The organism is Erythrobacter dokdonensis DSW-74 (assembly GCF_001677335.1).
Classification (GTDB): Bacteria; Pseudomonadota; Alphaproteobacteria; order Sphingomonadales; family Sphingomonadaceae; genus Erythrobacter; species Erythrobacter dokdonensis.
In genome coordinates this window covers 57,099-111,735 of record NZ_LZYB01000003.1, presented here as the reverse complement: position 1 = coordinate 111,735, position 54,637 = coordinate 57,099, and the positions used below count along the sequence as shown (strand labels likewise).

Annotated in this window: 58 protein-coding genes, 1 tRNA gene and 1 pseudogene (2 of these 60 only partly in view); 35 read left to right on the top strand and 25 right to left on the bottom strand. The window is 63.9% G+C overall.

What is annotated here, in order from left to right; genetic code table 11:
- From I603_RS07025 to I603_RS07010, 4 genes are all read right to left on the bottom strand, one after another.
- On the bottom strand, nucleotides 1-323 hold the start of the coding sequence (locus tag I603_RS07025) for a M50 family metallopeptidase (protein WP_068863534.1). It extends 454 nt beyond the left edge of the window; only the first 323 of its 777 coding nucleotides appear in the window; the start codon lies at nucleotides 321-323; the stop codon falls past the left edge of the window.
- Between the two features lie 6 nt (nucleotides 324-329).
- Nucleotides 330-1,469: an AI-2E family transporter gene (locus tag I603_RS07020; protein ID WP_086621735.1), complete on the bottom strand. Its 1,140-nt coding sequence runs from the start codon at nucleotides 1,467-1,469 to the stop codon at nucleotides 330-332.
- A 25-nt stretch (nucleotides 1,470-1,494) separates the two neighbouring features.
- Nucleotides 1,495-4,053 (bottom strand): DNA topoisomerase (ATP-hydrolyzing) subunit B, encoded by a 2,559-nt coding sequence (gene gyrB / locus I603_RS07015; RefSeq protein WP_068863531.1) that lies wholly within the window; start codon nucleotides 4,051-4,053, stop codon nucleotides 1,495-1,497.
- A 96-nt stretch (nucleotides 4,054-4,149) separates the two neighbouring features.
- Nucleotides 4,150-4,938 (bottom strand): PIG-L family deacetylase, encoded by a 789-nt coding sequence (locus I603_RS07010; protein WP_068863529.1) that lies wholly within the window; start codon nucleotides 4,936-4,938, stop codon nucleotides 4,150-4,152.
- Nucleotides 4,939-5,030: 92 nt separating this feature from the next.
- On the opposite strand from I603_RS07010, the gene I603_RS07005 reads away from it, so the two are divergent.
- Complete coding sequence (locus tag I603_RS07005) at nucleotides 5,031-6,581, top strand: class I adenylate-forming enzyme family protein (protein WP_407643888.1); 1,551 nt, start codon at nucleotides 5,031-5,033, stop codon at nucleotides 6,579-6,581.
- A 98-nt stretch (nucleotides 6,582-6,679) separates the two neighbouring features.
- On the opposite strand, the gene I603_RS14500 is transcribed toward I603_RS07005, so the two are convergent.
- Both I603_RS14500 and I603_RS07000 read right to left on the bottom strand, forming a co-directional pair.
- Entirely contained in the window at nucleotides 6,680-6,877 is a 198-nt protein-coding gene (locus I603_RS14500; RefSeq protein WP_143736680.1) for a hypothetical protein, read from the bottom strand.
- Between the two features lie 470 nt (nucleotides 6,878-7,347).
- Complete coding sequence (locus I603_RS07000) at nucleotides 7,348-7,674, bottom strand: UrcA family protein (RefSeq protein ID WP_068863525.1); 327 nt, start codon at nucleotides 7,672-7,674, stop codon at nucleotides 7,348-7,350.
- A 268-nt stretch (nucleotides 7,675-7,942) separates the two neighbouring features.
- On the opposite strand from I603_RS07000, the gene guaA reads away from it, so the two are divergent.
- The 4 genes from guaA to I603_RS06980 all read left to right on the top strand — a co-directional run bounded on the left by guaA (nucleotide 7,943) and on the right by I603_RS06980 (nucleotide 12,191).
- Nucleotides 7,943-9,544, top strand: coding sequence for a glutamine-hydrolyzing GMP synthase (gene guaA, locus I603_RS06995; RefSeq protein WP_068863523.1), 1,602 nt, complete (start codon nucleotides 7,943-7,945; stop codon nucleotides 9,542-9,544).
- Nucleotides 9,545-9,647: 103 nt separating this feature from the next.
- Nucleotides 9,648-10,295, top strand: a complete 648-nt coding sequence (locus I603_RS06990) for a YceI family protein (protein WP_232305281.1) — start codon at nucleotides 9,648-9,650, stop codon at nucleotides 10,293-10,295.
- A gap of 261 nt (nucleotides 10,296-10,556) precedes the next feature.
- Nucleotides 10,557-11,531: an NAD(P)H-dependent flavin oxidoreductase gene (locus tag I603_RS06985; RefSeq protein ID WP_068863521.1), complete on the top strand. Its 975-nt coding sequence runs from the start codon at nucleotides 10,557-10,559 to the stop codon at nucleotides 11,529-11,531.
- Nucleotides 11,532-11,645: 114 nt separating this feature from the next.
- On the top strand, nucleotides 11,646-12,191 hold the full coding sequence (locus tag I603_RS06980) for a hypothetical protein (protein WP_068863519.1): 546 nt from the start codon (nucleotides 11,646-11,648) through the stop codon (nucleotides 12,189-12,191).
- Here I603_RS06980 and I603_RS06975 read toward each other — a convergent pair.
- Complete coding sequence (locus I603_RS06975) at nucleotides 12,163-12,636, bottom strand: hypothetical protein (RefSeq protein WP_068864103.1); 474 nt, start codon at nucleotides 12,634-12,636, stop codon at nucleotides 12,163-12,165. The two genes, I603_RS06980 and I603_RS06975, sit on opposite strands and share 29 nt — an antisense overlap.
- Before the next feature lie 68 nt (nucleotides 12,637-12,704).
- Nucleotides 12,705-12,965 carry a zinc-finger domain-containing protein gene (locus I603_RS06970; RefSeq protein WP_068863518.1) on the bottom strand — a complete coding sequence of 87 codons (261 nt, stop codon included), beginning with the start codon at nucleotides 12,963-12,965 and terminating at the stop codon, nucleotides 12,705-12,707.
- A gap of 72 nt (nucleotides 12,966-13,037) precedes the next feature.
- Here I603_RS06970 and I603_RS06965 point away from each other — a divergent pair, with 72 nt between their 5' ends.
- The 9 genes from I603_RS06965 (at nucleotide 13,038) to I603_RS06925 (ending at nucleotide 22,721) form a co-directional block, all read left to right on the top strand.
- Nucleotides 13,038-14,009 carry an ABC transporter ATP-binding protein gene (locus tag I603_RS06965; protein WP_068863516.1) on the top strand — a complete coding sequence of 324 codons (972 nt, stop codon included), beginning with the start codon at nucleotides 13,038-13,040 and terminating at the stop codon, nucleotides 14,007-14,009.
- Between the two features lie 375 nt (nucleotides 14,010-14,384).
- A complete protein-coding gene (gene nadB, locus I603_RS06960; protein ID WP_068863514.1) occupies nucleotides 14,385-15,998 on the top strand; it encodes an L-aspartate oxidase in 1,614 nt (537 codons plus the stop codon).
- A 90-nt stretch (nucleotides 15,999-16,088) separates the two neighbouring features.
- A complete protein-coding gene (locus tag I603_RS06955) occupies nucleotides 16,089-17,015 on the top strand; it encodes a TraB/GumN family protein (protein WP_068863512.1) in 927 nt (308 codons plus the stop codon).
- Nucleotides 17,016-17,049: 34 nt separating this feature from the next.
- Nucleotides 17,050-17,940 (top strand): alpha/beta fold hydrolase, encoded by an 891-nt coding sequence (locus I603_RS06950; protein WP_068863511.1) that lies wholly within the window; start codon nucleotides 17,050-17,052, stop codon nucleotides 17,938-17,940.
- Nucleotides 17,941-18,051: 111 nt separating this feature from the next.
- Nucleotides 18,052-18,492 (top strand): host attachment family protein, encoded by a 441-nt coding sequence (locus I603_RS06945; protein ID WP_068863509.1) that lies wholly within the window; start codon nucleotides 18,052-18,054, stop codon nucleotides 18,490-18,492.
- Between the two features lie 493 nt (nucleotides 18,493-18,985).
- Complete coding sequence (locus I603_RS06940; protein WP_068863507.1) at nucleotides 18,986-21,007, top strand: ribonucleoside-diphosphate reductase subunit alpha; 2,022 nt, start codon at nucleotides 18,986-18,988, stop codon at nucleotides 21,005-21,007.
- Between the two features lie 10 nt (nucleotides 21,008-21,017).
- The gene (locus I603_RS06935) at nucleotides 21,018-21,365 is read left to right on the top strand and encodes a PilZ domain-containing protein (RefSeq protein ID WP_084439949.1); all 348 of its coding nucleotides are present in this window, start codon (nucleotides 21,018-21,020) and stop codon (nucleotides 21,363-21,365) included.
- 44 nt (nucleotides 21,366-21,409) lie between these two features.
- Nucleotides 21,410-21,595, top strand: coding sequence for a hypothetical protein (locus tag I603_RS06930; RefSeq protein ID WP_143736681.1), 186 nt, complete (start codon nucleotides 21,410-21,412; stop codon nucleotides 21,593-21,595).
- Between the two features lie 79 nt (nucleotides 21,596-21,674).
- A complete protein-coding gene (locus tag I603_RS06925; RefSeq protein WP_068863501.1) occupies nucleotides 21,675-22,721 on the top strand; it encodes a ribonucleotide-diphosphate reductase subunit beta in 1,047 nt (348 codons plus the stop codon).
- Between the two features lie 3 nt (nucleotides 22,722-22,724).
- On the opposite strand, the gene I603_RS06920 is transcribed toward I603_RS06925, so the two are convergent.
- Together I603_RS06920 and I603_RS14250 are read right to left on the bottom strand one after the other, a co-directional pair.
- A complete protein-coding gene (locus I603_RS06920) occupies nucleotides 22,725-23,489 on the bottom strand; it encodes a hypothetical protein (RefSeq protein WP_143736682.1) in 765 nt (254 codons plus the stop codon).
- On the bottom strand, nucleotides 23,455-23,961 hold the full coding sequence (locus tag I603_RS14250; protein ID WP_086621737.1) for a DUF488 domain-containing protein: 507 nt from the start codon (nucleotides 23,959-23,961) through the stop codon (nucleotides 23,455-23,457). The genes I603_RS06920 and I603_RS14250 overlap by 35 nt, the downstream gene beginning before the upstream one ends.
- 546 nt (nucleotides 23,962-24,507) lie before the next feature.
- Here I603_RS14250 and I603_RS06915 point away from each other — a divergent pair.
- Nucleotides 24,508-25,413: a sulfotransferase domain-containing protein gene (locus tag I603_RS06915; protein WP_086621740.1), complete on the top strand. Its 906-nt coding sequence runs from the start codon at nucleotides 24,508-24,510 to the stop codon at nucleotides 25,411-25,413.
- Between the two features lie 15 nt (nucleotides 25,414-25,428).
- Here the strand turns inward: I603_RS06915 and I603_RS06910 are convergent, their stop codons facing one another.
- Nucleotides 25,429-25,884 (bottom strand): thermonuclease family protein, encoded by a 456-nt coding sequence (locus I603_RS06910; protein WP_084439948.1) that lies wholly within the window; start codon nucleotides 25,882-25,884, stop codon nucleotides 25,429-25,431.
- A gap of 121 nt (nucleotides 25,885-26,005) precedes the next feature.
- Here I603_RS06910 and I603_RS06905 point away from each other — a divergent pair, with 121 nt between their 5' ends.
- Nucleotides 26,006-26,263 (top strand): YdcH family protein, encoded by a 258-nt coding sequence (locus I603_RS06905; protein WP_068863496.1) that lies wholly within the window; start codon nucleotides 26,006-26,008, stop codon nucleotides 26,261-26,263.
- A gap of 86 nt (nucleotides 26,264-26,349) precedes the next feature.
- On the opposite strand, the gene I603_RS14495 is transcribed toward I603_RS06905, so the two are convergent.
- Nucleotides 26,350-26,499, bottom strand: a complete 150-nt coding sequence (locus I603_RS14495) for a hypothetical protein (protein WP_158093629.1) — start codon at nucleotides 26,497-26,499, stop codon at nucleotides 26,350-26,352.
- Between the two features lie 187 nt (nucleotides 26,500-26,686).
- Between I603_RS14495 and argB the strand changes: the two genes are divergently transcribed.
- From argB to I603_RS06880, 5 genes are all read left to right on the top strand, one after another.
- On the top strand, nucleotides 26,687-27,568 hold the full coding sequence (gene argB / locus I603_RS06900) for an acetylglutamate kinase (RefSeq protein WP_068864101.1): 882 nt from the start codon (nucleotides 26,687-26,689) through the stop codon (nucleotides 27,566-27,568).
- A gap of 108 nt (nucleotides 27,569-27,676) precedes the next feature.
- Nucleotides 27,677-27,970, top strand: coding sequence for a YggT family protein (locus tag I603_RS06895; protein ID WP_068863495.1), 294 nt, complete (start codon nucleotides 27,677-27,679; stop codon nucleotides 27,968-27,970).
- Nucleotides 27,970-28,869 carry a bifunctional methylenetetrahydrofolate dehydrogenase/methenyltetrahydrofolate cyclohydrolase FolD gene (folD, locus tag I603_RS06890; protein WP_068863493.1) on the top strand — a complete coding sequence of 300 codons (900 nt, stop codon included), beginning with the start codon at nucleotides 27,970-27,972 and terminating at the stop codon, nucleotides 28,867-28,869. Before I603_RS06895 ends, folD begins: the two co-directional genes overlap by 1 nt.
- Nucleotides 28,866-29,630: a Cif family virulence factor gene (locus tag I603_RS06885; protein WP_068863491.1), complete on the top strand. Its 765-nt coding sequence runs from the start codon at nucleotides 28,866-28,868 to the stop codon at nucleotides 29,628-29,630. The genes folD and I603_RS06885 overlap by 4 nt, the downstream gene beginning before the upstream one ends.
- A 13-nt stretch (nucleotides 29,631-29,643) precedes the next feature.
- Nucleotides 29,644-30,267: a MarC family protein gene (locus I603_RS06880; protein ID WP_068864098.1), complete on the top strand. Its 624-nt coding sequence runs from the start codon at nucleotides 29,644-29,646 to the stop codon at nucleotides 30,265-30,267.
- Nucleotides 30,268-30,280: 13 nt separating this feature from the next.
- Here the strand turns inward: I603_RS06880 and I603_RS06875 are convergent, their stop codons facing one another.
- Complete coding sequence (locus I603_RS06875) at nucleotides 30,281-30,892, bottom strand: LON peptidase substrate-binding domain-containing protein (RefSeq protein WP_068863489.1); 612 nt, start codon at nucleotides 30,890-30,892, stop codon at nucleotides 30,281-30,283.
- 5 nt (nucleotides 30,893-30,897) lie between these two features.
- Nucleotides 30,898-31,827: a tetratricopeptide repeat protein gene (locus tag I603_RS06870; protein ID WP_068863488.1), complete on the bottom strand. Its 930-nt coding sequence runs from the start codon at nucleotides 31,825-31,827 to the stop codon at nucleotides 30,898-30,900.
- A gap of 252 nt (nucleotides 31,828-32,079) precedes the next feature.
- Here I603_RS06870 and I603_RS06865 point away from each other — a divergent pair.
- Nucleotides 32,080-32,154: transfer RNA gene (locus tag I603_RS06865), tRNA-Gly, on the top strand.
- 185 nt (nucleotides 32,155-32,339) lie between these two features.
- Complete coding sequence (locus I603_RS14795; protein ID WP_232305278.1) at nucleotides 32,340-32,642, top strand: hypothetical protein; 303 nt, start codon at nucleotides 32,340-32,342, stop codon at nucleotides 32,640-32,642.
- A gap of 36 nt (nucleotides 32,643-32,678) precedes the next feature.
- On the opposite strand, the pseudogene I603_RS14790 reads toward I603_RS14795, so the two are convergent.
- A pseudogene (locus I603_RS14790) lies at nucleotides 32,679-33,743 on the bottom strand (recombinase family protein); the annotation flags it as partial.
- A 508-nt stretch (nucleotides 33,744-34,251) separates the two neighbouring features.
- Here I603_RS14790 and I603_RS06845 point away from each other — a divergent pair.
- Nucleotides 34,252-35,070, top strand: a complete 819-nt coding sequence (locus I603_RS06845) for a hypothetical protein (RefSeq protein ID WP_143736683.1) — start codon at nucleotides 34,252-34,254, stop codon at nucleotides 35,068-35,070.
- A gap of 28 nt (nucleotides 35,071-35,098) precedes the next feature.
- Here I603_RS06845 and I603_RS06840 read toward each other — a convergent pair whose 3' ends face one another.
- The 4 genes from I603_RS06840 to I603_RS06830 form a co-directional block, all read right to left on the bottom strand.
- The gene (locus I603_RS06840) at nucleotides 35,099-37,414 is read right to left on the bottom strand and encodes a class I SAM-dependent DNA methyltransferase (RefSeq protein WP_232305277.1); all 2,316 of its coding nucleotides are present in this window, start codon (nucleotides 37,412-37,414) and stop codon (nucleotides 35,099-35,101) included.
- Between the two features lie 126 nt (nucleotides 37,415-37,540).
- Nucleotides 37,541-38,557 carry a type IIL restriction-modification enzyme MmeI gene (locus I603_RS14785; RefSeq protein WP_232305275.1) on the bottom strand — a complete coding sequence of 339 codons (1,017 nt, stop codon included), beginning with the start codon at nucleotides 38,555-38,557 and terminating at the stop codon, nucleotides 37,541-37,543.
- Between the two features lie 361 nt (nucleotides 38,558-38,918).
- Complete coding sequence (locus I603_RS06835) at nucleotides 38,919-39,350, bottom strand: T6SS immunity protein Tdi1 domain-containing protein (protein ID WP_068864097.1); 432 nt, start codon at nucleotides 39,348-39,350, stop codon at nucleotides 38,919-38,921.
- Nucleotides 39,351-39,618: 268 nt separating this feature from the next.
- The gene (locus tag I603_RS06830; protein WP_068863477.1) at nucleotides 39,619-40,230 is read right to left on the bottom strand and encodes a TetR/AcrR family transcriptional regulator; all 612 of its coding nucleotides are present in this window, start codon (nucleotides 40,228-40,230) and stop codon (nucleotides 39,619-39,621) included.
- A gap of 34 nt (nucleotides 40,231-40,264) precedes the next feature.
- On the opposite strand from I603_RS06830, the gene I603_RS06825 reads away from it, so the two are divergent.
- Nucleotides 40,265-40,705, top strand: coding sequence for an SRPBCC family protein (locus I603_RS06825; RefSeq protein WP_143736684.1), 441 nt, complete (start codon nucleotides 40,265-40,267; stop codon nucleotides 40,703-40,705).
- On the top strand, nucleotides 40,702-41,070 hold the full coding sequence (locus I603_RS06820) for a hypothetical protein (RefSeq protein WP_068863473.1): 369 nt from the start codon (nucleotides 40,702-40,704) through the stop codon (nucleotides 41,068-41,070). Before I603_RS06825 ends, I603_RS06820 begins: the two co-directional genes overlap by 4 nt.
- Before the next feature lie 14 nt (nucleotides 41,071-41,084).
- Here the strand turns inward: I603_RS06820 and I603_RS06815 are convergent, their stop codons facing one another.
- On the bottom strand, nucleotides 41,085-41,909 hold the full coding sequence (locus I603_RS06815; RefSeq protein ID WP_068863472.1) for a helix-turn-helix domain-containing protein: 825 nt from the start codon (nucleotides 41,907-41,909) through the stop codon (nucleotides 41,085-41,087).
- A 142-nt stretch (nucleotides 41,910-42,051) separates the two neighbouring features.
- On the opposite strand from I603_RS06815, the gene I603_RS06810 reads away from it, so the two are divergent.
- The 4 genes from I603_RS06810 to I603_RS14490 are packed head-to-tail and all read left to right on the top strand — an operon-like array spanning nucleotide 42,052 to nucleotide 44,518.
- Nucleotides 42,052-42,690: an NADPH-dependent F420 reductase gene (locus I603_RS06810; protein WP_068863470.1), complete on the top strand. Its 639-nt coding sequence runs from the start codon at nucleotides 42,052-42,054 to the stop codon at nucleotides 42,688-42,690.
- Nucleotides 42,687-43,574 carry an alpha/beta fold hydrolase gene (locus I603_RS06805; protein WP_332307570.1) on the top strand — a complete coding sequence of 296 codons (888 nt, stop codon included), beginning with the start codon at nucleotides 42,687-42,689 and terminating at the stop codon, nucleotides 43,572-43,574. Before I603_RS06810 ends, I603_RS06805 begins: the two co-directional genes overlap by 4 nt.
- Complete coding sequence (locus I603_RS06800; protein ID WP_068863466.1) at nucleotides 43,564-44,121, top strand: SMP-30/gluconolactonase/LRE family protein; 558 nt, start codon at nucleotides 43,564-43,566, stop codon at nucleotides 44,119-44,121. The genes I603_RS06805 and I603_RS06800 overlap by 11 nt, the downstream gene beginning before the upstream one ends.
- Complete coding sequence (locus I603_RS14490; protein WP_158093630.1) at nucleotides 44,078-44,518, top strand: SMP-30/gluconolactonase/LRE family protein; 441 nt, start codon at nucleotides 44,078-44,080, stop codon at nucleotides 44,516-44,518. Before I603_RS06800 ends, I603_RS14490 begins: the two co-directional genes overlap by 44 nt.
- Before the next feature lie 111 nt (nucleotides 44,519-44,629).
- Here the strand turns inward: I603_RS14490 and I603_RS06790 are convergent, their stop codons facing one another.
- Nucleotides 44,630-45,160: a PadR family transcriptional regulator gene (locus tag I603_RS06790; RefSeq protein ID WP_068863456.1), complete on the bottom strand. Its 531-nt coding sequence runs from the start codon at nucleotides 45,158-45,160 to the stop codon at nucleotides 44,630-44,632.
- Between the two features lie 134 nt (nucleotides 45,161-45,294).
- On the opposite strand from I603_RS06790, the gene I603_RS06785 reads away from it, so the two are divergent.
- Both I603_RS06785 and I603_RS06780 read left to right on the top strand, forming a co-directional pair.
- A complete protein-coding gene (locus tag I603_RS06785) occupies nucleotides 45,295-46,644 on the top strand; it encodes a retropepsin-like aspartic protease (RefSeq protein WP_232305303.1) in 1,350 nt (449 codons plus the stop codon).
- A gap of 278 nt (nucleotides 46,645-46,922) precedes the next feature.
- The gene (locus tag I603_RS06780; RefSeq protein ID WP_068863452.1) at nucleotides 46,923-47,444 is read left to right on the top strand and encodes a hypothetical protein; all 522 of its coding nucleotides are present in this window, start codon (nucleotides 46,923-46,925) and stop codon (nucleotides 47,442-47,444) included.
- A gap of 43 nt (nucleotides 47,445-47,487) precedes the next feature.
- Here the strand turns inward: I603_RS06780 and I603_RS06775 are convergent, their stop codons facing one another.
- The 3 genes from I603_RS06775 to I603_RS06765 form a co-directional block, all read right to left on the bottom strand.
- Entirely contained in the window at nucleotides 47,488-48,192 is a 705-nt protein-coding gene (locus I603_RS06775; protein WP_068863450.1) for a hypothetical protein, read from the bottom strand.
- A gap of 85 nt (nucleotides 48,193-48,277) precedes the next feature.
- Nucleotides 48,278-48,940 carry an SDR family oxidoreductase gene (locus I603_RS06770; protein ID WP_158093631.1) on the bottom strand — a complete coding sequence of 221 codons (663 nt, stop codon included), beginning with the start codon at nucleotides 48,938-48,940 and terminating at the stop codon, nucleotides 48,278-48,280.
- Between the two features lie 23 nt (nucleotides 48,941-48,963).
- On the bottom strand, nucleotides 48,964-49,401 hold the full coding sequence (locus I603_RS06765; protein ID WP_068863448.1) for an ester cyclase: 438 nt from the start codon (nucleotides 49,399-49,401) through the stop codon (nucleotides 48,964-48,966).
- Between the two features lie 83 nt (nucleotides 49,402-49,484).
- Between I603_RS06765 and I603_RS06760 the strand changes: the two genes are divergently transcribed.
- Both I603_RS06760 and I603_RS06755 read left to right on the top strand, forming a co-directional pair.
- Nucleotides 49,485-50,453: a LysR family transcriptional regulator gene (locus I603_RS06760; protein ID WP_068863446.1), complete on the top strand. Its 969-nt coding sequence runs from the start codon at nucleotides 49,485-49,487 to the stop codon at nucleotides 50,451-50,453.
- A gap of 301 nt (nucleotides 50,454-50,754) precedes the next feature.
- Nucleotides 50,755-51,963: an aminotransferase class V-fold PLP-dependent enzyme gene (locus tag I603_RS06755; RefSeq protein WP_068863445.1), complete on the top strand. Its 1,209-nt coding sequence runs from the start codon at nucleotides 50,755-50,757 to the stop codon at nucleotides 51,961-51,963.
- On the opposite strand, the gene I603_RS06750 is transcribed toward I603_RS06755, so the two are convergent.
- On the bottom strand, nucleotides 51,957-54,338 hold the full coding sequence (locus I603_RS06750; protein ID WP_086621745.1) for a TonB-dependent receptor: 2,382 nt from the start codon (nucleotides 54,336-54,338) through the stop codon (nucleotides 51,957-51,959). The genes I603_RS06755 and I603_RS06750 overlap by 7 nt on opposite strands.
- Before the next feature lie 202 nt (nucleotides 54,339-54,540).
- On the opposite strand from I603_RS06750, the gene I603_RS06745 reads away from it, so the two are divergent.
- Nucleotides 54,541-54,637 carry the 5' portion of a CocE/NonD family hydrolase gene (locus I603_RS06745; RefSeq protein ID WP_158093633.1) on the top strand. 1,553 nt of this gene lie beyond the right edge of the window, so 97 of the gene's 1,650 nt are visible here — the first part of the coding sequence; its start codon is at nucleotides 54,541-54,543; its stop codon lies off the right edge, out of view.

Genomic DNA, 54,637 nt, shown 5'->3' with positions numbered 1-54,637 from the left:
ATCAGCAGCGCGCCCGCAAGGCAAGGTGCCAGTGGCCCTCCGGCAGCAATGGCGGCAAAGGTCAGCCCGCCCGCATCAGGAGCAACGCGGCTTTCCGCCACCCCCGATCCGCTGGCAAAGATCATCAGCTGGTGGAACTCCTGCCCCATCGCCAGCGCGCTCAGCCCGTGGCCCATCTCGTGGAACCAGGTGGTGAGGATGACGAAGGGATAGATCAGGTAATTGCCGAAAGGCAGAGCAGGCAACAGCACCACCACCAGCCCCGCCAGCACCAGCCGTCCGGCCTGTTCGGCCTGACTGCCCGGGCGGGTCAGCGACTGCATCGCGGTCTAGTCCGCCGCGTCGGCATCGGGCACCCGGCCCGAGGCATCGACCGCAATCGGGGCCACCTCGCTCGCCCGCGCATCCTCGTCGCGATATTCCTGCAGGATCGACCAGCTCGCGAGGAACAGCCCGGCCACCAGCGGCCCCAGCACGATCCCGGAAAAGCCGAGGAAGCTGATGCCGCCTAGCGTCGTCACCAGGATGATCCAGTCGGGGATACCCGTATCGCGGCCGACCAGGATCGGGCGTAGCACATTGTCGGCCGAGGAGATGACGATGAAGCCGAAAGCCAGCACGAACACGCCCTGCCAGACCGCGCCGGTCACCAGCAGCCACAGTCCGACCGGCACATAAACCGCGCCCGCGCCGATTACCGGCACCAGCGCGAAAATCGTCATCAGCACGCCGAACAGCAGCGCGGATTCGAGCCCGACGAGGAAGAAGGTGACGGCGCCCATTGCCCCCTGAACGAGGCCGACCACGCCCGACCCCTTGATCGTCGCGCGCACGATGCCAAGGAAGCGTTCGGCCAGCCGTTCGGATACCGAACGCTCGACCGGCACGGTGTTGAGCAGCGTGCGCCCGATCCGCTCGCCATCGCGCAGCAGGAAGAACATGACGTATAGTCCGACACCGAAGGACAGCATGAAGCCCAGCGCCCCACTGCCGATCGACACCGCCTGACTGGCAATCATGCCCGCGCTTTCGGCGAGCAGCTCCTGCAGCCTGGTCTGTGCGCTGGAGACATCGGCCCAGCCCGAACGGTCGACGGCCTCCTGTGCTGCCTCTGGCAACATGCCATATATGGTATCGAAGGTCGCAGCCAGATCGACCGGCCGCTCCTGCAGGGCCGAAACCAGCACCAGCGCTTCCTGCACGACCATCGCACCGAGCCACAAGCCGGGCACAAGCACCGCAAAGAAGATCACCAACAGCGAGACGATCGCCGCCGCATTGCGCCGCCCGCGCATTTTCCTCAGCATCCAGCGGTACAGAGGCTGGAACATGATCGCCGCCAGCGCAGCCCACAACAGCGCGGTGGCAAAGGGCCACACGATCACCGCCATCATCATGCTGACCACGGCAAGGATCAGCAGGAAGCTTGCGTGCTGCAACTGGTCTGTGCGGTGCGGCTGCTGGGCCATGGGCGGCGATTTGTCCTTGTAGCGGCTAGACGTCGAGGTTCGCCACGTTGAGAGCATTGTCCTGAATGAACTCGCGGCGCGGTTCGACGATGTCGCCCATCAGGCGGGTGAAGATTTCGTCGGTGACGTCGGCATCCTCGACCTTGACCTGCAGCAGTGCGCGGTTTTCGGGATCGAGCGTGGTCTCCCACAATTGCTCGGCGTTCATTTCCCCCAGCCCCTTGTAACGCTGGATCGAGAGGCCCTTGCGCCCCGCAGCGAAGATCGCATCGAGCAGCTGGGTCGGGCGGCTGATCGACCCGTCAACGGGAATCGCGGTGACCGGCGGGGTGTCCTCGACCTCGCCGGCCAGCGGATCGGCAGGAACGGGCTCGGCCTCGGGTTCCTCAGGCATGTCGCCCGCGCGCACCAGACTGACCGGGGCGGCATAGGTTTCGGCCTGAGCAGCGGCGAGGCTGTGGAGCTTGTGCGCCTCGGTACTGGCGAGAAAGCGCGCGTCGATTTCGTGCACGTCGGTGACGCCGCGCCACAGGCGCTCGAACACCACGGTGCCGTCCTCGCGCCGGGAAGCGGACCAGCGCGCCTCGCGGTCGCCCGCGCCGAGCCGTCCCGCGGCGCGATCCAGCGCGGCGGCCAGCGCATCGCCCGACAGGCCGGGCTGAAGCGCACCGGTCAGCGCCATCTGCTCGACAATGCCGAGATCATAGCGGCGCGGCACGAAGCCAAGCAGGTTTTTCAGGCGTAGCGCGCCATCGACGATCTCGCGCAGGTCAGCCCCCGAACGCGCGCCGCCCTGCGTTTCCAGAACCCGGCCCTGAAGCCCGGCATCGACCAGATAGCGGTCGAGCGCGGCCTGATCCTTGAGATAGACCTCGGAGCGACCCTTGGCGACCTTGAACAGCGGCGGCTGGGCGATGAACAGGTGCCCGGCCTTGATGATCTCGGGCATCTGGCGGTGGAAGAAGGTCAGCAGCAGCGTGCGGATATGCGCCCCGTCCACGTCGGCGTCGGTCATGATGACGATCTTGTGGTAGCGCAGCTTGTCGAGGTTGAATTCGTCGCGGATGCCGGTGCCCATCGCCTGAATCAGCGTGCCGACTTCCTTGGACGAGATGATCCGGTCGAAGCGCGCGCGCTCCACATTCAGGATCTTGCCCTTGAGCGGCAGGATCGCCTGGGTCTTGCGGTCGCGCCCCTGCTTGGCGCTGCCGCCTGCGGAGTCCCCTTCGACGAGGAACAGTTCGGACTTGGCCGGATCGCGTTCCTGGCAATCGGCGAGCTTGCCGGGCAGGCTGGCGACGCTCATCGCGCCCTTGCGGCTCATCTCGCGCGCGCGCCGGGCGGCTTCGCGGGCGGCGGCGGCGTCGATGATCTTCTGGATGATCGCGCGGGCATCACCGGGGTTTTCCTCCAGCCACTCGCTCATCTTCTCACCCATCAGGGTTTCGAGTGGCGAACGCACTTCGGAAGAAACCAGCTTGTCCTTGGTCTGGCTTGAGAACTTGGGGTCGGGCAGTTTGACGCTGACGATCGCGGTCAGCCCTTCGCGCATGTCCTCGCCCGACAGGCTGACCTTCTCCTTCTTGAGCATCCCCGAACGCTCCGCATAATTGTTGAGCGTGCGGGTCAGCGCGGCGCGGAAGGCCGCCAGGTGCGTGCCGCCGTCGCGCTGGGGGATGTTGTTGGTGAAGGCGAGCACGTTCTCGTAATAGGAATCGTTCCATTCGAGCGCGACATCGATGCCGATCCCGTCCTTTTCCGCCGAGACGGCAATGGGTTCGGGGATCAGCGCCTGCTTGTTGCGGTCGAGATATTTGACGAAGGCCGCGATCCCGCCCTCGTAATAGAGATCGTGCTCCAGCACCTCCTCGTGCCGCTTGTCGCGCAAGCAGATGCGCACGCCGGAATTGAGGAACGCCAGCTCGCGATAACGGTGTTCGAGCTTTTCGAAATCGAATTCGGTGACGTTCTTGAAGGTGTCGTGGCTGGCCTTGAAGGTGACGCGGGTGCCCTTCTTGAAGCCATTGGCATCGGCATTGCGGTCGCTCCTGGGGGCATCGCCCTTCACTTCCAGCGGGGCGACCGCATCGCCATGCTCGAAGCGCATCCAGTGCTCCTTGCCCTCGCGCCAGATGGTGAGCTCGAGCCATTCGGACAGGGCGTTCACCACCGAGACGCCCACGCCGTGGAGGCCGCCGGAAACCTTGTAGGCATTGTCGTCCGACGTGTTCTCGAACTTCCCGCCCGCGTGCAGCTGGGTCATGATGACCTCGGCCGCCGAGACACCCTCTTCAGGGTGCATTCCCGTAGGGATACCGCGCCCGTTATCCTCGACCGAAACCGAGCCATCGGGGTTCAATTCGATCAGAACGAGGTCGCAATGCCCCGCCAGCGCCTCGTCGATCGCGTTGTCGGAGACCTCGAACACCATGTGGTGCAGGCCCGATCCGTCGTCGGTATCGCCGATATACATGCCGGGGCGCTTTCGCACGGCATCGAGGCCTTTGAGAACCTTGATCGAATCCGCGCCATATTCGTTGGCGTTGGGCAGTTTTTCGGGGGTCGGATTGTTGGTGTCGCTCATGCCCCATCATATAGGCGGTCGGGACGCGAAACCCAACTATGCGAGGGCTGCTTGCGGCGCTTTTCCACGGGTGACGCGGGCGTTTCGTCGAGGCTTTCAGAAGGCAGGGCGGAAATGCACCTTGCCCTGCCACATCGTTGCACCGAACAGCGGCATCATTCCGGCGCGGGTGGCCTCGTCGAACTGGGTGACATGGCACTGCGCGGCGGCCTGCGCGGCGGCGAGATCGGCGGGGGTGTAGGCGATGGCCTCAGTCAGCAGCGCGGGATCGGTCACCGCCCACTCCGCCATTTCGGGCACCGGCGGGCGGCCGCCAGCGGGAATTCCGACATAGAGCAGCCTCGGGCGCTCTGCGTCGGGCATCGCCTGAACCACCTGCGTTGCCAGCGCGCTCACCATGCGGTGGTCGGCATGGCCGTAGCCACCGTCCGGTCCCCAGGTAAGAACGAGGCTGACTTGCGCGAGGTGACCGCCAAGTCTGCTGACCAGCTGCCTCGCCGGACTACCGGGGTGGTGCGCGTCCAGCCCGAGCGTCCCGTCACCCAGATCAAACTGCACGCTGCTTGTCGCGCCAAGGGCATTGACCGAGCAGAAAGCCTCCATGGCGCGCACCCGCCCCAGTTCCTCCCCCGGGGTAAGGCTTGAGACACCCGGTCCCGCATCGCCGCTGGTCGCGTGGATGATGGTAACCTGCGCCCCCTGCCGCGCCAGTGCGGCGATTGCGGGGGCCATGAACAGCTCGTCATCGGGGTGGGCGACCACCACCAGCACCCGTTGCGCCTCTGCCCGTGAGTCTTGCCCGTGCGCGGGTGCGAGCGTCTCTTGCCCGTGCGCGGGTGCGAGCGTCAGCGCGGTGAGCGCGATCATGCCTGCGGTGCGGTTCATTCGTCCCTCTCCTTGCGCCGCTTCCTGCCACTTGCGGGAGCTGCGATGCAAACTGTTTGCGCGCGCCACGCCGCCGATTATGCATGAGCGCCATGACCAACGACGTAATGATGGCCCGCCTCGCCGAACCCTTCGGCAACTTCCCCGAGATCCTGATGGAATGGTCGCGGATCAAAGGCGATGACCTCGCCCTGCGCGACGATAGCCGCGAGGTCTACTGGGCCGAACTGGTCGGCCTCGTCGAGCGGCTGGCGGCGCGGCTGGTGGAGACGGGGCTGAAGCGCGGGCAGTCGGTGGCGATCCTCGGCACGTCCACGGTCGAATATGCGCTGGTGTTCCTCGCGGCGGCGCGCGCCGGCGGGGTGGCCGCGCCGCTCACCACCAGCGCCTCGCCCGAACAGCTCGAAGGCATGGCAAAGGATTCGGGCGCGATCCATCTGTTCATCGACGCGGCCAAGGCGGCGGAGCTGGGGCCGGATTTCATGGCCGACCTGACCCGCGTGCCGCTGGAGAGCATCGACCAGTGGATGGCCCCTCCGGGTGCCCGTGCGCCGGACTTCGTGCCGGAGCCGAAAGACCCGTTCAACATCATCTATTCAAGCGGCACCACCGGCATCCCCAAGGGCATCGTCCATTCGCACCAGATGCGCTGGCGGCAGTTCGCGGCAACCGCGCTCAGCTATCTCGGCGCGGGGCTGGAGGTACGCTCGCTCGCCTCGACACCGCTCTATTCCAATACCACGATGGTCGCCTTCCTTCCGGTGCTGCTGGCGGGCGGCTGCGTGCGGGTAATGGGCAAGTTCGATTGCGCCAAGTGGCTCGCCCATGCGCAAGGCGACCGCACCACCATCACCATGCTGGTGCCGGTGCAGTACCAGAGGTTGATGGACTTCGCGGGCTTCGACGACTTCGACCTGTCGAGCCTGAAACTCAAATACTGCACCTCCGCGCCTTTCCCGGCGGAACTGAAGCGCGAAGTGCTGGCGCGGATGCCGGGCGGGCTGATCGAGATATATTCGATGACCGAAGGCGGTGTCGTCTGCCTGCTGGCGTGCCACGAATTCCCCGGCAAGCTCCACACGGTCGGCCGGCCCGCGCCGGGGAGCGAATTGAAGGTATTGGACGATGAAGACCGCGAAGTGCCGCCGGGCACGCCGGGCAACCTCGTCGGCCGCAGCCTCACCATGATGAGCGGCTACAAGAACCGCCCCGACAAGACCGCCGAGGCGCAATGGACCGATCCGGCGACGGGCGAGGTGTGGATGCGGATGGGCGATATCGGCCGCGTGGATGCCGAGGGCTTCGTCGAACTGGTGGGCCGCGCCAAGGACATGATCATCTCGGGCGGGTTCAACATCTACCCCTCCGATCTCGAGGCCGAATTGCTCAAGGAGCCGGGCGTGGCCGAGGTGGCGGTTGTCGGCGTGCCGTCGCGCGCATGGGGGGAAAGCCCGGTCGGCTTCGTGGTGCTCAAGGATGCCGCCGATCCGGCGGCAATCATGGCGGCGGTCAACGCCCGGCTCGGCAAGACCCAGCGCCTGGCAGCGCTGCACCCGATCGCGGAGATGCCGCGGAGCCATATCGGCAAGCTGCTCAAGAGCGAATTGCGCGAGGAAGCGGCAAGACTGGGCGGCGTGGCCTAGAAACAAGACGGCCCGGCTGCCGTATCGGGCAACCGGGCCGCTGTCGTGAAGCGCGAGGGAGAGGGCGCCCGCGCTTCGCCGGGGTTCTGCTCGAGCGCTCAGACGATGAACGTGTTGAACGCGGTGCCGCTCATCGCGACCGCAAGCAGGAAGGCAATCGCCTTTTCACTGATCATGCGCATGGTTCGTTTTCCCTGTTCTGTTGTGGTTCGGGTCGGCCCGGCGCGGCGCTGGAGAGAGGAATCGCCGTCCGGGCTTACGCACAATATGGATTGAAGCGCGTAATTTTCAATCACTCAGACGAATGAATATATTTCATCGCTGAAAGCGATTTTTGCGATCATCGAGGCGCAAGCGGACGCGCAAAGCTCCAGCTGGAGACGCGGCCACCAATGATAGGGGGGGGGAGGACTGGTAGCCGCGTCTCGCTCACTGCTGGTCCGGCCTTTTGCGGCGGGACACCCGGCTGGAGCGGAGGGCCGAAAGGGGGGAGATGGCCGTCCGTGCCGGGGCTGGCAGGCTGACGGAACAGCCGTGTTCGGCCTGTTTCCGCCTTGCAATGGCCCCGCATGGGGGAGGCCGGGATGGAGAGAGAGGAGCCCGGCACGCATTGCGCGGACGCCATTTGGTGTTCGACGGCATCGAATGCAAATGCGAAAACGCCAAGGTTGATTGCATGAATTGCAACCTCATCACAGGCGCCCAATGCAAACGGCCGCCGGATCGCTCCGACGGCCGTCTTGCTATTTCAACAGGTTGGACGCGCTCAGTTGGCGGCGACGGCACGCCCGCGACGCGCTTCTGCGGCGGCCACGCGCTCGACTTCAGCCAGCGCTGCGGTGCGGGCTTCGGCGACGCACTTCGCATCGACCAGCTTGCGGCCATAGGTGTAGCGGGCAGCGCCCTCGACGGCGCAGGCCTGGCGCAGCTTGGCGTCGATCCGCGCTTCAAGCGCGGCGCGGCCTTCGGCGCTGGTCACATCGACATCGCCATAGGCAACACGCAGGGTGACGGTCTGCTCACCGGCCTGCGGCGCGGCAAGCACGGGCGCGGCGATGGCGGCAAGGGCGATCAGGGGGAGAGTGAAACGCATGGGAAATACTCCGGGGTAGAGAGGGTGTCTGGGAAAGGCGATGCCGTTGACCGGCATTCAGTTGCTGTTTGAAACTCTGGTGCAGCGCACAAGAGATGTGTGCAAATGCGAAATGCGCGATATTGGTTCCAAAGATTGCAACGGCAGGAGCGAGTTTTTTCGGGAACCAATTGCTTTGCTGACAAAATTTTTATGCTGCATCGCAAAACGGGGTGCATCGCACCGGCGCCCGCTGGACAGAAAGGGGTGCGCTTCGTAATTCGCCGCCATGAGCGCGCACCCATCAAGCCCGGCACAGGGCGATTCTGCCGTCCCCGAATCGATTCTGATCGTCGATTTCGGCTCTCAAGTGACCCAGCTGATCGCACGCCGCGTGCGCGAGGCGGGCGTCTATTCCGAAATCGCGCCCTTCAGCCAGGCCGAAGCGGCGTTTCACCGGCTTAGCCCCAAGGGGATCATCCTCTCCGGCTCGCCCGCCAGCGTGCCCGACGACGGCAGCCCGCGCGCACCGCAACTGCTGTTCGATGCGGGCCTGCCGATCCTCGGCATCTGCTATGGCCAGCAGGTGATGACCCACCAGCTGGGCGGCGAAGTGCGCCCCGGCCACGAAACGGGGGAAGGCGGCGAGTTCGGCCGCGCTTTCCTCACCGTCACCGGCGAATGCGCGCTGTTCGACGGGCTGTGGGAGGTGGGAAGCCGCCATCAGGTGTGGATGAGCCACGGCGACAAGGTGACGCAGTTCGCGCAGGGATTCGAGATCGTCGCCACCAGCGACGGCGCGCCCTTCGCGGTAATCGCCGACGAGGCGCGCCGCTTCTACGGCACCCAGTTCCACCCGGAGGTCGTCCACACCCCCGACGGCGGCAAGCTGATCGCCAACTTCGTGCGCCACGTCTGCGGGCTGGCGGGCGACTGGACCATGGCCGAGTTCCGCAAGACCAAAATCGCCGAAATCCGCGCACAGGTGGGCGACAAGCGGGTGATCTGCGGCCTCAGCGGCGGCGTGGACTCGGCGGTTGCGGCGGTCCTGATCCACGAGGCGATCGGCGACCAGCTCACCTGCGTCTTCGTCGACCACGGCCTCATGCGCATGAACGAGGCGGAGCAGGTCGTCACCCTGTTCCGCGATCACTACAACATCCCGCTGGTACACGTGGAGGCCGAAGAGCTGTTCCTCGGCGGGCTTGCCGGCCTCACCGACCCGGAAGCCAAGCGCAAGTTCATCGGCAAGACCTTCATCGATGTGTTCGAGGAAGAAGCACGCAAGATCGGCGGGGCGGACTTCCTCGCGCAGGGCACGCTTTATCCCGATGTGATCGAAAGCGTCAGCTTCACCGGCGGGCCGAGCGTCACGATCAAGAGCCACCACAATGTCGGCGGGCTGCCGGAACGCATGAACATGGCGCTCGTCGAACCCTTGCGCGAACTGTTCAAGGACGAGGTGCGCGATCTCGGCCGCGAGCTGGGCCTGCCCGATGCCTTCGTCGGCCGCCACCCCTTCCCCGGCCCCGGCCTTGCGATCCGCATCCCCGGCGAAGTGACCAAGGAACGCTGCGACATCCTGCGCAAGGCCGACGCGATCTATCTCGAGGAAATCCGCAATGCGGGCCTCTATGACGCGATCTGGCAGGCCTTCGCGGTGCTGCTGCCGGTCAAGACCGTCGGCGTGATGGGCGACGGGCGCACTTACGATTCGGTCTGCGCCCTGCGCGCGGTGACCTCGACCGACGGGATGACGGCGGATGTCTTCCCCTATGACGCCGGCTTCCTGACCCGCGTGGCGACCCGTATCGTCAACGAGGTCAAGGGCATCAACCGGGTGGTCTACGATTACACCAGCAAGCCGCCGGGCACTATCGAGTGGGAGTAAGGGGCGAGCCGGCGCAGGCCTGCCCCCAAGCATCTGCCACTTCCGCCTCGGCGGCAAATCGCCTATCTCTCGCCCCGTTGTTTCCGCACCCGAGGTATTGCCTGTGACGAACCTGCGCCCTTTTGCCCCTTTCGCCGCCGCGCTTGCCCTCGGGCTTGGCGCCTGCGCCCAGCCGGCAGCCGAAGGCACTGCAGCCGATCAAGCCTCCTCCGTGACCGAAGGTGCATGGACGCTCGATCCGGTGACCTCGCGCCTGTCCTATGTCAGTATCAAGGCGGGCGAGATTGCCGAGAGCAACGGATTTGAGAAGCTGTCCGGCAGCGTTGCGGCGGATGGCACGGCGAGCATCGAGATCGACCTTGCCTCGGTCGCGACCGGGGTCGACATCCGCAACGAGCGCATGCGCGACATCTTCTTCCAGGTCGCCGACAATCCCACGGCGGTCGTGGCGGCCAAGCTCGATCCGGCGGCCTTTGCCGGGCTTGCGGTGGGCCAGTCGCTGACCCGCCCGCTCAAGGCGACCTTGACGATCAAAGGCGTGGAGCAGGAGATCGAGACCGAAGTGCTCGTCACCCGCGCTGCCGAAACCCGCGTGACCGTGGTGCCGACCGCGCCCGTGATCATCACCACCGACATGTTCGATCTGACCGACGAACTGGGCGAACTGCGCGCGCTGGCACAATTGCCCTCGATCACGCCCGCGGTGCCGGTGACCTTTACGCTCGCCTTTACCCGGACACAACAGCAATAGCGCCGCCATCCCGGGGAGTTTGCGCTGGATCAATGCAGATCGGCGCCGCAACCGGCATCAGAGATGTGCCGGGTGGGTTGGAAGCGACTCGATCCCACCGTATTCCAGCCCCCCGGTTCCCCCGATTTCCACCTTCCGTTACGACATGACGCTACGGCGCGCGTAGCCTTGCCGCGTCCTGTCCAAAAGCGGGCTTGAAAGGCCCCGGCAAACAGGCTTGTGTCGCGTCCAATCACAGCGTTTGACGGGAGACGACACGCCATGAAGACCGCCATCACCGAAATGTTCGGCATCGAGCACCCGATCATTCAGGGGGGGATGCACTATGTGGGATTCGCCGAGATGGCCGCAGCCGTCTCCAACGCGGGCGGGCTGGGCATCATCACCGGCCTGACGCAAGGCACGCCCGAGAAGCTGGCGAACGAAATCGCGCGCTGCAAGGACATGACCGACAAGCCCTTCGGTGTGAACCTGACCATCCTGCCGACCCTGACGCCGCCCGACTATCCGGGCCTCGTCAAGGCGGTGATCGACGGCGGGGTGAAGGTGGTCGAGACCGCCGGACGCAACCCGGTCGATCTGCTGGGGCCGCTGAAGGACGCTGGGATCAAGGTGATCCACAAGTGCACTAGCGTGCGCCACTCGCTGAAGGCGCAGGAGATCGGCTGCGATGCGGTGAGCGTCGACGGGTTCGAATGCGGCGGGCACCCGGGCGAGGACGACGTGCCCAACTTCATCCTGCTGCCGCGTGCGGCGGATGAACTGGAAATCCCTTTCGTCTCCAGCGGCGGCATGGCCGACGGGCGTAGCCTTGTCGCGAGCCTCGCCATGGGCGCGCAGGGGATGAACATGGGCACCCGCTTCATCGCCACCAAGGAGGCGCCGGTGCACGAGAACGTGAAGCAGGCGATCCTTGCCGCGAGCGAACTCGATACGCGGCTGGTGATGCGTCCGCTGCGCAACACGGAACGCGTGCTCAATAATGCCGCAGTCGAACGCCTGATCCAGAAAGAGAAGGACCTCGGCGATACCATCACAATCCAGGACATCCTGCCCGAAGTCGCCGGGGTTTACCCGAAGATCATGACCGAAGGCGCGATGGACGAAGGCGCTTGGAGCTGCGGCATGGTGGCCGGGCTCATCCACGATATCCCCACCTGTCAGGAACTGATCGACCGGATCATGCTGCAGGCCGAAGAGATTATCGCCCGGATGCAGGCCATGGCCCGCGCCTGAATCCTTGCCCCGCGTCCGGATAAGTATCCGCCCGCATTCTCAGCATCTGACCGCTGCGGCATGATTGCCTCCGGGTTGCGATGATTCGCTTGCAGTCGGCCAGCTTCGGGAGGCATGCCGAACGCACCCGGCGCGGAGGATGTGATGGAACTGGTTCTTGATCCGGCAGCCCTTGCGGGTCTGTCAGGCCTGATAGCCCTGAGCGGATGGGCGCTGGGGCGCACGCAGAACGGGCGCAACACGCCGGAGGCGCCGCCTGCAACCGAACCGGTCCCTGCGGCGCTTGCCTTGGCCAAAGCCGGGGAACCTGCAGATTGCCAGCAGCGCGCCTTGGAGGAACGGCGCGCGATCTTCGACCAGCCCCTCGCACTGAGCGAGCTGCATGATCACGTCAGTTCCATCCGTCGCATGGAAAGGGTTTTCGAACAGGAACTTTCAGGCCCGAAAGGAATGCTGGCCTTACCCTTGCGCGACATGGATGATGTCTGCCGCTATTTCGGGCTCAGCGGCCGGCCGACCTGTCCGGGCCCTGCCAACCGCCGCTGTCACCATGACGGGCCCTGCATGGCTTCGGGCCTGTGTTCGTCTGTCACCGGCCAGCGGCCGGATCCTGCTTTGGCAACACCGCCGGTCAGTCGCGCTTCGCCTTTCGCTCCCTGACCACCGTGTAGGGGATGAAATCCTCGAAGAAGACCACGCCGGCGAAAATCCCGGTGATCGGGTCGATCGCGGTTACCACATCGAGCCGGCAAAGGTCGGTCGCGTTGAAGCGCTGAGTGACCAGCGCGTACCGGCGATCGATCTGCTCCGGATTGCGCGTGCGCTGGACGTAGATCGTGGTGCCAGACCCGAAAACATAGGCGGTCTTGTCGATGGTCTGGATGCGCTTGCTGGGCAAAGTGCGGATGCAGCGCACAGGCTCGCCCGCCTCGCGCCCCTCCAGCAGCTTTGCGAGCTGCTTTTCGCCCTTGGTCATGGGCGCGGCCTCGGTCGACGATTCGAGGTCCGGTCCGGGTTGCTCCTGCGCGATTACCGGAGTGGCAAATGCAAACGCTGCGGCAAACCCTGCCACAACGCCACGCAGGCCGAGGCAAAGGCGGGTCATGGGCAATTCTCCTTTGATCATGCGCGACGGCATGAAGCATGGAGCCTGAACCGCTGCTGAGCAATGGTTCAGGAGCGGGCCGGGCTCGCTCCGGAGGAAATATCGGGCAGGCTCGCCTGGTCCGCCCCGTCGGCCGGGCCGCCGCGCAGGACAAAGCGCCGGTCGCAATAGCCGCAATCGACATAACCGTGCTCGTCGATCTCGAGGAAGACACGCGGGTGGCCGAGTGCGGCGGGGCGATAGCCCGCGCCGCCGCGGATGCCGCTGGCCCCGTCGCAGGAAACGCGCCGCGTATCGACCAGCAGGACTTCGGGAGGGGCAATGCTCATGGACCCTGCCGATACAGACGGGGCGGGCCGAGCGCAATTGCCTTTGGTGCAGGGCTTGCCTAGGGCAAGCCCATGTCCTCCCAAAGCCCCCCGGCTCCTGCCATCCGCATCGACAACCTCGTCAAGCGCTATGCGCCTGCGAAGGGAGCGAAGGGCAGCGTGACCGAGGGCAAGCTCGCGCTCGGCGGGGTAAGCTTCGATGTGCCCGAAGGATCGATCTTCGGGCTGCTCGGTCCCAATGGCGCGGGCAAGTCGACGCTGATCAACATTCTGGCCGGGCTGGTCAACAAGACCAGCGGCACGGCGGAAATCTGGGGCTTCGACATTGATCGCCAGCGCCGCAACGCCAGCCGCTCGATCGGGATCGTGCCGCAGGAAATCGTGTTCGATCCCTTCTTCACACCCCACGAGGTGCTGGAGAACCAGGCCGGCTTCTACGGCATTCCGGCCGCGCTCAGGCGCTCTGAGGAATTGCTCGAAGCCGTGCGGCTCGCCGACAAGCGCAATGCCTATGCGCGCACCCTGTCGGGCGGCATGAAGCGCCGCCTGCTGGTCGCCAAGGCGATGGTGCATTCACCGCCGATCCTCGTGCTGGATGAGCCCACGGCGGGTGTCGATGTCGACCTCAGGCGTCAGCTGTGGGAGCTGGTGAGCGAATTGAACCGCGAGGGCGTGACGGTGGTGCTGACCACCCATTACCTCGAAGAGGCCGAAGAACTGTGCGACCGCATCGCGATCATCAACCACGGCCAGCTGATCGCCAACAAGCCGACGCGTGAACTGGTCGACATGGCGCGCGAAAAGATCGTCGCGGTGACCGCCGCCGCGGATCTCGCCGCGGCGCCCGCGCACGAGGCCTTCGTGCGGGTCGCATGGGATGGAGCTCGCGGAGTCGAGGTGACCTATGACAAGGATCGCCTCAGCGCCGGGCAAGTGCTGGCGATCCTGCAGGACCAGGGCCTTGGAATCGAGGATGTCACAACCCGCGAGGCCGATCTGGAAGATGTGTTCGTGCAGCTGACCGCCGCCGGCGCGCCCGGCTAGGCGCTGCTAGTCCTCGCGCTTGCGCCAATTTCGGCGGGCAATTCGCACGATCGGCGCGCCGCAGTGTCGGCAGGCTCCGACATATCGCTTGCCGTCCCAGGTCACATCCCGCCGCAGCGGTTCATGACGGTCCGTGGTGCAGCCGATAAAGGAAATGAAGGACATGGAGGGTTGTGCCGTTCGAGAGGTTGCTGGCTATTCTTGTTCTTCCGGTCGGCGCGACTCGACTATTCTTGCCCCGCAGCGCGCAACGCAGTCGCGACCGGGCGGTGTGATGCGCCAAGCCTACGGGAAAATACATAGGCCAGATTACTTAAGCCTGTGTGACAGAGCATCGCCCTTGCCCGCCGACCGATTGCGGGCCATTGCGCATCCATGGCAAGCAAGGATGCAAGCGTGACGCAGCATGACATGCCACATGACGTTGTCGTGATCGGTTCCGGCGCGGCCGGACTGACGGCGGCGCTGGCGCTGGCCGAAAGCGCCCGCGTGCTGGTGCTGGCCAAGGGCTCGCTCACCGGCGGATCCACCGCCTGGGCGCAGGGCGGGATCGCCGCCGTGCTCGACGCGGGCGATACCTTCGAGGATCATATCCGCGACACCATGGTGGCAGGGGCCGGCCTTAACGACCGCGACACGGTGGAGTTCGTGATCGAGCGCGCGCCCCAATCGATCGACCGGCTGTGCGCGCTGGGCGTGCCGTTCAACCGTGACGCGGACGCGCTTCACCTCACCCGCGAGGGCGGCCATTCGCACCGCCGGATCGTCCATGTGGACGATGCGACCGGCTGGGCGGTGCAAGAGGCGCTGCTCAAGGCCGCCGAAGCCAATCCCAACATCACGCTCCTGCCCGGGCGCACCTGCATCGACTTCATCACCGACCGCCACCGCGAGCAGTTCTCCGCGGCAGGACGTGTATGGGGGGTCTATGCGCTCGACGAGGCCACCGGGCGGGTCGAACGCCACGTCGCCCGCGCCACGATCCTTGCCAGCGGCGGCGCGGGGCGCGTCTACCAGTTCTCCACCGCCCCGCGCGGCGCGACCGGCGACGGGATCGCGATGGCGTGGCGGGCGGGCGCACGCGTCTCCAACATGGAGATGATGCAGTTCCACCCGACCTGCCTCTACAATCTCGAGGTCAAGAACTTCCTCATTACCGAGGCGGTGCGCGGCGAGGGCGGGCATCTGCTCCACCCTGAAACCGGGCGGCGCTTCATGGTCGATTACGATCCCGAGCGGATGGAGCTTGCGCCCCGCGACGTGGTCGCCCGCGCGATCGACGACCAGATCAAGCGGTTTGGCCTCGATTACGTGCACCTTGATATCAGCCACCAGCCCGCAGACTTCGTGAAAGGCCACTTCCCGACGATCTACGACAAGCTGATGGGTCTCGGCATCGACATGACCAAGCAGCCGATCCCGGTCGTCCCCGCGCAGCACTATACCTGTGGCGGAGTGGTGGTGGATCTGGCCGCACGCACCGATGTGCCGGGGCTGTGGGCGGCGGGCGAATGCACCGAAAGCGGGCTGCACGGGGCGAACCGGCTGGCTTCCAATTCCCTGCTCGAATGTTTCGTGTTCGGCGAGGCGGCGGCGCAGGATATCCTTTCGCGCTGGGACACGCTGGAAGCGCCGCCTGCGATCCTTCCGTGGGACGAAAGCCGCGTGACCGACTCCGACGAGGAGGTGGTCATCAAGCAGAACTGGACCGAGATCCGCCGCTTCATGTGGAACTATGTCGGCATCGTGCGCACCACCAAGCGGCTTGAGCGCGCCGCGAGCCGAATCGAGTTGCTGAAACGCGAGGTCGAGGATTACTACGGCGCCTTCCGGGTGACGACCGACTTGATTGAACTGCGCAACCTGCTGCAATCAGCCGAACTGATCGTGCAATCGGCGCTGCGCCGCAAGGAGAGCCGGGGGCTGCACTACACGCTGGATTATCCGGCGCTGGCGGACGAGGCGAAGGATACGGTGCTGGTGCCGTAACAATCGCCGAGGAACCAGTCAGTTAGGCGCGGGTTCATCTTGCACTGACTAGCCTTTCGCGCTGGTGATGGCTGGGAAGGGATGCCTGCGATGAAGAAGTCTGCCTTGATGCTGGGTCTGGCCGCTCTGGCCGCCACGCCCCTCGCCGCTCAAGACAACGCCCCGTCCGAAAATTCCATCGTCGTCACCGCCCAGCGTTCGGGCGCGCCGATGTGGGTCATCGACACGCCCAGCGGCACCATCATCCTCGTCGGCGAGATTCGCGCTATCCCTGAAACCACCCCATGGCAGCCCGACCGCTTGAGGGAAGCCACCGCCGAGGCCGACCGGGTGATCCTCGGCGCGCGGCCCAAGGTTTCGCCCGGCGATGTGCTGCGGCTGATGTTTTCGGGGAGCAAGTTCACCAAGCTGCCCGACAAGACTGTGGCAAGCGACTATCTCCCGCCCCGGGAATGGGCGCGGCTTCAGGCCATAGGCGAAGCGAACAAGGACGATTATGCGCGACAGAGCTTCCTGCTCACTGCGTTCCAGATGCTGAGGAAGGGACTGCGCTTCAACCGCGACACCACCGACGATGCGTCTGACGTCGTCAGGAAGGCAGCCGACAAGGCCAAGGTGCCGACGACCCGCGCGGCCACTCTGCGCGGTGAGGATGTGCTCGACACGCTCGCTGAAGCACCGCCTTCTGCCCATGTGCCCTGCATGATCGCCGCGATGGACGCGGTCGAGGCCGGGCCGGAGATCGTCGAACAGCGCGGGGCCGATTGGCGGCGCTACGCGATCCCGGCGGTGATGGCGAACCCGCTCGAAGTAGCGCTGGGCCAGTGCTGGCCATGGGCCGACGATCTGCTCGGTAGCGAATTGCGCGGCATCTGGGTCGATCGCATCTCCGAAGCCAGTGCCGCCACCGGCACCACGCTGGCGGTTGTTCCCTTGCGGGTGTTGGCAGAGGACGGCGGAGTGCTTGACCAATTGGACGCGCGCGGCTTCGATATTGCAGGACCCGCGTGGAAGTGACCATGCGGGGCCTAGAGAGAGGAAGCCCGCGCCAATGCCAACCGTCACCACCCCCAATACCGGTATCGAGATCTTCTACGAGGACCACGGCGACCCCGCGCACGAGGTGATCCTGCTGGTGATGGGCCTCGGCGCACAGCTGACCTTGTGGCCCGATGAGTTCGTCGATGCGCTGGTGGGCGAGGGTTTCCGGGTCATACGCTACGACAACCGCGATATCGGCCTCAGCCAGAAGATGGAGGGCGCGCGCGCACCAGGCCTGGCGATGCAGGTGCTGCGCAAGAAGATCGGCTTTCCGGCACGCGTGCCCTACACGCTGACCGATATGGCGCATGACGGGATCGGAGTGCTGGATGCGCTGGAGATCGACGCGGCGCACGTGGTCGGTGCCTCGATGGGGGGCATGATTGCACAGCTGATGGCGGTGCATCACGGCCACCGCCTGCTGAGCATGACCTCGATCATGTCCACCACCGGCAACGGCAAGCTGCCCCAGGCCGAAAAGCACGCGATGGACGCGCTGATCGCGCCGCTCAAGAGCATGGACGAGGAAAGCCTCGTCGCCCACGGGCTCAATGTGGCGAAGAATATCGGCAGTCCGGGCTTTCCCTTCGATCCCGAGGCCCAGCGCGAGCGGGTGCTGCGCAACATCCGCCGCTCCGTCTATCCGGCAGGGCTCCCGCGCCAGCTTGCCGCAATCATCGACGACGGCTGCCGCCGCGCGCGACTCGCCGATGTGCGCGTGCCGACCCTGGTGCTGCACGGCGAGGATGATCCGCTGGTCAAGCTCGAAGCGGGCGAGGACACCGCGCGGCACATTTCAGGCGCACGGCTGGTGACGATACCGGGCTGGGGCCACGATATCCCCGCGCCGCTGATCCCGCGCGTGACTGGAGAGATCGTGGCTCACGCGAGGGGCGGCTAGCGCGCTTTCCCGATGCGGCTGTCAAAATGCCCTTCGTCTGCTATTCTGCGCAAAGTCGCGAACGCGGCAGGCGTATGAGAATCGGGTCGCTTAGCCTTGGAGGGCAAGCACATGAAAATCGCGCATGGCACGCTGGTAATGGTGGCCGACGGAGCAAAGCTGCTCCTCTTCCGTAACGAGGGGGACGAGAAATACGCCGTCCTCGAAACGCTCGAACACGCGCGGCAGGACAATCCTGCCACTGCCGAGCAGGGAACCGACAGGCCGGGTCGCAGCTTCTCGCGAGTCGGCGACAAGCGCAGCAGCTATGACGAGACCGACTGGCACCAGCAAAGCGAAGATGCCTTTGCGCGCCATGCAGCCGAGTTGCTTGAAGAGACGGCACAAGCCCACCCCGAAGCGGGCATCGTGGTCATCGCCGCGCCGCGCACCCTCGGCGAGATGCGCGGACATTATGGCCGCGCGACCGAACAGCGGCTGGTGGCCGAGATCGACAAGGATCTGGCCGACCATACCACCGACGACATCGTGGCGGCACTCGCCGCCCACTGATCCCGCGCCGCTCGCAGGCCCGGATCGCGCAACAATCATGCGCATTCGCGTGCAAAAGATTCACGCGTTGATTCACATGATTCAATCACCAAATTTTTCTTCACAGATTCAATTTGGGGCTTGTCAGCCGCGCGACTCAAGCTTGCTCCACGCGTCGCGGCTCTGTCACATCCCGTGATCGGGCCGGGCGCGGCGATTTAAGGGTTAATCGCCCGTTGACGGGACTCCGCGCCTGATTCAGTATCTAGTGGTTCGGTTCGAAGCGGACCCCCAAGCATTGGTGACTCCCCGGCAGGGCCCGCAAGGGCAAAAGGGGGCGGAGTCGCTGCAAGGCAAGGGCTTTCCGGAGCGGATCGGGAGGCGAAAGCAGAGCGGCCTGTGGACCCCCCTGGGGACATCCTGTTGGCGGAGCTGTGGATCGTCCTGTATAGAACAGAATCAGAACACAGGTCTTGTGCCCTGTGCTGATTCGGGGGACAGATTGGGGCAAGCGATGGAATTCAAGGCAGGCGATGGCGTGACGGGCGAAGTGCTGAATGATGGCGAAGTGGGTGCTGCGGCACCGGTGAAGGAAAACAAGGCGGTGACCATGAAGACGAGCGATGGGGGGTCCGACGCGCTGATCGCGGCCAAGGCGACCGAGGCGCTCGGCAATGCCATGGTCGAGGCGGCGAAGGCAGCGGCCGCGCCCGACAGCAAGAAGGTCAACGACCGGCGCTTCACGATTCGCACTGATGCTGCGCGCGATGCGAACCTGACGGAATTCGGCAAGGAAACCCTGACCGATCGTTACCTGCTGCCCGGCGAGAGCTATCAGGACCTGTTTGCCCGCGTCGCGGATGCCTATGCCGATGATCAGGACCACGCCCAGCGGCTTTACGACTATATCTCGAACCTGTGGTTCATGCCCGCCACCCCGGTGCTGTCGAACGGCGGCACCAACCGCGGCCTCCCCATCTCGTGCTACCTCAATTCGGTGTCGGACAGCCTCGAAGGCATCGTCGGCACCTGGAACGAGAACGTCTGGCTGGCTTCCAAGGGCGGCGGGATCGGCACCTATTGGGGCAATGTCCGCGGGATCGGCGAGCCGGTGGGCCTCAACGGCAAGACTTCCGGCATCATCCCCTTCGTGCGGGTGATGGACAGCCTGACGCTGGCGATCTCGCAAGGGTCCCTGCGGCGCGGCTCGGCCGCGTGCTATCTCGACATCTCGCACCCGGAGATCGAGGAGTTCCTCGAAATCCGCAAGCCTTCGGGCGACTTCAACCGCAAGGCGCTGAACCTGCACCACGGCGTGCTGGTGACGGACGAATTCATGAACGCGGTGCGCGACGGGGCCGAGTTCGAGCTGAAATCGCCCAAGGACGGGAGCGTGCGCGGGAAAGTCGATGCGCGGTCGCTGTTCCAGAAGCTGGTCGAGACCCGGCTGGCCACGGGCGAACCCTACATCATCTTCGCCGATACCGTGAACCGCATGATGCCCAAGCATCACCGCGACCTGGGCCTCAAGGTCTCGACCTCGAACCTGTGCTCGGAAATCACCCTGCCGACCGGCATTGACCACCTCGGCAATGATCGCACGGCGGTGTGCTGCCTGTCCTCGCTCAACCTCGAAACCTGGGAGGAATGGCAGGGCGACAAGCAGTTCATCGAGGACGTGATGCGCTTCCTCGACAACGTGCTGCAGGACTATATCGACCGGGCGCCGGACGAGATGGGTCGCGCCAAGTATTCCGCCGCGCGCGAGCGTTCGGTCGGGCTCGGGGTGATGGGCTTCCACTCCTATCTGCAGATGAAGGGCATCGCGATGGAAAGCGCGATGGCCAAGGCCGTGAACCTCAAGATGTTCAAGCACATCAATGCCAAGGCCTCGGAAGCCTCGATGTTGCTGGCGCAAGAGCGGGGCCCTTGCCCCGATGCGGCCGACATGGGCGCGATGGAGCGCTTCAGCTGCAAGATGGCGATCGCGCCGACCGCCTCGATCAGCATCATCTGCGGCGGCACCTCTGCCTGCATCGAGCCGATCCCGGCCAATATCTACACTCACAAGACCCTGTCGGGCAGCTTCATCGTCAAGAACCCCTATCTGGAGAAGCTGCTGGAGAAGAAGGCGAAGAACTCGACCAACGTCTGGAACTCGATCCTTGAACGTGGCGGCAGCGTGCAGCACCTCGATTTCCTCACTGCTGAGGAAAAGGCCACCTTCAAGACCAGCTTCGAGATCGACCAGCGCTGGCTGCTCGAATTCGCGGCCGACCGCACGCCCTATATCGACCAGGCCCAGTCGCTGAACCTCTTCATCCCGGCCGATGTCGACAAGTGGGACCTGATGATGCTGCACTTTCAGGCGTGGGAGAAGGGCATCAAGTCGCTCTATTACCTGCGTTCCAAGTCGGTGCAGCGCGCCGGTTTCGTCGGCGGGGTGGAGGCGGACAACACGCCCGAAGCCCCCCGGATCGAGCTCAGCGCCGGGGGCGAGCAGACCGACTACGAGGAATGCCTGAGCTGCCAGTGAACGACACGCCATGCGCTCTCGCCGGTCCTCACGCATCCCGACGACCGCGACCGGATCATGCCGGACGTCGCGCGGTATGCAGTGGGATATCGAGCTGGCGGACCTGTCGGAAGGCGGCTGCCGGCTTGACGATCCGCGCGGGCACCTGCGGCTGGGCGAGTTCGTCCGGCTCTATGTCGCCGGCACCGGACCGCACATGGCCGAGGTGGCGTGGCGGCAGGGATCGCGGGTCGGGATCGAATTCGCCCGGCCGCTGCCGGTGCGGGTGTTCCAGCTGCTGGCCGCCTCGGACTGGCACGGCGCGCAGGCAGCTTTCGCGGAAGACCGCAGTGCCTTGCCGGTACGACGGCTGATCTGATCATGGCCCGCTCCGGCCACACAGGAGCAGGAAGGGAGAAGGTGATGAGTCTGCCGTTCGGAATGGGAATTTTCGGCCTCGTGGTGTGCGCCGTGTTCCTGTTCACCGCGATCCGCGAGCTGCGCCGCAACCGGCCGGGCCACCTGCGCAACGCGGCGATGATCCATCTCGCGATGGTTTCGATGTTCGTGCCGTTCTGCCTCTACATCATCGCCGCCTACGACCCCTGAATCCGCCTGCGCTCTCGCACCGTAACTGAACAACGCCTATATTGGCCCTGTGAAGACATCCAACCGAAGGAACCCGCCGATGTCGCTGCTCGAAGCCCGCTCCACCTACAAGCCGTTCCAGTATCCCTGGGCCTATGATTTCTGGAAGCGCCAGCAGCAGATCCACTGGATGCCGGAGGAAGTCCCGCTGGGCGAGGATTGCCGCGACTGGGCGCAGAAGATCTCCGATCACGAGCGCAACCTGCTCACCCAGATCTTCCGCTTCTTCACCCAGGCCGATGTCGAGGTGCAGAACTGCTATCACGAAAACTACGGGCGGGTGTTCAAGCCTACGGAAGTCAAGATGATGCTCGCCGCCTTCTCCAACATGGAGACGGTGCACATCGCGGCCTATTCGCACCTGCTCGACACGATCGGGATGCCCGAAACCGAATACAGCGCCTTCCTCGAATACGAGGAGATGAAGGACAAGCACGACTTCCTGCAGCAGTTCGGCGTCGACACGGATGAAGACATTGCCCGCACGCTGGCAACCTTCGGCGGCTTTACCGAGGGGCTGCAGCTGTTCGCTTCCTTCGCGATGCTGATGAACTTCCCGCGCTTCAACAAGATGAAGGGCATGGGCCAGATCGTCAGCTGGTCGGTGCGCGATGAAAGCCTCCACTGCGAGGGCATCATCAAGCTGTTCCACACCTTCTGCGAGGAACGCCAGTGCCTCACCAAGGCGGTGAAGGAGGACCTGATCGACATATGCCAGAAGACGGTGCGGCTGGAGGACAACTTCATCGACCTCGCCTTCGAACTCGGCCCCGTGGACGGGATGAGCGCCAAGGAGATCAAGCGCTACATCCGCTACATCGCCGACTGGCGCCTGAAGCAGCTGGGCCTGCAGCCGATCTACCTGATCGAGGACCACCCCCTGCCCTGGCTCGCCCCGCTGCTCAACGGCGTCGAACACGCCAACTTCTTCGAAACCCGCGCGACGGAATATTCGAAGGGCGCAACGCGCGGCAACTGGAACGACGTGTGGTCGAGCTTCGACAAGCGCCAGAAGGCGCGCGCGGCGAACGAAGGCGGCGCGGTGGAGGAAGAGGCCGGGCTGTTTGGGGTTGAGGCTGCGGAGTAGGGATTAGAACATCATTTGAGCTTGGTTGGTCTCATCTAAACGGATGAGGCCAACCAAAAGCCACTGATTTCTCGATCCGTATTCAATATTTCGACGGCTATGGGTGCTGAAGCCAAGCACTAGTCCTGCGTCAAAGTATTGTTGCTCATATTTTTGGCGGAGTTCGCGGAGCGCGCGCTCTTCTCCGTATAAACGATCAAAGCGCTCAAACGCTGTAACCGTCTCCCAATCATCACATACATGAGTGTGTGACTTAGAATTCACATCCACCCAATCGAGCGTGAAGCGCTTTCTGCAAGGGGTGAACGGCTTCACCTGTCGGTCCATTGCGAATAGCGAACCCTGATCAGCTAACTTTTTGTGTTCCCGAGTTTCGTACTCGAGATCATCCTTGGGTTTGTCGTGAGCGCGCAGGACAATTCTTTTCGGCCTGACCAACGCAAGGGAGTCCCGATTTGCATCCGCCTCTTCGGTCGATGACCTGACAAGGGGCGCGAGGAAATGAGCGCGCTCTTCTCTTTTCATGATAGACGTTGAGACAAGAGTCTCTTGCAGGACTCGCTGGCTCTCATGACGTGGATCCGTGCCCGCAGGAGGCACAAAATCGTACTTGATCCATTGCCAACGCTTGAACTGTTGGTCTTCGTGCAAAATCCGAAAGGGTACAGGATACTGCCTGCGCCACTTTCTGTCGCGCCCAACTCCTGCGCAGCAAACTGTTTCGGTGTATTTGCTAGAGCGGTGCGGCTGCGCCTTGATGAGTATCATGCACTCGTCGGACATTGGGCCTGACACTTGCGCCATCTGCCACTCCCAGATGCTTCACGGTTGTACCCGTTCGCTCCTTGAGATTGTCTGAGACAATCTTCCTATGGCAGGTCTTCACATCTCGCTCGTAACACATCAAGCAGACATTGGAATCTTTCAACATTTCTGCGAGACGAAGGACTGCTGATTTGGCTTCGTCTGACGCCATCACGTTAGAAAAGACGCGGCGAAACTCAACAAAGTCGCCTCGCCTTGCAGCTTCTCGCCCCGCCTTCGGATCGCCAAGCTCCTTGAGGTGGACGTATTGAATGTTTGCCTTGCTCAGCGCTTCAGAGAGAGCAGACTTCGAGAAACCCGGTCGCCGTGATTGCGCTCGATCACGTATGTCAGCTAAGACCTCGATGCCCGACATTTGCAATGTCGCCACAAAATCCGAGAGGCTTGAACGCTCATATCCAATCGTGAACAACATTTGCCCTCTGTCAGCTTCGCATGGCACAACATCAAGCACTTTTGGCCCGAACGTGGTTATTGCGGAGTAAAGTGAGTCCCCGCAGCAACACATCCCTCGCCTTCCCGGGCTTGACCCGGGACCCCGCTTCTTCCTCAACCGTAGCAAAGACAGCGGGACCCCGGATCAAGTCCGGGGCGGCGGGAAAAGGGAAGGCCGGCAAGACCGCCTACCCTCTGGATGGCCCAGTCCCCCCTTTCCTACCGCCCCCGCCGCGCCTTACCCTCGCCCGCGTGACGCATCTCTTGCGCCCCGTCGCTTCCGCGCACCCCGCCGCGCTGCTCTCCGGCGCTGGCCCTGCCCGCAAAAACACGCTTTCAAAGCCCCCTTCCCGTGACAAGCATCCCGCCGGATCGTCCGTAACCCTCGAAACTCATGGGCAAAACCGGCCAGCGCGTTACTTGACAGGGTGTCAAGTTTGTCAAGCGCGCGCGCCCGCCCCTTCCCCTCGCCCCCGCGCCGTGCCACACCACCTCCCGGGGCGCGCAAGCGAAGGGGGGAATGCAAATGACGGGATTGGGGCGCCGTGCGCGCAATCTGGAAGAACTGGGCATCAACATGGGGGCGCTCCATGCCTCCGCGCCGCAGGTGCATTACCGCCCGCTCGAACCGCAGCCGGGGGATGTCTTCATCACCTCCTGGGCGAAAAGCGGCACCACGCTGATGCAGCAGATGTTCCACCAGATCCGGATGGTGGCCGCGACCGGTGCGGGCGACATGGATTTCGACGACATCAGCCGCATGACCCCGTGGGAAGACACCGCGATGATGGTCGATCTCGACATGAAAATGCCCCAGCGGGCGGCCCCGCGCGGGTTCAAATCGCACCAGGCCTACGAGAACCTGCCGGCGGGCGGGCGCTATATCGTCACCCTGCGCGATCCGAAGGAAACCTATGTCTCCTTCTTCCGCTTCTTCGACGGCTGGCATATCGAACGGGGGAGCATGTCGCTGGAGGAATTCTGGCCGCTGTGGCTCGGCGGCGGGCCGGGCGGGTGCGATTATTTCACCCACCTTCTCAGCTGGTATGCGCGTCGCGACGCGCCCGACACGCTGCTCGCCAGCTATCGCTGGGCGGCGAAGAACCGCGCGGCGATGATCGCGCGGATGGCGGCGTTCCTCGGGCTGGAACTGGACGCGGAGCAGGCGGCGCTGGTCGAGGAGATGACCAGCCGCGAATTCATGCACGCGCACCACGACCGGTTCGACGACGGGATGATCTGCCGCGCGATGGAGGAGCGGCTTGGGATTCCCGATGATGCGGATTCGACCAAGGTGCAGGCGGTCGGCAGTGATGCGGGCGTGATCCCGCCGGCGATCGCGGCACAGATCGACGCGATGTGGGCGCAGCGGGTGCTGCCGGTCACCGGCCATCCCGATTTTGCCAACCTCGCCGCCACACTGGAGGACTAGGCGTGCACGGAGCCGTCAGCACCAGCGGCGTTTCTGGCCGCCCCAGCGCGATGCCAGGCCCTCGCTCACCAGCACCTGGCCGAGGCTCTGGCCGCCGCGCTTGATCACGCGCAGTTCGCGGCCGAAGCGGTCGCGGGTGCGGCCCGAGGGCGGGGGCTCGAGGGTGAAGGCCCCGGCGTTGAGCAGCTCGCGCAGCCGCTCGGTGGCGCGGCGGCCCAGCGCGGCCTCGCGCTGGCAGGCGGGCTGGTTGACCTCGGGCGTGTCGATGTCGGCGATGCGGATCTTGGCGCCGCGGTACCAGATGGTGTCGCCGTCGACCACGCAGGTGACGCGCCGCCCGCCGCCGCAGACGGGGAACAGGGCACGCTCGCCGTCGGACGCGCTCTGGGCCGCAACGGGCTCTCCGGCGGGCCAGGAGACCAGCAGCAGCGCGGCAAAGGCGGCGAAAACGAGAGGAAGAATGATACGCATCGGCAGATCCCGGACACCAGAATCCACGAAATCTCCTGAAGGTTCCCTTAAATTGATGCAGCGCAAATACGCGGGGGTGCGGCGGCCCTAAGGCTCAGGGCGAACAGCAAGGGAGACGATCATGTCCGCACATACGCCGCACGAATTGCACGACGAGTTTCCGCAGGATGCCGAAACGCTCCACCGCCTGAAGCTCACCAATTCCCACTTTATGCGGCTGGCCGAGCGCCATCACGAGGTGAACCGCGAGATCCATCGCATCTCGGCCGAAATCGAAGCGGCGAGCGACGAGCGGCTCGAGGCGCTCAAGCGCGAAAGGCTGCACCTGCTCGACGAGATTGCGGCGATGCTTGATCAGGAACGCGAAGGCGCGGCCTGACAGACAGCAAGCTTGTGCGGGCGGCTCATGAGGCGATGCGCTGCCCGCAACCTGTCTTGCGAGGCTGGGGTTTCGGTGACCGGGCTTCAGTGACGCGGCTTCGCGCGGCGGTCATCACCCGAACGCCGCTCGTTCTTGCGGCGATCGGGACCGTCGTAAGGCTGCTGGCCTTGCCGCCGATCGCCCTTGCGGCGACCTTCGGCCGCGCTGTCGTGATCTGTGTCCTTGTCAGACATGGTCATACCTCTCGGCTGGAGACTATCATTCTAAGGGAGAAATGCCTAATTTCGGATTAGCGCCGGAACCAAGCCACCTTGCACTGCGCGCACAAGCCGCTAGGGGCGCGGCATTGCCATCTGCCCGATGCTGGCAAGAGGACCGACGCCCGTGACCCAGACCAAGCCCGACGCCTCCAGCAGCCCGATGCCCGATCTCGCCAAAGCCGAGGTGCTGATCGAGGCACTGCCCTATTTCCAGCGTTACGCGGGACGCACCTTCGTGGTGAAATATGGTGGCCACGCCATGGGTGACGCCGAAGCCGCGCGCGACTTTGCCGAGGATATCGTCCTGCTGAAGGCGGTCGGGATCAACCCGGTGGTAGTCCATGGCGGCGGGCCGCAGATCGGACAAATGCTTAGCAGGCTCGGGGTGGAGAGCACCTTCGTCGACGGCTTGCGAGTCACCGATGCAGCCACGGCGCAGATTGCCGAAATGGTGCTGTCGGGCGCGATCAACAAGGAACTGGTCGGCTGGATCGCGGGCGCGGGGGGCAAGGCGATCGGCATTTCCGGCAAGGACGGCGGCCTCGTGACGGCACGCAAGGTCACGCGCACCACCCGTGATCCCGACAGCAATATCGAGCAGGTGGTGGATCTGGGCTTCGTCGGCGAGCCGGCATTGGTCGATACGTCGGTGATCGATACGGCCGTGGCAGCAGGGATGATCCCTGTAATAGCCCCCATCGCACCGGGTGAGGACGGCGCCACCTACAACATCAACGCCGACACCATGGCGGGAGCCATCGCGGCGGCGCTGGGCGCGGCGCGGCTGTTCCTGCTGACCGACGTGGCGGGCGTGCTGGATGGCGAAGGCAAGCTGCTGACCGACCTTACTCCGCAGGCGATCGCCAAGCTGCGCGAGGACGGCGTAATCCGCGGCGGGATGGTGCCCAAGCTCGAAACCTGCATCAGCGCCGTCGAATCCGGTTGCGAGGCGGCGGTGGTGCTCGACGGACGGGTGGGCCACGCGATGCTGCTGGAATTCTTCACCGCGCGCGGGGCAGGCACGCTGGTGCGCGCCGCGTAACCATCGGGAACACAGATATGGCGCCGGGCGTATTAACAGGCTAATACGCTTCGCAAGGGACTTCACAGGGCGCGTTCTCCGCGGCCCCGGCAATGGAAACAGACCAAAATGCAAGGACTGGCTGTACTCGTCGACATTCTCGTGATGCTTACCAACGTGTTGGTAATGCTGATCATCATCCAGTTCGTGATCGGGCTGCTGTTCGCCTTCAACGTGGTCAGCCCGAGCAACGAATTCCTGAGACAGGTCTATGAATCGATCAATCGCCTGCTCGAACCGGTGCTGCGCCCGATCCGCAACATCATGCCCAATACCGGTGCGATCGATTTCTCACCGCTCGTGCTGATCCTCGGCTTGCAGATCCTCACGCGGGTACTGATCGGCGTGTCGGGGGGCTATTGATGGCCACAGCCGCACTGATCGACGGCAAGGCCTTTGCCGAAGACCTGCGCGCCCGTGTCGGCGAGGCTGCCGCCGCTTTTGCCCAGGCCACCGGGCGCAAGCCGGGCCTTGCAGTGGTTCTGGTGGGCGATGATCCGGCCAGTCAGGTCTATGTCGGGGCCAAGGGCAAGGCCTGCGAGGCCGCCGGGATGGCCAGCTTCGAGCATCGCCTGCCTGCGGACACCAGCGAGGCGGCCCTGCTCTCGCTGATCGAGCGGCTCAATCAGGACGAGGCGGTGGACGGCATTCTCGTTCAGCTCCCTCTGCCCGCCCATCTCGACGAACAGGCCATCATCGCCGCGATCAACCCGGACAAGGACGTGGACGGCTTCCATATCAGCAACGCAGGGCGGCTCGCAGTGGGGCAGGCGGGCTTCGTCCCCTGCACGCCGCTGGGCTGCATCATGCTGCTGAAAGACCGGCTGGGCGATGACCTTTCGGGGCTGGATGCGGTGGTCATCGGCCGCTCGAACATCGTCGGCAAGCCGATGGCGCAGCTGCTCACCGATGCCAACGCGACCGTGACCCTTGCGCATAGCCGGACGAAAAATCTTGCTGATGTGGTGCGCCGCGCGGATATCGTGGTCGCCGCTGTTGGCCGCCCCGAAATGGTGCGGGGCGACTGGATCAAGCCGGGTGCGACCGTGATCGACGTCGGCATCAACCGCCTCCCGCCCGAGCCGGGCAAGGAGAAAGGCAAGCTGGTGGGCGATGTCGCTTTCGCCGAGGCGCGCGATGTGGCGGGCGCCATCACCCCGGTGCCGGGCGGGGTCGGACCGATGACCATCGCAGTGCTGCTGAGGAACACGCTGGTCGCGGCCCATGCCCATGCGGGACAACCCGCACCCGGGGGCCTGTGAAACGCGCTGCGGCCCTGCTGGTCGCGGCAACGCTCGCCACGAGCCTTGCCGGCTGCGGCAGCCCGCGCCCCAAGGGGCCGCCACCATCGGTAATCAACCGTGTGCTGACCGGCGCGCCGGGAGAGGCGCAGCCGAGCAGGATCGTCAGCACCGAGATTGCCTTCGCCCGTGCCGCGCGCGAGCAGGGCCAGTGGACCGCCTTCAGGCAGTTCGCAGCGCCCGGTGCGATACTGCACACGCCAACCGGCCCGGTGCCGCTGGATACGTACATTGCCGGAGAGGCCGATCCCGCAGAAGCCGTGCAGTGGGAACCGCGCGCGGTGGCGATCAGCTGCGACGGCGCCGTAGCGGTCAGCCAAGGGCGCTATCGCGACCCGGATGGGACAGTGGGCAATTTCGTGACCGTCTGGGAACGGCAGGGCGATGGCCAGTACCGCTATGTCTACGATGTCGGCGGCCCCGATGTGCCGCAGCCGCCCCCGAGGAAGCCGGTCGAGGACGGGGACATCGTCGTCACGTCGATCGACGCGGTGCTCGGCCTGGTCGCGTCCTGCCCGCGCGGGGATGAGGTACCGCCACCGCCAGCGATCCCGATCGGCGAGGATGGCAAGGCCGATGCCCGCCTGTCGCGTGACGGGACGCTGCGCTGGCGTTGGGAACAGCGCGACGACGGCACCCGCTATGCTGCTGCCGATTATTTCTACGAGGGCCGCTGGCTGACCGCTTTCGAGCAAAGTCTGGTGCCTGCAGGCGCGATGTGACGCGGCGATGATCCTGACCGAGTTGTTCCTGTCCGCCTTCGTCACCCTGTTCGTGGTGATCGATCCGCCCGGCTGTGCGCCGATCTATGCCGGGCTGACCAAGGGCGCATCCTCCGCGCAGGCTCGCAACATGGCCCTTCGCGCCACGTTCATCGCCGCGATTATCCTGCTGATCTTCGCGCTTTTCGGCCAGCAATTGCTGGGCGCGTTGCATATCGAACTCAACTCGTTCCGCATCGCGGGCGGGCTGATGCTGTTTTTCATCGCCTTCGACATGGTGTTTGAAAAGCGCACCCAGCGCCGCGAGGAACGCGCCGAGAAAATCGCTGCCACACCGGAAATCGAGGATGTCTCGGTATTCCCGATGGCCATGCCGATGCTCGCCGGGCCGGGAGCGATTGCCGCTGTCATGCTGCTGATGAACGAAGCCAAGGGCTGGAGCGAGATGGCCGAAGTGCTCGCCGCACTCGCCGCCGTGCTGGTCATCACCGCTGCTGCACTGGTAGCGGCAGGCCCGCTGATCCGCCTGCTGGGCGACAAGGTGGAAGCGGTCATTACCCGGCTGCTAGGCGTGCTACTGGCGGCGCTGGCAGCACAATACGTGATCGACGGGCTGAAGGGCAGCTTCGCGATCTGACCGCCTGACCGGCCTATTGCAGCGTCACGATTTCCTCGCCGCCGTCGTGGCGGCCGTAGAACTGCATCAGCTGGACCAGCAATTCACAGCGCTCATTGAGCGTCTCGGCTTCGAGCAGCGCCTGCTTGCTGGCCGGATCGAAGGGCGCAATCTGCGAGACCCCGTTGATCAGCGTGCGATCATCAAGCCGCTCTACCGAGTCCCAGTCGACGCTGTAGCCCTGGTTCTCGGCAAAACGCCGCGCCTCGCGCTCGAATCCCCCGCGCTGGGCATGGGTAAGGGTTTCATCCTCATCCTCGTCGTAGATTTCAGCCTCGATCTGGCGGAAGGCGGTGGTGACGTCGAGCTCGCGCACCAGCCGGAAGCGGGCGACCCCTTCGAGAATGAGGTTGTAGCGCCCGTCATCCATGGCCTGGATCTCGCCGATCCGTCCGACGCAGCCGACGCGGTAAAGCGGCGCGCCTTCGACCGGACGCTGCGGCTGGACCATCGCGATCTGGCGGTCACGAATCAGCGCATCGCCGACCAGCGCGCGATAGCGCGGTTCGAAGATATGGAGCGGCAGCTGCAATCCGGGGAACAGCACCGCGCCGGTCAGAGGAAAGATCGAGAGGCGACGGGCCATCGGTTTCAGCCGAACAGGATCTTCGACAGGCGGCGGCGAGTTGCGACCACCCATTCGTCCTCGAGGCCGGTAGCCTCGAAGATCTTGAGCAACTTGGTCCGCGCGGCGCCCTCTTGCCACTCACGGTCAGCGGCGACCATTGCCAGCAGCGTGTCGGCGGCGGCATCACGATCTCCTGCCGCAAAGGCAGCTTCGGCATAGGCGAATTGCGCGTCCATGTCGCCGGGTGCGGCGGCTGCGGCGGCACGCAGGGCGGCAAGCTCGCCGTCATCGACACGTGTGCCTGCCAGTTCGATTGCGCTGCGGGCGGCGGCAATCGCGGGATCGGTGGCAAGCCGCGGATCGCTTTCGATCACGTCCATCACCTGACGCGCCTGATCGGTCTCGCCCATCTGCACCAGCGCCCGCACGAGGCCTGAATGGGCCGGAGCATTGTCGGGCGCGAATTCGGTAATCTGCGAGAAGATGCCTGCGGCACGCTGCGGATCGCCGCCGGCGAGCGCATCCTCGCCCATCTTCACATACTGCGCCAGTTCCTGGGGCGAGGGGCCTTCAGGCGCGGAGCTGCCTTCGGTCCCAGCCTGCACCGGCAATTGCGCGAGCAGCTGGTCGAGCACCTGCTTCAACTGCGATTCGCTGCGGGCATTCGTAAGATCAGCGACCGGCTGCCCCTGGAACATGGCATAGACCGTAGGGATCGAGCGCACCTGGAACTGCGCGGCGATGAATTGTTCCTCGTCGACATTGACCTTGGCGAGCACCACGCCCTTGTCGGCATATTCGCCGGCGACCTTCTCCAGCACCGGGGTGAGCGCCTTGCACGGCCCGCACCATTCGGCCCAGAAATCGAGGATGACGAGCTTCGTCTGCGAGGGTTCCACCACCGTCTTGCGGAAGCGGTCGACCGCCTTCTGTTCGTCAATGCTCAGTCCCATGCTGGCCAAGGCTATGCTCCTGTCGTCGTCTTGTGGCGGGTGCCGTCTCGCCCCAATGTGGGGCATCTTGTGCGGATGTGAAGCACGGATTTGTGCTGGCCTTTTGAGGCAGGCCAATCAACCCCTGGCGCGCACCGGTTATGCACCGGCAGGACGGGCGCATTTTACGCTTGCAGCGGGCGGGGGGCGCTGCTAATCGCGCCGCCTCTCCGGCAGGAACCGCGCCTTCGCGGGATCTGTCAACGCCAGTGAGCGGGCGTAGCTCAGGGGTAGAGCACAACCTTGCCAAGGTTGGGGTCGAGGGTTCGAATCCCTTCGCCCGCTCCACCGGCAGCATACAAGCTGACCGGTACTTCCTCGCCAGTGGCGAGCGCGAGGATAGAGGCAAGTCTGCCGGAAACCTCGATATTCACCCCGCGCTCCGCTTCACGGGGTGTGACTATGACCTGATCAATCAGGCTGCGGATGATCCTTCGGGCATGTAGCGTCGTATCCTCGTCACTTGTCAAGGCTTGCGCCAGCTTCTGCACTTCTGCTCGGTAGGTGTCAGCGATACGCGGATGAAGTGTCACGGCCGGCAGCGCTTCCAACTCGGCCAATTCGCGCTCCAGCAGAACGCGGCGCTCTTTTGCCTCGATGAGGGCCTGCTTAACTTCGACGAACTCTGCACCGCCATTCGCGATAGCTTCGACCAAACGCTCGATCTTCTGTGTCGCAGCCGCGAGCTTGCTCTCCAAGCCTGCCCGGTGGCGGTTGTGTTCGGAGTTCCTCTGGGCCGCGGTGGCATGGTATTCTTTGACGAAAACCGCCACTAGGGCCGGGTCGAGCATGCGCTGCTGCAGGCCGTTCAAAACCCGGGCTTCGAACTGGGACGTCGTAATTGTCCCCTTGTTGATACAGCCTCGGCCATTGCGGTTTGACGAGCAGCCCCATCGCTCTTTCCCGACCACGATCCATTGAGAACCGCAGCAACCGCAAACCGCGAGGCCTGACAGGAGTCGTTTGGGTCGTTGCTGACGTGAGAAGCTTCGACCGCTGTAAAGCTCCCTGCGAGCCTGGACCGCGTCCCAGAGCGGTTGGGGAATAATCCGCCAATGTTCAGAGTGGCAGATCGTCCACTCTTCCTCGGGGACAGGTTTGATCAGAGTTTTTCTTGTCTTTGGATCGCGCACCTTCCTTGAGCGCCCATAAATGAGGTCGCCAATGTACATTCGGTTTTGCAGGATTCCATTTTTCCTCTTGTGATCGCCGGAAATTGAATTTGCCTTCCAGACGCCATTTCGAGGTCCCACGACATTCTCGTTGTTTAGCCTCCGAGCGATCTGATTGGGACTCATCCCGTCCGCATACTCTTGGTATATCCTGCGCAAGATCTGGGCCTGCTCTTCAATTATCTCTCGAATACCCAGCCTGATCCGACCATCGTCGCCCGCTCGATGGCAATTGCGATATCCGTATGGCACGCCCGCTGGTGCCCGGCCGTCGCGAACCGCCCCCTTTTGACCGCGCGTTACCTTGGCCCCCAGCTGTTTGGAAAAATCGGCGTCGATCCAGCCCTTTAGGTAGAATTCCAGGTCACCCACGGGTCCGCCCGATAGGGTTGAAATCACCGTCCCATGGACGTCAGCAATCTCACGAATCTTTCCGGAGTCGCCTGAATGACGAGCAAGTCGATCGGTTGCTTCGACCAGAATCTGATCGATGTCTCCTTCGGAGATCCGGTCCAATAGAGCGTGCATTCCGGGCCGAGCTTCCTTGCCGAGGCCTGCTGAACCGCGCTTCCTTTCGTCCCAATACTCGTGGACGATGGTCCACCCCTCGCGTTTGCAACGGTCTCGAAGTTCAGCGAGTTGATCTTCAACTGACTTTGGATTTTGAAGGTCGTCGCTGTATCGCGCGTATAGTACCGTTCTCATGACCGCCTCCGTGGTTCTGGTCATTCTCCCGCCGCGCCGCAGCTTGCGCAAGCAACTTGGCCAGGTCGATGAGCTCTGGTTCAAGCATCATCTGTACTCGCTTCGATCAGGTTGTCGCCGCCAGCCACCTCAGAGAGCCACGCTGCCACATCTACCGTTAGGGCAAAGAGGCCCTGCCGACCGGCGATCCTAAATGTGCGAACCGCTATCCGGCCTCGGCGCCGAGCCTGACGCATGGCCGCCGTGTTCTTGAACCCCAGAACCTGGACCAGATCACTGCCGCCGACCAGTGGCCCATATTGTTGGAGCAAGTGGTGCTGCCCGAGGTTATCATGACTACCGCTCTGCATATTGTTCCGCCAAGTTGCGTCGTGTTATGCGCTGATTTGGAACGAAAGATTCGGGCGATTCAACAAAATGAAATTCGGGATTTTCGTGAAATAATTCGGGAGGCTTGGCCGCAATGGGAAATCGGGGGCGTCCACGAGAGGGCCCAATCAACCGAACAGTGGCAAGTTTCTGGGTCGCGCACCTCGTCCGTGTGACGGGAGTCACAGACGGTCGGTCCTTCGCAAGGGAAATTCTTGAGCGTCCGGCTTGGGCTGATGCTTTCGCGAGATACGAAAAAGCAGCCAATGCACCGCAGTGGCTTAGCGACGATCCATCAGCAGCGGCCGCCCTCGCATTGGCCGAATCGAAGGTGCCCGGCTCGATCCATTACATTGCATCGCCAATGTGGCGCCTCATCCAAAGCCGCGATGTGTCGGCCGAGCAATTGGCCGAATGGAATTCACGCATCACCAGGGAGAAGGCATACCTTGCAAGGCTGACCGACTCCCCTGACAATTTGCGGAATCCATATCGGGAAGTTGAACTGACGTTTCACCATCTCGAGGCGATGATTGCGCTGTTGCACGAGGCGCGATCGTCCAGCAATGATGCTGACGAGGCGAAGTTCGTCAGCCTGTTCGCATCGTTGCGTCCTGCATTCGCAAAGGCTCAGTTCCTGGCTGGTTTTGAGAATTCGCTGCTATTGCCTGCTGCCGATTGGGTAGGAGAGCCTTCAGAATTGTCCGTAGTGGAAATGAAGAATGGCAATCCTCCTGCACCTAGGCGCCCCATTCTTGCCGCGGTCACAATTGTTCTGGCAGCGATGGTTGGGTTGGTAGATTACGATTCTCCCGGGCAGCTGACCTTGACGGCGATCGTGTTAGTGGGGTGTTTGGCTGTTCTGTGCACTCAACCTAGCCATGAACGTAGACCGGCCCAACTTACGCCGATGACGTTAGCCGGGTCCGTTTGGAGACGCCGATACAAGATGCGATAAACGACTTCGGACAGACGCTGATGACGGCTCACGCCGCATACCGCCCGTCCTTCAGCCGCCTTGCCATGCCGATGCCCGCGAGGGCGTCCAGCACTGGGCGGACGGTGGCGGCGCGTTTGCCCTTGAAGGCTCGTGCGACGTCTTGTGGCGCAAGCGGCGTGGCGGCGGCGGTGAGGATCGATTGTACGGCACTGACCTGTTCGGGGAGCGAGCCGGGCCAGGGGATGACGTTGTCGGGCAGCGCGGCGGCGGTTTCGCCGAGGTCGAGCGTTTGGGTGACGGGGGCCTTGTAGTCCGGTGCCTGATATTCGGGTCGCAGCCAGCGGATCAGGCCGCGGGCTTCCTCGGCGGCGCGCTCCTTGTTGAGGGCGACGAGGCGGGTGAGGATTTCCTCGTCGGACAGGTCAGCGGGCCAGCCATAGGCTTCAGCGACCAGCGCATCGATGGCGTCGTGGTGCTGGCGGATCAGGGTGACGAGCCCGCGATCATGCATGTCGCGCTCGGCATCGGTCAGCGGGCGGCCCTCCCGCAGGGCTTCGAGCACGTTGTAGAGCTTGGTGAGGGTCAGGTCCTCATGGCTTTCAAGCACCCGCTTGCGCAGCGCGTCGAGTGCCTCAGCCTCGGCTCGGATTTTGTCCTTGAGCGGTTCGGGAACGTCACCGGGGAAGGGGAAGGGATCGAAGCATTCGCCTTTCAAATAGCGTGGGTCGTCGCCCACACCCAGTCGCCCACCATTCGCGAGTGCCCAAACGAGATGGATACGGCTGCTGAGAATGCCGAGAAAATAGTGGTCGTCTAATGCGATGCACACACACGTGCTATCAGCACGCGTCGACACCGGTTCGACGACAAATACTCGATGCTTGGCAGTGAGGGGAGTTACGATCTGGCTCGCCAGTCCTTTGAGGGCAGGCCGAAATGTGTTCCTTGCTTCGCCATAAACCCACCACTTCTCGCGAACGGATTTTCGCGCATTTACGTCGCGCTCTGGTTTCACGGAGTTCACAAGGTGCTGATAAATCGTGGGAGAGGCTCTCCTTAAGTCAGCCTCGCTCACGACTTCACAGACGTCGATGACACGCCGCTGAAGGCGCGTTTGCACGATTTCGCGAGCGCCGAGCAAAGAGAAAACAAAAGATTGCCGCTCTGCGTCGCTGAGTTCCGAGATTAGCTCTTCGCCAACTACGAAGCCTTTCCCAGTCAGTTGAAATCCGACAGACGAGACGTCTGAGTTAGCTCGAAGTGTCTTTGCTTCTTGAAGGTCAACTTCCGTTCTGAGGCTGGGATTGATGAGCCCATGAGTTTCGGCGAACTCAACTTCGAATGCCCCGTCAGCTATGGGCCGTTCGATCAAAACTTCGAGTTTCCGTCCAGTTTGCTTGCCCGATGCAGCAACCGTGAACGCAACCCTTACGTCAGCACCGTCCGCTTCATCGATCCACGGGTGATTGGGAATGGCAAAAACGATTGAAACTCGACGTTTATCAGCCATGTGACTCGCCATGACCGCCCGAGAAAACGATTGAGTGATGCTTTTGGTGGTGATGAAGCCCAAGCGAACTGTTGAGGCGTTCGCCGTAGCGATTGCCGCCTTGTGCCACCAGAACATCACGAAGTCGGCGTTTTCGGGGACGATGTCGTACACCTGCCGAACTGCTTCGATATAGCCGACCGGATTCGTAGCTCTGACCGTCCTTGCTCCATGAAATGGCGGGTTGCCGACAATGAAATCCGCCTTCGGCCACTTCGCCGCGCGCGGCTTCACATAGCGGTAGACCTCCACCCGCGCCGTCTCGTCGGGCACCTTCTTGCCGGTGACGGGGTGCTCCTTCATCGTCTCGCCGTCCCACCAGGTGACGGGTTCTCCGGCATCGTCCAGCTCCGCAACCTTGTCGTCCCACTCGATCAGGGCGTCGCGGTTTTCGATGGTCTTGACGTCGCGCAGGATCGGTTCGGGCGGGGTGCGATCCGCGCCGTTCACGCGGAAATGCCACTGCAGGTAGCCGATCCACAGCACCAGCTGCGCAATTGCGGCGGCGCGCGGGTTGATCTCGATGCCGAGGAAGTTCTCGGGCGTGATGGTGTGGCCGGTGAGCTCGGCAACGTACTGATCGTCGCCCAGCTCGACCAGCAGATCGAGCACCTCGCCCTCCAGCTCCTTCATGCGCGCCATGGCGACATAGAGGAAGTTGCCGGTGCCGCAGGCGGGATCGAGCACCCGGGTCTGGGCAAGCCGGGAATGGAACGCCTCGACAAAGGCCTTGGCCTCGTCCGCCTTGCCCTCTTCGATCAGGGTGGCGGCTGCCCCGCGCACCCCATCCCAATCGGCGCGCAGCGGCTCCATAATGGTCGGGCCGATCAGCCGCTCGACATAGGCGCGCGGGGTGTAATGGGCGCCGAGCTTGGCCCGCTCCTTGGGATTGAGCGCGCGCTCGAGCAGGGTGCCGAAGATCGCGGGCTCGACCTCGGTTCAGACATGCTCGGCGGCCTGGATCAGCACCTCCAGCTCCTCGGCATCGAGGGGCAGGGCGGTGCGTTCCTTGAAGAGGTAGCCGTTGAACTTCCTGAGCGGCACACCGAGCGCGGGCGAGAACTCGCCCTTGTCCATCGCCGCCCACAGCGCGGAAAGCTGGTGTTCGAGATGTTCCGGGTGGGCGCGCTGGTTCTTGAGGAGCTGGGTGAAGCTACCCTCGGGGATCAGCTTGCTGTCCTCGGCGAACATCGTGAACAGCACGCGCATGAGGAAGCCGCTGGTGGTCTCGGCATCATATCCACGCTTTTCTAGCCGGCGGGCGACGGTGGCGAGCAGATCGGCAATGTCGCGGGTGACGCGGGCGGCGCGGGCGGTGGGATCGAGGCTTTTGGGATCGGTCCAGATGGCGCGCAGGCGATCGCGCACATCCTCGTCGCGCAGGTCCTCCAGCATGATCCGGTAGCGCGCCCGGTCGGGGAACTGGGCGTAGGCTTTGCCGGTGCCGGTGAAATCGGCATAGACCTCGATGCAATAGCCAATGTCGGCGACGAGCAGGAACGGCGGCCAGCCATGATCGATGGGGAGCGCCTTGGCGTAGCGTTCGGCCTGGCCCTTGGCCTGTACCATTGCCTTCGCCCACCCGGGCGTGCCGCGCCGGGCGGTGCCGCGGGCGACGCGGGTCTTGGCGGTCTGGCCGAAGATGTCGAGATCGTCCTCGCCCATGTCGGCAGCAGCCCGGTCCGCCTCGCTGCCCTGCTTGGCTTCGAGGATGAAGCAGCCGCGCTTGTAGCAGTCGATCCGGCCGAAGCTGGTGGTGCCGTCACCATTGTCCTGAAAGACGCGGCGTTCGAAGACGTAGTCATTCGCGGTGTCGTCAGCCTTCGCGCCGCGCGGGGGATCGACGCCGAGGAGCCGGGCCAGGCCGTTGATGAAGGACTGGGTGTTGGCGAGTTCGCTGCCGCCGGTGCCGCGCCATTCGCTGATAAACGCGTCGATGTCGGCAGGGCTGGTCATTGCCCGTGGTAAAGCACAGGGGCAGACGACTGGCAACTTGGTCAGTTTGTTGGCGATTTTCGCTGGATATGAAATCAGATGCTGGGATCGCCTTCCCGATGGATCGTGTTCGCATCTATCCTGATCGACTGAGAATGGGGCGAGGCAGTACCTTCAACCGAGCTGCAGCCACCAGCGCGTTCCGAGCTCGACCCTATGTGTCCGCGAGGCGACTTTTGGCCATAGCGGACGCTCAGATTGATGGTCGTGAACGACCGGCTTTGGGTCGACAGCCGTCACCGCTGAGGTCAGGCCACTGATGGCGGCTTTGCCCCGCTTCCGGAAAATTTCTGCCATTCAGCAAGCGACCCCATAGCGGTCGTTAGCTTGATTGCCGCAATTGCCGGAACAGTTGACCCATGAGCGATTGATAGACCCTCAGCGAAAACACTTGAATGTTACCAGCTTCGAATTTGCCTCCGAGCATCGGGTGAACCTTCCATCCGAGGCATTGGTCTGCCGATGGCACGAGACCGTGTCTCTCAGCGATTTCGGCCCACTCCGCCATAAACCAGAGATTGAGGTTGTCCGAGTTCGATTTTGCGCGGTTAAATTCTTCGGCATTGTCAGCAACTCGGCTGTAGCTGCCTTCGAGAAGCTCTAGCGACCAGAGTGAACCATCCGGAGCACCCATGATCCAATCGCCAAATACGCCGACCATCAAGGGGCGATGATCGTCAGGAACGAGCCAGCGCCACTCCTGCAAAAGAGGATAACAATCAATGTCTGAGCATGAAGTGGCAATGGAACGCATGGAGAGGACAATGCACGCTTTTCGCTTGTGAGCAATGTCCGAAAACCACCCACGACCTGCCATGAGCCGGGCCGACGCGCGATCCCGAAAGCCGCATGGCGGCTTTCCCCGGCTGCTGGAAAAATCCCGCCATTCCGAAAGCGACCCCATATCGGATATCATTGGTCAATTTCGAGTGAAGGGCCCGCTTCCTGCTTTGCGGCGTTCTGGGTGCACTCAATGATAAGGATCGGGAGAATTCGGTTCGGCAGGGTAGGGAGCGCTGTATTCAGAAATGATCAGCAACCATCCAACGACGCGCAGCATCGGCGAGCAAGCCAGCGAGGACTTGGGGCGGAGTCTGACCAGCCATGGCTTCGCGCATCGCTGCCTGCACCATCCCGTGGGCAATGGCTGCTGCGGGGCAGACCGGGACCTGCCGAAACGCGCCTGCCGCCTGACCTTCGCTCATGAAGTGCTCGATTGCCGCGCGCACCTTCAGATGACCCGGATCTTGCGGCAGTTGCATCGATAGCCGCATGAGCGCGGGAAGGTCCGGATGGCGTGCGGCTTCTGCCAGCAAGGCTGCAAACATCGGCTCGAGCCGCTCGGCCCACGGGCGGGCGTGGATGTCGGGTCGCTCCATGGCTGCCACGAAATCACCCGCTGCTTCTTCAAGCACGGCGGCGAGAAGTGCCCCTTTGTCGGAGTAGCGCAGATACACGGTACCGACCGCGACGCCTGCATCGCGGGCGATATCCGCGACGCTCGCGGCGTCGAACCCCTCCACCGCGAAACGCGCGCGTGCTGCCGACAGAATTGCGGCATCACGGCGCGCAGCCGAGTCCGAGCGGCGCCGGCGGCGCGGGGGCGGGTCCTGAGAAATTGCTGGATCAGGCATTGCCATTAAAATGAATATCGTTCATATTAACTCCATGGATGAAGCTCGCCGCGTCGGACAGTTCATAGCAGAACAATCGACAACTGCATCGGTGCCGTCGATATGGCACCTGTGGACCGATCCCGACACCTGGGGCGCATGGGACGGGGGGCCAATACAGGCGCGGGCCGCTACGCCGCTTGGCCCCGGTGTGGAAGGCGTGGTCGTGCCACAGGCGGGGCCGGAGGCGTGCTTCACGATCATCAACTGGCAGCCGCAAAGGTCCTACCGCTTCGCCACCCGCCTGCCGCTCGCCCGGCTGATCGTCGACCGGGCGGTGGTCGGCGAGTGCCCTGTCACGATCCGCCACACCGTCTGGTTCGAAGGGTTGCTTGCGCCGCTATGGTCGGCGATCCTCGGCCCCGGCTTCCGCCGCGCCTTGCCGTCGACGCTGACGAGACTTGTCGCACTGGCGGAGATGGGTGGGCCGCAATGACCGCCGACCTCGCTCTACGTCTTGCCTATTGCGCCAATATCGCAATCCTTGCGCCGGTCGTCACGCTGTTGCTGACCGGTCCGGCCCATCGCGTGTTCGGGGCTGCCACGCCCGACATCGCCAGCCTGAAGCTGCTGGTGGCAGCGCTGTGGGGCGCGATCCTGCTGTGTTCGGTGGCGGGCCTGTTCCGGCCGCAGGCCATGGTGGCAATCTTGCTGCTGCAAGTGATCTACAAGTCGGCTTGGCTCGCGGGCTTTGTCATTCCGGCGATGCGTGCAGGCGAGGCGGTACCGTGGGGGCCGGCGATCACCTTTGTCCCGATCGTGTTGATCTGGCCCTTCATTCTGGCGGCAGCATGGCGATGACGTGCGGCCCTTGCCTAGACCGAGCGGCCGCGATTGCGGATTGCCCCAGGCGGCTCGCCCTTCAACCGGCTGACCATCCGGCTCATGTGCGCCTGATGCGCAAAGCCGCACCGGAGAGCAACTTGCGGCAGCGGAAGATTGCTCTCTGTCAGCAGTTCGACCGCCCGCTCGACCCGCAATTGCAGGACATATTGGTGGAACGGCAGGCCGGTCGCCTCTTTGAAGATCGCGCCAAAGGTGCGGCGCGATACCCCCACCTCGGCTGCCAGCTCGTCAGCCGACGCAGGCTTTTCCAACTGGGCTTCGACTTTGGCGATGATCCGGAGGATTTCGGCGTGGGACAGAACGGTTGCCCCCTCTCGTGCCCGCAGCCGACGCGCCATGCGCAAGGCTTCGGCGAGGATCACGAGCACGATCGCCTCGCTGATCGGTTCGGGCCCATCGGCCTCGCTCTCAAGCCTGTCGATCAGCCGGGCGATCAGCGGGGCCCGCAGGGGCTTGCGCGACAGCGGCGACAGCTCCTCAAGGTCAACGCCGCCCGCTTGCCTGACCCAAGTCAGCGCGTTGGGAGCGGCGATGGCGAGGATCGAGACTTCGCGATCATCGACGATCCCGAACCGGGTCGCCTTGTCCGGCAGCGAAAGCAGCACGTCGCCGGGCCGGGTAAAGACCGACCGGCTGCCGCTGCCCAGATCGATCTCGGCCTGCGAGGATCCGCGCCGCACCACGCGCAGTTCAAGCTGCCCCGAAGGCGGGTGCACATAGTCGCCCTTGCCGAAGCGAAGCCGTTCGATGGTGGTCCCGTCCAGAATGCGGGTCGGAAAGCGCTGCGCTGTCATGTCACCAGTCTAGCCCGGTTTTCCGTGAAGTCAGCCGCGCCGGATCGGACATTGCCGGATCGTGAAATACCCTTGCCCGGCAAGGCCCCATAAACCCCTCAGAAGACCGGCGCCAGGCACCGGCATGATGAGGAGCATCACGATGAAGATTGCCATTCTGGGCGCCGGCAATGTCGGCACGGCGCTCGCGCGGCGGTTGTCGGTCGCCGGGCACGATATCATGCTGGGCTTCGGCCGTGACCCTGACGCGGTGGTCGCAGCCGCTGCGGCAGCGGGCGTAGCGCATGGCTCGCCGCAGGAGCTGGCAGCATTCGGCGAGGTCATCGCCATCGCTGTCCCGTGGGGCGCGGTGGGCGATGCTCTGGCCGCGCTTGGCCCGGTTGGCGGCAAGATCATTTGGGATTGCACCAACCCGCTCGCCCCTGATCTGTCGGGCCTGCTGCTGGGCGGCGAGACGTCGGGCGGCGAGGAGATCGCCCGGCTGCTCCCGGGCGCTCACGTGGTCAAGGGCGTCCCACCCTTCGCCGAACTGATGCACGCCGACGATCCTGCCATCGACGGGGAGGCTCCGGGCCTGTTCGTCGCCGGTGACGATGCCGAGGCGAAGGCGATTGTTGCGGGCTTGCTGTCACAGCTGCCTGCCAATGTGGTCGATGCCGGACCGCTGATGGCCGCACGGTTCATCGAGCCTGCCCTGCTGCTCGTGGTGCGTCTGGCCTACCTCAATGGCATGGGGCCAAGGATCGCGCTGTCGGTGCAGACCGAAAGCTCTGCGGCATGAGCGCCGTGCGGTTCCCTGGCATCACGCTACCGCTTCGCCGGATCTTGGCAACCTTGCTCGGGATGAGCCTGGCTGTGGGGATACTGATCGTTCCTGCCGCCGCCAAAGCTCCAGTCCCTGCCCCAAGCGATGCGCCCACAATTGTTCTGGTCCACGGTGCTTTCATGGATGCGAGCAACTGGGACGCAGTCCGCGAGGAACTGGACCGGCTCGGCTATCGCACGATCGCCGTCACCCTTGCAGGCAGAGGTGGCAGCGCGTCAGACAGTGACACCCCTTCGCTGGAAGCCTATCGCGACGCGGTGCTTGCAGCGATTGCGGGCGAAACGCGACCCGTTGTACTGGTCGGACACAGTTTCGGCGGGATCACCATCTCCAATGTCGCCGAAGCCGCGCCGGACAGGATCGCCGCTCTGGTCTATCTGGCGGCCTATCTGCCGCGCAACGGGCAGTCGCTTCAGATGCTCGCCGGAATGGACCGGGACAGCAGGACGGCAGCCGCCTTCGTCGTCGATGCCGAACGGGGTGTCGCATCCATTGCATCCGACCAACGCGGCTCGCTGTTCTGCAACGATTGCGAGCCTGCCACCGCAAAGGCGGCGGGCGCGATGATGGTGTCCGAGCCGCTCGCTCCGCTGGCCGAGCCCGCCCGGCTTGGAGAGCGCTTCGCACGCGTGCCGCGCTTCTACATCCGCACTGCCCACGATCTCGTCATCAGTCCGGCACAGCAAAGCCGGATGATTGCCGCCACACCGGCTGCGGGCGTTTTGCAACTCGATACCGGCCATTCGCCCATGCTGTCGCAGCCTGGGGCCCTTGCGGCTCTACTTGCAGATTTGGCCGCCCCGGCGGCATCAGCCGAGGAGCACCAAAATGTTCGTTGAAGCCAGTCTCGCCGCAACTGTCGCCCTTGCCGGTTTGGCCCCTTCGCACGCCACGATGCGCTGTGCCGAAGTGCAGGAGATTGCCGCCTACCCAGCACCGGCCTTCCTCGAGAACCTGTGGGTCGAACCGTCCGGACGGGTGCTGTTCACCAGCTACCTTGCGAAGGAGATTGTCGCGTACGAACCGGGGCGGAGCGCTGCCACATTTGCGCCGGTCGATGGCTTTCCTATCAGCATCTTGCCGCTCGCGTCAGGCTGGCTGGTCGCAGCGCACGGCGAGCCATTCACAGCCGGACCCGGATTTACAGCGACCAATCGGCTTCTGGTGCTCGATGCCGATGGAACGCTTCTTCACACCATCGCCGCCCCGCAAGGGCGTTTCCTCAACGGCATGGCGATGCTCGCGGATGGCAGCGTTCTGGTCGCGGATTCGATCCTCGGCCGGATCTGGCGTTTAGACATAGCCAGCGGATCCATGACCGTGTGGCTGGACGATCCGGCCCTTGGCGCCGACCCGGCGGGCAAGGACCTCCGTCCCCGGGGCTAACGGTCTCAAACTGTCGGGCGGCAAGCTGTTTGTCTCCAACAGCTTTCGCGGCACTATCCATTCCATCCCCCTGAGCCCTGATCAAAAGCCAGCCGGCGCTCCGTCCTTGTTTGCGACACCGGGACAAGTCGATGATTTTGCGATCGCGGGCGATGGCAGCATCTATCTGGCTACCCATGGCGACACGATCATGCGGGCACAGGCAGACGGCACGCTCACAACCGTGCTGCCCACTGGCGGCGACGGTTCCACCGCCGTTGCCTTCGTTCCCGGCGATCCAGCCTCGCTTTACGTGCTGACGACCGGCGGCCTTCTCGAGGGCGCCGGGCGACCGGCACGGCTGTTGAGGATCGCCCTGCCGGGCGGACCGGCGTTTTGCGATCAGGCAGTGCCGTAACTTCGAGCTTGCCGAGATCGTGCCAAACCCAGCTTCGACGATGCGCAAAAAGTCTCTCCGATGGATGATGGCAAGGGATCACCCCGGCCCGGAAGGCCATCCGGATGGACTTCATTCGCCGGGCAGCGATCGTTCGACCTCTTTCAGCCACTCGAGCCGGGCGCGAAGTTCAGCCAGCGCGCCGGTGGTGCCGAGGCATTCAAGCCGATCGGTCTCGGTTACGCCCTGCATGGCAAGCTTGGCTTCGAGCTCGCTGATCGCAGTGCGTGTGATGTCCTGATAGTGCCGCAATGTCTCCAGACGTTGATCAGGAGACAAGGCGGACAGGAAATGCACACGGGTGCGCACCGGATCCGCTGTCGCCCGGGCGATCTCTGCGTCCGATTGCACAAGCCACATCTCAAGCGCGGCCACACCCGCAGGCGTAACTCCCAGCGGTTCGCGGTTGCGCGGGCCGGGCTGCGTCTGGGGCGCAATCAGGCCCTTGTCGCGCAGGCGCCTGATCGAGGGGTAGACCGTCCCTGTGCTCGAGCTCCACGTCGCGGTCGTGGACTGCGCCAGATGGGTGCGAACCGCATAGGCCGTCATCGGCTGACCCCGCCAGACGATGCCAAGAATGCAGTAGTCCAGTTCCGTCAGCATGCGTCCCGCCAATCTCACCGTATCGTCGTTGCACCACCCCGGGAAGCCTGTATAGTGCGTAACGCACTATCAGACCAACAACTCACGCCCCCGCCGGGCGGCAGAAGGCCATCAAGGAGATTTGCTTGAGAACCGTGCTGGCCACCGCCGCTGTCACCGCCTTTGCTTACCTATTGGCAGGTACGGGGCCGCTAGCCTCGGCAGCGCATCCGCCCCTTTCGGCGGCCTGTGGTTCGGGCCCGGTGACCATTCGTCCTGAAACCTCCGCCAAGACTAGAGACCTGCTTGCAAGCGGCGATCTGGTCGCCCTGCTTGCGGCGGCTTCGGCTGCAAGGGACGGGACGCCGGAGGCTGACCTGCTGGGCGGCGTGGCCGCCGGTCTGATGCTGAACGACACGGAAGCGGCGATTCTGCTCGAACGCTATCTGGCCAGTGGAGACACCACGGCGATCTATTTCGCTGCCTCGGCGCTGGCGGGCGTGGAAATGCGACACGGGCGCTATGACCGCGCTGCAGCCGCGCTGCGACTGGCGCTCCGGCCGGACGTCATCGCTACCGCTTCCGATCGTGACCGGCGTTCCACCGAACAGTTCATGCCGGTTTTGGAGGCTTTGGAAGGCATCGCCGCGCAATCGGGCCCGTCGATACCGACTGGCGAAACGGGTGTCACGCGGGACGCTGCCGAACTGCCGTTGGCGCGGGTTGTGATCGAGGGGCAGCCGCAGCCGGTCATCCTCGATACGGGCGCGAACCTTTCGGTGATTGTCCGTTCGCGTGCGGCGGCGCTCGGCCTGCGGATGCTGGATGCGCAGGTGTCGGTCGCAAGCCCGGTGGCCGAACAGACGCCTGTTCAACTCGCCATTGCCGATCGACTGGAGATTGGCGGGGCCGGGTTCCGCAACGTTGTTTTCCTGGTGCTGCCCGATGAGGCGCTGACCTTTGCCGAAGGGCGCTACAAGATCGAGGCGATCCTCGGCTTTCCGGTGCTGTCCCGCCTTGGCCGCCTCACCTTTTCTGCTTCGGAGGCGGGAGGGGCGATGGCCTTTCAGCCTTCGGCGCGCCGTGAAGATCCGGCAAATCCGCCGAACCTGCTGGTCGACGGCCTGACTCCCAAGATAATCGCGTGCCTGCTGCCCGAAAATGCGCCGATCCAGCTGGCTCTCGACAGCGGTGCCCAAACATCCTCGCTCCGCCCGCGATTTGCCGAGGCGTTTCCGGAACGCGTGGCTGCGGCATCCGCCTCGACCGAGGCGGTCGGCGGTGTCGGTGGTGCCGTCATGCGGGAATCCCGCTCGATCGCCATGCTTGAGCTAAGCTTCGGTCCAAGCTCTTCGGTCACTCTTGCCGACGTTCCGCTTAATGAAGAGTCCCTCAATCAGCCCGGCGACCATGGCAGGATCGGGCAAGATATGCTGCGCGCCCGGGGCGGCTATGTGCTCGACTTCGGCACTATGCGCTTCGATCTGGTCGAGGCGGCCAGATAGGCGTGACCCTTTCCCCTCCCGCCAGTGTTCCCACGCATCAGCGCGTCATGGACGTACGGGCCGGGTACCCGGTTTCATCAACACGAGGAATGAATCATGAAAAGACGCCGAGCTGTTGTTGCTTTGGTTGTGATGCTGGTGCTTGCGATTGTGCTCTGGGAGCGACTAGCCGATTTCGGCGGCGAAATTTACAAGCTCTTCGCGTGATGATCAGCCTGAAAGGCATCGCAGCGGGGTCCGCACAGGCGGCGGGTTGCCGAACGGGTATGTGACGTCCGATGATCCAAAACACGGAAACGTCCCACCCGGCTGAGCAAGGCCTGTGGGATCAGTGGATGAGGGTGCGCCGGCATTTCCGGGCGATGCGCGCAGAGCGCCTCTGGCAGTTCTGGATCCCGCTATCTAGGGCTCCGGCAAGGCCGAGATACACGCCAGAGTTTTGTGGGCTTATTGATGAACTCGATGACGTGACCCTCGATCACTTGATTGCGCTTTCCGCAGTGGAATGTGCCCGTCAGGACCACCTCTTGCGGATCACCCTGATGGGCTACCTGACGATACCGGCCACGGCTGCCGCCATCCTCGTGGCCCTGGCGCGTGAACAGATCTTGGCGCTTGTCAGAGACCCGGAGCTTTCCCCGATTCTTGTCGCGGCCGCTGCCGGAGCGCTGTTTGTGCTGATCGTTCGCGTAGCTACAGACTGGCGCGAGCGGGCCTTGCGTAATGCATTGGAAACAATCGCATTGGAACGAAGCTACGCATCCGATCACACACCGAGCGTCGGTCCGCGGCCCAAGTAACGCCCATCCGCATCGTTGCCGCGATAGTCCCGCGGCCGAAGGTTCAAATGACGCTCGCTGCCCAGAGAATGCCAGGGAGCACGGCGAACAGGGCGATCGCGGAAGCGGCATAGATCAGCAGGGTCAGCGCGGCGCCGCGCAGAAGCCCGACCCATAAACGATCGAACCAGCGGCCTTTGCCCATCCGCACAAAGGCTATGACCGATAGCATTGCAATCGCGGCGCCCACGGTCAGCCCCAACACCCCTTCCTCGTATGCCCACCAGGAAATCGGAAGAGCGGTCACCGTCCAGGCGCTGAGATAGGCCATCGCCGACCGCAGACCACGCTCCCAGCCCAGCGTGTCCCTGTCCCACCATCGCAAGACAGGAATCGCGACGACCCCATAGACCACACAACTTACCGGAACGAGGACGAGGCCGAGCCAGTTGTCGGCATCGCCAATGAAGACCTCGGCTGACTTGCCCGATCGCGCAACGATAGGTTCGAGCAGTTCGGGAGGAAGAGCGGTGATCAGCGTTTTTCCGTGATTGTGCAGAAAGCTGAACAGAAGCAGGATACTGTTGAGCCCAAGGTAGAATGCCAGCGGCCGGGCATAGATCAGTTCGTATTCGCGCGGTCGGCCAAGCCATGCTTCGAGAACCCGCTTCGGGGCAATGACCAGATCCCGGGCGGTGCGCCATTCGCGCACGCCGAAGCCGGTGAAGTCTGCGGAGTAGTCGCCTAAATCGCTGGATTTTTGATCCATTAGCCCCCGCCCTTCCGATCTCAGAGGCTAGCACAAGGCCGGACACCGGTCGAGAAGTGATTGCCGTAGACTGGGCCGTCCTGGGTCACCTTCTCCCGTCGAAAACGACCTCGGCTTGCCAATCCTCACGGGCCTGCTTGTGCAGGGCCAAAAAGGCTTCGGCGATTATGTCCGGGTCGAACGCGGTGCCCGGCGCGACCGTCCCGGCCACTGTCACAGTTGCTGCGTGGCCCCCCATTGGCGCGAGCTTCGGTGCCAGAGCCAGCACCATGGCCCGCATCGCCGCCTTGCCGGCTGTCAGCGAAATGACATCGCCGCCATATTCCGGACGAAGTGCAAGGCCGCCGCCGGTGAACAGCAGCGTGCCCCCGCCGCTTGCCTTCATCGCCGGCACTGCAGCCTGCACCGCAGCAAGGGCACCCGTCGCACAAAGTGACAGATCGGCGGTGAACAGCGCAGGGTCGATCTCAAGGGGGTCGGCCTCATACCAAGCGGCTGCGTTGTAATGCAGCACAGAGGGAGAACCGTGCTCGGCAATCACCGCCCTGATCACAGCTGCTACCGCCGAAGGATCTGCAAGATCGACGGGCCAACAGCTCGCGTCCGGCAGCCCCTCAGCCAGCGCTTCTAGCGCTTCAAGCCGTCGCGCAAGCAGGGCGACGGCGAAGCCTTCCGCCGAAAACGCCCGGGCCACAGCCCCGCCGATGCCGGGGCCGGCTCCGGCAATGATGGCAAGCGGACGGATCATGGCAGCGCCTTTCGCTTGCGTCATCATTTCAGGATCAGCGGCGCGAGCACCGGCGCCATCAGCATCTCGAATTCAAGATTGGTGGCCGACACTATGTTCTCCACAATCCGCCCGTCACGCAGTCGCGCTACATGAGTCTCGTCAAACAGGATTACGCGGCCGGTCGCTTCGATGCCGAAATAGGCACCCGTATGGCGCTGGCGCGAATGGAAGCGCGTCACCACCCTGTCTCCGGCGGCGAACTGGTCGATGATTTCGACCGGCGATTCAGCGGGGAATGCGGCAACGAATTCCTTTATGGTTGCCTTGTATTCCGCTGCGCCGTCAATCGGCCCGGTCGGTTTGAGACCGGTGATCCCCTGAACATCGGGGGCGAGCGTGACATCGGCGGCGGCAAGATCGGCCTTCCCGAGAAATGCGGTGATGAAGCGGATGACGATGGCAATATTGGCGTCCGACATGGCTTTCTCCTCTAGCCTGCTGAAATATAGCGGCCCGATGGAAAATTGCTGTTCGCCATCATCAATAGCTATTATTAATCAAAATGATGGACCTGCGCGGATTTGACCTTAACCTCCTGCTCGCCTTCGAGGCGCTTGCCGAAACGCGAAGTGTGTCTCAGGCCGCGCGGCGGCTTGGAATCCGCCAGCCAGCGATGAGCGCGGCTCTCGCCCGGCTGCGCCGCCTGACGGACGATCGGCTATTCGAAAGGAGTGGGGGCAGGATGGAGCCGACGTCGCGCGCAGTGGCGCTGATGCCGGGCATTGCAGCAGGGCTTGCCCAGCTACGCCTAACTTTGGCCGAACAGGTGGCGTTCGATCCTGCATCGGCAGTGCATACGTTCACGCTCGCCAGCACGGATTACACCACGGCGCTTGTCCTGCCGCCGCTTGCCGCGTGGTTGAAGGATCATGGGCCGCGGATCGATTTGCGCTTCACGAGCTATGACAAGCAGGACGTACCCGAGCTTGTCGCACGCGGGGAGGTGGATCTGGCTATCGGCGTGTTTGATCCGCTGCCCCCCGATGCCGTGCGCACTAGGCTTTGGTCAGAGCGCTTTGTCGGCGTCGCCAGACAAGGGCATCCGGTGCTGCGCGATCTTTCGGCAGAAGCCTTTGCGGCCGCCGATCACGCGCTGATCTCTGTCCGCAAGGATGCACGCGGCAGGATCGATCAAGACTTGGAGGCCCTAGGCCTGCGCCGACGCGTCGCGGTTGTCTTGCCGCATATGCTGGCCTTGCCGCCTGCTCTTTTGGCGAGCGACCTGATCGCCACCCTGCCTGCGCGTATTGGGGCAAGCTTCCACCAGCACGGGCTGGAGACCTTCGAATTGCCAATCGTCACCCAGCCTTGGGAGGTGGAAATGCCGTCGCGCCCTTCCGCGCGCACAGATCAGGCCAATCGCTGGCTAAGGCAGGCGGTGGGCCGTGCGGCGCGGGAAATCGAGGGCAGTGACGAGCGCTCTAATCCGGCCACCTGCCCTGAAGCGCGTCAGGAGGGCGGATGGCATTAATCTATCCATTCCCGGTCATGAACCGCGCCGAAGTTCGATCCCGAAACCGTCCAGCTAGCTTTGCCCGGCATCTGAAAATTCTCGTCATTCATGAAGCGACCCCGAAACAGCCATAAGAATGGCTGCCTCCCGAGCACCGCGCCTGAAGCCCGCACCTTTTTGCTAAGCCGCTAAGTGATCGCGTTCAGAACTCTGGTTTTTCCGCTGCTGGGGTGCTGAAATGCGCTAATCTCAGGTGGTAGCAATGAAAGGAGCCTGGCAAACTGTGACGTCGCGACGCGAATTTCTGGCCCGAGGGACCTTGTCGCTGGCTGCAGGCGCCACACTTTCGGTTGGCCTTGATCCCGCATTGGCTTCAGGCCCGGCTGACTGGCAAGCCGTTCGCGGACTGTTCGACGTGCCCGGCGATTACACTCTGCTCCAGAACGCCACCGCGACCATTCCCTTCGCAGCGGCGCTTGAAGCTTCGGCGCAGGCCTTCCGGCTCTCGCACGATCCGCGTCTCCCTTATGGCGACCTGCTGGCGCAGGTCGAAGCGGTGCGCTCGTCCGTCGCCAGAAGCATTGGCGCGAATCCGGAAAGCGTCGCAATCATGCGCAATACGACCGAAGCGATGCGCACGGTGCAGTTCGGGCTCGATCTGGCTCCGGGTGACGAAGTGCTCGCGATCAGTGTCGATTATGATCTGCTGGTGTGGCGGCAAAGCCTCGAGCGGCAGGGGGTGCGCCTGCGGGTATTCGACCTGCCGGTTCCGGCGCCCGGCACGGAAGAGATTATTGCGCTGTACGAAGCACAGATGACCTCGGCGACCCGCTACATGCTGATCAGCGAGGTCGTCAGTTCATCCGGCCAGGCCTTGCCGGTCGCGGCCATCTGCGCGGCGGCACGGTCACGGGGCATCCTGACGCTCGTCGACGGCGCACAGGGCTATGCCTTGTCGGGTGCGGGTGTAGCCGCAATGGGCTGCGATTTCTACGCAGCCTCGCTGCACAAGTGGCTGGGGGGTGCGCGCGGGATGGGATTTCTCTACATCCGCCCCGAATTGATCGAACGCGTGTGGCCATTGCTCGGCAACTACCGCGACACAGCGGACGAAGGGGCGATCGGGCGCGCCAACATCCGCAAGTTTGAACAGATCGGCACCATCCCCATTGCGCTATGGGCCGCGCAGCAAGCAGTATTCCCGTTCCTCGAAGCGATCCCGCCCGCCCGCCGCCGGGCCCGCCTTCAGCAGCTGCGCGACCGGTTGATGGACGGCCTCGTTGACGTGCCGGCGGTCCGTTTCCTGCATGGCCGCGGCGAGGCGACGATGGGGATTGGCAGCGTGGCGATTGCAGGGGCCGATCACCGCAAAGTGGTCAATGCGCTGAGGGAGCAACGGATCATCGTCAAGGCGTTGAACGAAGGCAACGTCAGCTGCATCCGCGTCTCGCCCTCAATCTACACCCGCGAGAGCGAGGTCGACCGGTTGATTGAGACCCTGCCACGCGTGCTGCGGGCGCTTCAGTAGCTGAGGCGCGCCGCAATCCCGATGGTGCGCGGTCGCAGCACCACCTCGTCGCGGATCGTGCGCGTGTCGATGCCGGTCGGACGGAAGGCATTGGTGGCGAACAGCGCGAGCTGCTGCACCGCCACGTCCTCGTTGAACAGGTTGCGCGCGAACAGCGAGACATCAATGCGGGTGTTGCGCAGCCCCAAGCGCAGGTCGACGATGTTCTGCGCGGGCAGGTCCGCGCCGAAATCGGGGTTGGCGGCGGGGCCATATTGCGGATCGATCCGCTCGCCAACGTGCCGCCAGTCCAGCGAGCCATGTCCGCGCCAATCACCAAACAGCGGCTCACGCTGCTCCCATGCTGCACCGGCGTTGAAGGTCCAGCGCGGGACATAGCCCAGCGGCTGCCCGCCCGTAATTCCAGCCTCCGGCGCGTCTTCGGAGAATTCTGCATCGGTATAGGCGGCGCTGCCGAACAGCCGCAGCGAAGGGGTTATCGCCACGCTCCCGTCAAGCTCGAAGCCCCGGATGCGCGCATCGCCCGCATTGCCGGTGTAGGAGATCACGCTGTTATCCGAACATGTGAACAGCACCGCAGTCTGGATGTCCGACCAGTCGAGCTGATAGGCGGCGGCGTTCAGCGTGAAGCGCCCGTCGCGGCTCGCGAACTTGCCGCCCAGTTCATAAGACCAGGCGCTGTCGGAATCGAACTGATCGGGCTGAGCGGGAAAATCGGCGCGGTTGGGACACTGGCCGCGCAGGTTCTCCGGCGGATTGCCGCCGCCGGTGCGGAAGCCGCGCGTCGCCGAGACATAGGCGAGCCATTCAGAGGTGGGCTGGAAGCTGGCGACAAAGCGCGGGGTGAGCACGGTCTCTTCTGCCTGAAGGAAGGCCGGGTCGGCAAGGTCGCCCGGATCGCTAAAGGCCGGGAAGGCCGCGCCGCGCGAGAGGTCCTGTTCGTAATGTGTGACCCTGAGACCCCCGCCCAGAGTGACCTTGTCGGTAATCCGCCAGTCGAGATTGGCGAAGGCGGCGTATTCGTCCTCGGCAAAGCGGTCGATACCGTCATAGCTGACCGGATCGACAATCCCATAGGTGTCGAAAACCGCCTGCGCAGTGCCTTCGAAACTGTAGCGGATGGTGTCGCGCTGGCGCAGGCGGTTGTAGAACAGGCCGCCCACCACCTGCACGCGCTGATCGCCCGTGGTGGCAAGCCGCAGCTCCTGACTGAACTGGCGCACATCGGTGCCGAAATCGCCGAAGGAGGGATCGAAACCAGTGTAGGCGTCATCAAGGCCGAAGCCGATCACCCAGGCACCGTTGCTGGCCACGGAATCGTCCCGCCCCGTGGCGCTACGATCCTGCCAGCTGGTGATGCTGGAGAGGGTCAGGCCGCCCAGCGCATCGATCTCGACCGCGGCATTGAGTGAGAGCAGCAGCAATTCATCGCGCACGAATTCATAGGCGCGCCCGTCCTGTTCGAAGGCGGGGTTGAAGGCGAAGACTGTCGCCCGGTCGCGCTTGCCGAAGCTGTTGAGCGCGAAGTCGCCGGCGCCATCGGCGCGGTTGAGCTGGTAGGTCACTGCAGGCTGGATGCGAACGCGGTCGGTCGGCGTCCAGGCCAGCGCCGCGCGCAGCGTGGTGCGCTCCTGACTGTTGTAGTCTTCGATCCGGGGCGCGGTGGCGGCTTCGGCGATGAAGTCCTGATCGTCGATCAGGATCGCGTCGATGAAACCTGCGTTGCTGACGTGATTCGCCACGAGGCGCACCGCAAGCTGATCGGCAATCAGCGGGATATTGATGGCCCCGCGCAAGGCATAGTTCGGATCGCCCGCATCCTGCGTCGCGGACAACTCGCCCTCGACAACTGCCGAATAGCCGCTTGCATCGGGCGCATTGGGGATCGCCCGGATCGCCCCGCCGATCGCGCTGGCGCCGTAAAGCGTGCCCTGCGGCCCGCGCAGCACCTCGACCCGCGCCATGTCGAAAAGGTTGATATCGGGGCTGGCGAAGAAGAAATTGGTGCGCGTCGTCAGCGGGGATTCGTCGATGTAGATCGCGGTCGCCGCGCCTTGTCGCCACCCGAACTGGCCGCCCGCATTGACCCCGCGGATCACGAAGCGGGTGAAACCGGGCTGGCCCGTCTCGATCGAAAGGCCCGCGACGCGGCCGAGCAACGCGGTTACGTCCTGGGCGCCGAAACGCTCAAGATCATCCTGACCAATCGCCGCGACCGAGAGCGGGACATCGGACAGACGCTGTTCCGATTTGGTCGCAGTGACGATGATGTCGCCGGTCGGCGTATCGCCGTCTTCGGTCTGTTGCGCCTGCACGGCTTCAGGGGCAATGATCGCGGCCATGCCGCCGAGGAGAAATGCCTTGAAGGTCGTCACATTGTGCCCCGCTTGAATCTATTGCGATGTGATGTAGTAACATCACCTTGAATTGCAAAGAGGCGATTTCATGATTGAACAGACCCGTCGCACCAATCGGTGCGCGCGCGGCCTTCTTCTTGCCCTGGCTCTGGTGTGCAGCGTTCTAGGGACCCCACCAGCAAGGGCAGCGGAGCCAGCCAGTGTAGCCGCTGCGAACTTGGTGCATGAAGCCGATCTGGCGGTGACGGCGCGCGACGGGACGCGGCTTTCGGCTCATGTGTTTCGGCCCCAGAGCGACACACCGCTGCCCGTAATCC

What these genes read in the sequence shown, in the direction of transcription:
- I603_RS07020 (WP_086621735.1), bottom strand. Translation starts at nt 1,469, where the DNA reads ATGGCCCAGCAGCCGCACCGCACAGACCAGTTGCAGCACGCAAGCTTC.
- gyrB (WP_068863531.1), bottom strand. Translation starts at nt 4,053, where the DNA reads ATGAGCGACACCAACAATCCGACCCCCGAAAAACTGCCCAACGCCAAC.
- I603_RS07010 (WP_068863529.1), bottom strand. Translation starts at nt 4,938, where the DNA reads ATGAACCGCACCGCAGGCATGATCGCGCTCACCGCGCTGACGCTCGCA.
- I603_RS07005 (WP_407643888.1), top strand. Translation starts at nt 5,031, where the DNA reads ATGACCAACGACGTAATGATGGCCCGCCTCGCCGAACCCTTCGGCAAC.
- I603_RS07000 (WP_068863525.1), bottom strand. Translation starts at nt 7,674, where the DNA reads ATGCGTTTCACTCTCCCCCTGATCGCCCTTGCCGCCATCGCCGCGCCC.
- guaA (WP_068863523.1), top strand. Translation starts at nt 7,943, where the DNA reads ATGAGCGCGCACCCATCAAGCCCGGCACAGGGCGATTCTGCCGTCCCC.
- I603_RS06985 (WP_068863521.1), top strand. Translation starts at nt 10,557, where the DNA reads ATGAAGACCGCCATCACCGAAATGTTCGGCATCGAGCACCCGATCATT.
- I603_RS06980 (WP_068863519.1), top strand. Translation starts at nt 11,646, where the DNA reads ATGCCGAACGCACCCGGCGCGGAGGATGTGATGGAACTGGTTCTTGAT.
- I603_RS06975 (WP_068864103.1), bottom strand. Translation starts at nt 12,636, where the DNA reads ATGACCCGCCTTTGCCTCGGCCTGCGTGGCGTTGTGGCAGGGTTTGCC.
- I603_RS06970 (WP_068863518.1), bottom strand. Translation starts at nt 12,965, where the DNA reads ATGAGCATTGCCCCTCCCGAAGTCCTGCTGGTCGATACGCGGCGCGTT.
- I603_RS06965 (WP_068863516.1), top strand. Translation starts at nt 13,038, where the DNA reads ATGTCCTCCCAAAGCCCCCCGGCTCCTGCCATCCGCATCGACAACCTC.
- nadB (WP_068863514.1), top strand. Translation starts at nt 14,385, where the DNA reads ATGGCAAGCAAGGATGCAAGCGTGACGCAGCATGACATGCCACATGAC.
- I603_RS06955 (WP_068863512.1), top strand. Translation starts at nt 16,089, where the DNA reads ATGAAGAAGTCTGCCTTGATGCTGGGTCTGGCCGCTCTGGCCGCCACG.
- I603_RS06950 (WP_068863511.1), top strand. Translation starts at nt 17,050, where the DNA reads ATGCCAACCGTCACCACCCCCAATACCGGTATCGAGATCTTCTACGAG.
- I603_RS06945 (WP_068863509.1), top strand. Translation starts at nt 18,052, where the DNA reads ATGAAAATCGCGCATGGCACGCTGGTAATGGTGGCCGACGGAGCAAAG.
- I603_RS06940 (WP_068863507.1), top strand. Translation starts at nt 18,986, where the DNA reads ATGGAATTCAAGGCAGGCGATGGCGTGACGGGCGAAGTGCTGAATGAT.
- I603_RS06935 (WP_084439949.1), top strand. Translation starts at nt 21,018, where the DNA reads ATGCGCTCTCGCCGGTCCTCACGCATCCCGACGACCGCGACCGGATCA.
- I603_RS06930 (WP_143736681.1), top strand. Translation starts at nt 21,410, where the DNA reads ATGAGTCTGCCGTTCGGAATGGGAATTTTCGGCCTCGTGGTGTGCGCC.
- I603_RS06925 (WP_068863501.1), top strand. Translation starts at nt 21,675, where the DNA reads ATGTCGCTGCTCGAAGCCCGCTCCACCTACAAGCCGTTCCAGTATCCC.
- I603_RS06920 (WP_143736682.1), bottom strand. Translation starts at nt 23,489, where the DNA reads ATGATACTCATCAAGGCGCAGCCGCACCGCTCTAGCAAATACACCGAA.
- I603_RS14250 (WP_086621737.1), bottom strand. Translation starts at nt 23,961, where the DNA reads ATGTTGTTCACGATTGGATATGAGCGTTCAAGCCTCTCGGATTTTGTG.
- I603_RS06915 (WP_086621740.1), top strand. Translation starts at nt 24,508, where the DNA reads ATGACGGGATTGGGGCGCCGTGCGCGCAATCTGGAAGAACTGGGCATC.
- I603_RS06910 (WP_084439948.1), bottom strand. Translation starts at nt 25,884, where the DNA reads ATGCGTATCATTCTTCCTCTCGTTTTCGCCGCCTTTGCCGCGCTGCTG.
- I603_RS06905 (WP_068863496.1), top strand. Translation starts at nt 26,006, where the DNA reads ATGTCCGCACATACGCCGCACGAATTGCACGACGAGTTTCCGCAGGAT.
- I603_RS14495 (WP_158093629.1), bottom strand. Translation starts at nt 26,499, where the DNA reads ATGTCTGACAAGGACACAGATCACGACAGCGCGGCCGAAGGTCGCCGC.
- argB (WP_068864101.1), top strand. Translation starts at nt 26,687, where the DNA reads ATGCCCGATCTCGCCAAAGCCGAGGTGCTGATCGAGGCACTGCCCTAT.
- I603_RS06895 (WP_068863495.1), top strand. Translation starts at nt 27,677, where the DNA reads ATGCAAGGACTGGCTGTACTCGTCGACATTCTCGTGATGCTTACCAAC.
- folD (WP_068863493.1), top strand. Translation starts at nt 27,970, where the DNA reads ATGGCCACAGCCGCACTGATCGACGGCAAGGCCTTTGCCGAAGACCTG.
- I603_RS06875 (WP_068863489.1), bottom strand. Translation starts at nt 30,892, where the DNA reads ATGGCCCGTCGCCTCTCGATCTTTCCTCTGACCGGCGCGGTGCTGTTC.
- I603_RS06870 (WP_068863488.1), bottom strand. Translation starts at nt 31,827, where the DNA reads ATGGGACTGAGCATTGACGAACAGAAGGCGGTCGACCGCTTCCGCAAG.
- I603_RS06840 (WP_232305277.1), bottom strand. Translation starts at nt 37,414, where the DNA reads ATGGAGCCGCTGCGCGCCGATTGGGATGGGGTGCGCGGGGCAGCCGCC.
- I603_RS14785 (WP_232305275.1), bottom strand. Translation starts at nt 38,557, where the DNA reads ATGACCAGCCCTGCCGACATCGACGCGTTTATCAGCGAATGGCGCGGC.
- I603_RS06835 (WP_068864097.1), bottom strand. Translation starts at nt 39,350, where the DNA reads ATGCGTTCCATTGCCACTTCATGCTCAGACATTGATTGTTATCCTCTT.
- I603_RS06830 (WP_068863477.1), bottom strand. Translation starts at nt 40,230, where the DNA reads ATGCCTGATCCAGCAATTTCTCAGGACCCGCCCCCGCGCCGCCGGCGC.
- I603_RS06825 (WP_143736684.1), top strand. Translation starts at nt 40,265, where the DNA reads ATGGATGAAGCTCGCCGCGTCGGACAGTTCATAGCAGAACAATCGACA.
- I603_RS06820 (WP_068863473.1), top strand. Translation starts at nt 40,702, where the DNA reads ATGACCGCCGACCTCGCTCTACGTCTTGCCTATTGCGCCAATATCGCA.
- I603_RS06815 (WP_068863472.1), bottom strand. Translation starts at nt 41,909, where the DNA reads ATGACAGCGCAGCGCTTTCCGACCCGCATTCTGGACGGGACCACCATC.
- I603_RS06810 (WP_068863470.1), top strand. Translation starts at nt 42,052, where the DNA reads ATGAAGATTGCCATTCTGGGCGCCGGCAATGTCGGCACGGCGCTCGCG.
- I603_RS06805 (WP_332307570.1), top strand. Translation starts at nt 42,687, where the DNA reads ATGAGCGCCGTGCGGTTCCCTGGCATCACGCTACCGCTTCGCCGGATC.
- I603_RS06800 (WP_068863466.1), top strand. Translation starts at nt 43,564, where the DNA reads ATGTTCGTTGAAGCCAGTCTCGCCGCAACTGTCGCCCTTGCCGGTTTG.
- I603_RS06790 (WP_068863456.1), bottom strand. Translation starts at nt 45,160, where the DNA reads ATGCTGACGGAACTGGACTACTGCATTCTTGGCATCGTCTGGCGGGGT.
- I603_RS06780 (WP_068863452.1), top strand. Translation starts at nt 46,923, where the DNA reads ATGATCCAAAACACGGAAACGTCCCACCCGGCTGAGCAAGGCCTGTGG.
- I603_RS06775 (WP_068863450.1), bottom strand. Translation starts at nt 48,192, where the DNA reads ATGGATCAAAAATCCAGCGATTTAGGCGACTACTCCGCAGACTTCACC.
- I603_RS06770 (WP_158093631.1), bottom strand. Translation starts at nt 48,940, where the DNA reads ATGATCCGTCCGCTTGCCATCATTGCCGGAGCCGGCCCCGGCATCGGC.
- I603_RS06765 (WP_068863448.1), bottom strand. Translation starts at nt 49,401, where the DNA reads ATGTCGGACGCCAATATTGCCATCGTCATCCGCTTCATCACCGCATTT.
- I603_RS06760 (WP_068863446.1), top strand. Translation starts at nt 49,485, where the DNA reads ATGATGGACCTGCGCGGATTTGACCTTAACCTCCTGCTCGCCTTCGAG.